General features: G+C 70.9%; 53 protein-coding genes and 1 riboswitch (2 of these 54 cut by a window edge). Of the genes, 33 read left to right on the plus strand and 20 right to left on the minus strand.

Annotated elements, in window-relative coordinates; translation table 11 throughout:
* The 3 genes in view from BLV39_RS03705 to BLV39_RS03715 are tightly spaced (at most 5 nt apart) and all read right to left on the minus strand, a layout consistent with a single transcriptional unit that may run on beyond the window.
* Nucleotides 1–174, minus strand: partial view of a 1,4-dihydroxy-6-naphtoate synthase gene (locus tag BLV39_RS03705; protein ID WP_090787166.1) — the 5' portion only. The gene continues 660 nt to the left of window position 1, outside the view; the window shows 174 of its 834 coding nt (coding positions 1–174); its start codon is at nt 172–174; its stop codon lies beyond the left edge, outside the window.
* A gap of 5 nt (nt 175–179) precedes the next feature.
* Nucleotides 180–809, minus strand: a complete 630-nt coding sequence (locus BLV39_RS03710) for a futalosine hydrolase (protein WP_090791098.1) — start codon at nt 807–809, stop codon at nt 180–182.
* Complete coding sequence (locus BLV39_RS03715) at nt 806–2,587, minus strand: MFS transporter (protein WP_090787169.1); 1,782 nt, start codon at nt 2,585–2,587, stop codon at nt 806–808. The genes BLV39_RS03710 and BLV39_RS03715 overlap by 4 nt, the downstream gene beginning before the upstream one ends.
* Nucleotides 2,588–2,632: 45 nt before the next feature.
* On the opposite strand from BLV39_RS03715, the gene BLV39_RS03720 reads away from it, so the two are divergent.
* Nucleotides 2,633–3,406, plus strand: a complete 774-nt coding sequence (locus BLV39_RS03720; protein ID WP_373315323.1) for a DUF3027 domain-containing protein — start codon at nt 2,633–2,635, stop codon at nt 3,404–3,406.
* On the opposite strand, the gene BLV39_RS03725 is transcribed toward BLV39_RS03720, so the two are convergent.
* Complete coding sequence (locus BLV39_RS03725; protein WP_090787175.1) at nt 3,370–3,591, minus strand: DUF2530 domain-containing protein; 222 nt, start codon at nt 3,589–3,591, stop codon at nt 3,370–3,372. The genes BLV39_RS03720 and BLV39_RS03725 overlap by 37 nt on opposite strands.
* Nucleotides 3,592–3,732: 141 nt before the next feature.
* Here BLV39_RS03725 and BLV39_RS03730 point away from each other — a divergent pair, with 141 nt between their 5' ends.
* The 7 genes from BLV39_RS03730 to BLV39_RS03760 all read left to right on the plus strand — a co-directional run bounded on the left by BLV39_RS03730 (nt 3,733) and on the right by BLV39_RS03760 (nt 9,819).
* A complete protein-coding gene (locus BLV39_RS03730; RefSeq protein ID WP_090787179.1) occupies nt 3,733–5,208 on the plus strand; it encodes an NCS2 family permease in 1,476 nt (491 codons plus the stop codon).
* Nucleotides 5,209–5,269: 61 nt separating this feature from the next.
* Nucleotides 5,270–5,719 carry a MarR family winged helix-turn-helix transcriptional regulator gene (locus BLV39_RS03735; RefSeq protein WP_176984752.1) on the plus strand — a complete coding sequence of 150 codons (450 nt, stop codon included), beginning with the start codon at nt 5,270–5,272 and terminating at the stop codon, nt 5,717–5,719.
* Between the two features lie 68 nt (nt 5,720–5,787).
* The gene (locus BLV39_RS03740) at nt 5,788–7,080 is read left to right on the plus strand and encodes an MFS transporter (RefSeq protein ID WP_090787182.1); all 1,293 of its coding nucleotides are present in this window, start codon (nt 5,788–5,790) and stop codon (nt 7,078–7,080) included.
* 41 nt (nt 7,081–7,121) lie between these two features.
* On the plus strand, nt 7,122–7,868 hold the full coding sequence (locus BLV39_RS03745; protein WP_090787186.1) for a maleylpyruvate isomerase family mycothiol-dependent enzyme: 747 nt from the start codon (nt 7,122–7,124) through the stop codon (nt 7,866–7,868).
* A gap of 98 nt (nt 7,869–7,966) precedes the next feature.
* Nucleotides 7,967–8,470, plus strand: a complete 504-nt coding sequence (locus tag BLV39_RS03750) for a hypothetical protein (protein WP_090787189.1) — start codon at nt 7,967–7,969, stop codon at nt 8,468–8,470.
* 56 nt (nt 8,471–8,526) lie between these two features.
* Entirely contained in the window at nt 8,527–9,363 is an 837-nt protein-coding gene (locus BLV39_RS03755) for a 2'-5' RNA ligase family protein (RefSeq protein ID WP_176984753.1), read from the plus strand.
* Between the two features lie 39 nt (nt 9,364–9,402).
* Entirely contained in the window at nt 9,403–9,819 is a 417-nt protein-coding gene (locus BLV39_RS03760) for an FxLYD domain-containing protein (RefSeq protein ID WP_143049631.1), read from the plus strand.
* A 157-nt stretch (nt 9,820–9,976) separates the two neighbouring features.
* Here the strand turns inward: BLV39_RS03760 and BLV39_RS03765 are convergent, their stop codons facing one another.
* The 4 genes from BLV39_RS03765 to BLV39_RS03780 form a co-directional block, all read right to left on the minus strand.
* Nucleotides 9,977–10,963 carry an aldo/keto reductase gene (locus BLV39_RS03765; RefSeq protein WP_090787198.1) on the minus strand — a complete coding sequence of 329 codons (987 nt, stop codon included), beginning with the start codon at nt 10,961–10,963 and terminating at the stop codon, nt 9,977–9,979.
* Nucleotides 10,964–10,999: 36 nt separating this feature from the next.
* Nucleotides 11,000–12,034 carry a septation protein SepH gene (gene sepH / locus BLV39_RS03770; RefSeq protein WP_090787200.1) on the minus strand — a complete coding sequence of 345 codons (1,035 nt, stop codon included), beginning with the start codon at nt 12,032–12,034 and terminating at the stop codon, nt 11,000–11,002.
* A gap of 125 nt (nt 12,035–12,159) precedes the next feature.
* Nucleotides 12,160–13,287, minus strand: a complete 1,128-nt coding sequence (serC, locus tag BLV39_RS03775) for a phosphoserine transaminase (protein WP_090787203.1) — start codon at nt 13,285–13,287, stop codon at nt 12,160–12,162.
* A 123-nt stretch (nt 13,288–13,410) separates the two neighbouring features.
* Complete coding sequence (locus BLV39_RS03780) at nt 13,411–14,517, minus strand: citrate synthase 2 (protein WP_090787206.1); 1,107 nt, start codon at nt 14,515–14,517, stop codon at nt 13,411–13,413.
* A 171-nt stretch (nt 14,518–14,688) separates the two neighbouring features.
* On the opposite strand from BLV39_RS03780, the gene pdxH reads away from it, so the two are divergent.
* The 7 genes from pdxH (at nt 14,689) to BLV39_RS03815 (ending at nt 20,581) form a co-directional block, all read left to right on the plus strand.
* Complete coding sequence (gene pdxH / locus BLV39_RS03785; RefSeq protein WP_090791101.1) at nt 14,689–15,348, plus strand: pyridoxamine 5'-phosphate oxidase; 660 nt, start codon at nt 14,689–14,691, stop codon at nt 15,346–15,348.
* On the plus strand, nt 15,345–16,646 hold the full coding sequence (locus BLV39_RS03790; protein ID WP_239083694.1) for an MFS transporter: 1,302 nt from the start codon (nt 15,345–15,347) through the stop codon (nt 16,644–16,646). The genes pdxH and BLV39_RS03790 overlap by 4 nt, the downstream gene beginning before the upstream one ends.
* The gene (locus BLV39_RS03795; RefSeq protein ID WP_090787212.1) at nt 16,643–17,572 is read left to right on the plus strand and encodes an aldose 1-epimerase family protein; all 930 of its coding nucleotides are present in this window, start codon (nt 16,643–16,645) and stop codon (nt 17,570–17,572) included. The genes BLV39_RS03790 and BLV39_RS03795 overlap by 4 nt, the downstream gene beginning before the upstream one ends.
* A 47-nt stretch (nt 17,573–17,619) precedes the next feature.
* Nucleotides 17,620–18,228, plus strand: a complete 609-nt coding sequence (locus BLV39_RS03800; protein WP_090787215.1) for a nitroreductase family protein — start codon at nt 17,620–17,622, stop codon at nt 18,226–18,228.
* Between the two features lie 84 nt (nt 18,229–18,312).
* The gene (locus BLV39_RS03805) at nt 18,313–18,612 is read left to right on the plus strand and encodes a type II toxin-antitoxin system VapB family antitoxin (protein ID WP_090787218.1); all 300 of its coding nucleotides are present in this window, start codon (nt 18,313–18,315) and stop codon (nt 18,610–18,612) included.
* A 10-nt stretch (nt 18,613–18,622) separates the two neighbouring features.
* Nucleotides 18,623–19,792, plus strand: coding sequence for an acyl-CoA dehydrogenase family protein (locus tag BLV39_RS03810; RefSeq protein ID WP_090787221.1), 1,170 nt, complete (start codon nt 18,623–18,625; stop codon nt 19,790–19,792).
* A 51-nt stretch (nt 19,793–19,843) separates the two neighbouring features.
* The gene (locus tag BLV39_RS03815; protein ID WP_090787224.1) at nt 19,844–20,581 is read left to right on the plus strand and encodes a DUF4230 domain-containing protein; all 738 of its coding nucleotides are present in this window, start codon (nt 19,844–19,846) and stop codon (nt 20,579–20,581) included.
* A gap of 44 nt (nt 20,582–20,625) precedes the next feature.
* Here BLV39_RS03815 and BLV39_RS03820 read toward each other — a convergent pair whose 3' ends face one another.
* Complete coding sequence (locus tag BLV39_RS03820) at nt 20,626–20,829, minus strand: PspC domain-containing protein (protein WP_090787227.1); 204 nt, start codon at nt 20,827–20,829, stop codon at nt 20,626–20,628.
* 165 nt (nt 20,830–20,994) lie between these two features.
* Between BLV39_RS03820 and BLV39_RS03825 the strand changes: the two genes are divergently transcribed.
* The 6 genes from BLV39_RS03825 to BLV39_RS03850 all read left to right on the plus strand — a co-directional run bounded on the left by BLV39_RS03825 (nt 20,995) and on the right by BLV39_RS03850 (nt 29,780).
* On the plus strand, nt 20,995–22,362 hold the full coding sequence (locus BLV39_RS03825; protein WP_090787230.1) for an L-serine ammonia-lyase: 1,368 nt from the start codon (nt 20,995–20,997) through the stop codon (nt 22,360–22,362).
* A gap of 189 nt (nt 22,363–22,551) precedes the next feature.
* Entirely contained in the window at nt 22,552–23,370 is an 819-nt protein-coding gene (locus BLV39_RS03830) for an ABC transporter permease (protein WP_090787233.1), read from the plus strand.
* Nucleotides 23,371–23,450: 80 nt separating this feature from the next.
* A complete protein-coding gene (locus tag BLV39_RS03835; protein WP_373315333.1) occupies nt 23,451–24,116 on the plus strand; it encodes an ABC transporter ATP-binding protein in 666 nt (221 codons plus the stop codon).
* Nucleotides 24,113–25,900 carry a DUF5941 domain-containing protein gene (locus BLV39_RS03840; protein ID WP_090787239.1) on the plus strand — a complete coding sequence of 596 codons (1,788 nt, stop codon included), beginning with the start codon at nt 24,113–24,115 and terminating at the stop codon, nt 25,898–25,900. Before BLV39_RS03835 ends, BLV39_RS03840 begins: the two co-directional genes overlap by 4 nt.
* Nucleotides 25,867–28,059, plus strand: coding sequence for a bifunctional glycosyltransferase/CDP-glycerol:glycerophosphate glycerophosphotransferase (locus tag BLV39_RS03845; protein ID WP_239083695.1), 2,193 nt, complete (start codon nt 25,867–25,869; stop codon nt 28,057–28,059). Before BLV39_RS03840 ends, BLV39_RS03845 begins: the two co-directional genes overlap by 34 nt.
* Before the next feature lie 2 nt (nt 28,060–28,061).
* Nucleotides 28,062–29,780 carry a glycosyltransferase gene (locus tag BLV39_RS03850; RefSeq protein WP_090787242.1) on the plus strand — a complete coding sequence of 573 codons (1,719 nt, stop codon included), beginning with the start codon at nt 28,062–28,064 and terminating at the stop codon, nt 29,778–29,780.
* 42 nt (nt 29,781–29,822) lie between these two features.
* On the opposite strand, the gene BLV39_RS03855 is transcribed toward BLV39_RS03850, so the two are convergent.
* Nucleotides 29,823–31,448, minus strand: a complete 1,626-nt coding sequence (locus BLV39_RS03855; protein ID WP_090787246.1) for a glycosyltransferase family 2 protein — start codon at nt 31,446–31,448, stop codon at nt 29,823–29,825.
* A gap of 276 nt (nt 31,449–31,724) precedes the next feature.
* Here BLV39_RS03855 and BLV39_RS03860 point away from each other — a divergent pair, with 276 nt between their 5' ends.
* Together BLV39_RS03860 and BLV39_RS03865 are read left to right on the plus strand one after the other, a co-directional pair.
* Nucleotides 31,725–33,437, plus strand: coding sequence for a glycosyltransferase family 2 protein (locus BLV39_RS03860; protein ID WP_090787249.1), 1,713 nt, complete (start codon nt 31,725–31,727; stop codon nt 33,435–33,437).
* A gap of 10 nt (nt 33,438–33,447) precedes the next feature.
* Entirely contained in the window at nt 33,448–34,350 is a 903-nt protein-coding gene (locus tag BLV39_RS03865; protein WP_090787252.1) for a diacylglycerol/lipid kinase family protein, read from the plus strand.
* Here BLV39_RS03865 and BLV39_RS03870 read toward each other — a convergent pair.
* A complete protein-coding gene (locus tag BLV39_RS03870) occupies nt 34,342–35,583 on the minus strand; it encodes a glutamate-cysteine ligase family protein (RefSeq protein WP_204082783.1) in 1,242 nt (413 codons plus the stop codon). The genes BLV39_RS03865 and BLV39_RS03870 overlap by 9 nt on opposite strands.
* A 379-nt stretch (nt 35,584–35,962) precedes the next feature.
* A riboswitch (cyclic di-AMP (ydaO/yuaA leader) is annotated at nt 35,963–36,094 on the plus strand.
* Between the two features lie 61 nt (nt 36,095–36,155).
* On the opposite strand from BLV39_RS03870, the gene BLV39_RS03875 reads away from it, so the two are divergent.
* A complete protein-coding gene (locus BLV39_RS03875) occupies nt 36,156–37,151 on the plus strand; it encodes a coiled-coil domain-containing protein (RefSeq protein ID WP_176984754.1) in 996 nt (331 codons plus the stop codon).
* Between the two features lie 12 nt (nt 37,152–37,163).
* Here BLV39_RS03875 and BLV39_RS03880 read toward each other — a convergent pair whose 3' ends face one another.
* Together BLV39_RS03880 and BLV39_RS03885 are read right to left on the minus strand one after the other, a co-directional pair.
* Entirely contained in the window at nt 37,164–39,542 is a 2,379-nt protein-coding gene (locus BLV39_RS03880; protein WP_090787261.1) for a glycoside hydrolase family 65 protein, read from the minus strand.
* A complete protein-coding gene (locus BLV39_RS03885; RefSeq protein WP_090787263.1) occupies nt 39,539–40,291 on the minus strand; it encodes an HAD family hydrolase in 753 nt (250 codons plus the stop codon). Before BLV39_RS03885 ends, BLV39_RS03880 begins: the two co-directional genes overlap by 4 nt.
* Nucleotides 40,292–40,416: 125 nt before the next feature.
* On the opposite strand from BLV39_RS03885, the gene BLV39_RS03890 reads away from it, so the two are divergent.
* Together BLV39_RS03890 and BLV39_RS03895 are read left to right on the plus strand one after the other, a co-directional pair.
* Entirely contained in the window at nt 40,417–40,821 is a 405-nt protein-coding gene (locus tag BLV39_RS03890; RefSeq protein ID WP_090787265.1) for a DUF3224 domain-containing protein, read from the plus strand.
* Complete coding sequence (locus BLV39_RS03895) at nt 40,818–41,375, plus strand: MarR family winged helix-turn-helix transcriptional regulator (protein WP_090787268.1); 558 nt, start codon at nt 40,818–40,820, stop codon at nt 41,373–41,375. The genes BLV39_RS03890 and BLV39_RS03895 overlap by 4 nt, the downstream gene beginning before the upstream one ends.
* Nucleotides 41,376–41,438: 63 nt before the next feature.
* Here BLV39_RS03895 and BLV39_RS03900 read toward each other — a convergent pair whose 3' ends face one another.
* Both BLV39_RS03900 and BLV39_RS03905 read right to left on the minus strand, forming a co-directional pair.
* Nucleotides 41,439–42,362 carry a hypothetical protein gene (locus BLV39_RS03900; protein ID WP_090787271.1) on the minus strand — a complete coding sequence of 308 codons (924 nt, stop codon included), beginning with the start codon at nt 42,360–42,362 and terminating at the stop codon, nt 41,439–41,441.
* Nucleotides 42,363–42,414: 52 nt separating this feature from the next.
* The gene (locus BLV39_RS03905; RefSeq protein WP_090787274.1) at nt 42,415–43,722 is read right to left on the minus strand and encodes an ABC transporter ATP-binding protein; all 1,308 of its coding nucleotides are present in this window, start codon (nt 43,720–43,722) and stop codon (nt 42,415–42,417) included.
* A gap of 337 nt (nt 43,723–44,059) precedes the next feature.
* On the opposite strand from BLV39_RS03905, the gene BLV39_RS03910 reads away from it, so the two are divergent.
* Genes BLV39_RS03910 through BLV39_RS03930 form a run of 5 tightly spaced genes read left to right on the plus strand, consistent with a single transcriptional unit; the run spans nt 44,060 to nt 49,898 of the window.
* Entirely contained in the window at nt 44,060–44,977 is a 918-nt protein-coding gene (locus tag BLV39_RS03910; protein WP_090787277.1) for a glycosyltransferase, read from the plus strand.
* A gap of 54 nt (nt 44,978–45,031) precedes the next feature.
* On the plus strand, nt 45,032–46,849 hold the full coding sequence (treS, locus tag BLV39_RS03915; RefSeq protein WP_090787280.1) for a maltose alpha-D-glucosyltransferase: 1,818 nt from the start codon (nt 45,032–45,034) through the stop codon (nt 46,847–46,849).
* Nucleotides 46,846–48,165 (plus strand): maltokinase N-terminal cap-like domain-containing protein, encoded by a 1,320-nt coding sequence (locus BLV39_RS03920; RefSeq protein WP_090787283.1) that lies wholly within the window; start codon nt 46,846–46,848, stop codon nt 48,163–48,165. Before treS ends, BLV39_RS03920 begins: the two co-directional genes overlap by 4 nt.
* A 15-nt stretch (nt 48,166–48,180) precedes the next feature.
* Nucleotides 48,181–49,359, plus strand: coding sequence for an AAA family ATPase (locus BLV39_RS03925; protein WP_090787286.1), 1,179 nt, complete (start codon nt 48,181–48,183; stop codon nt 49,357–49,359).
* Between the two features lie 14 nt (nt 49,360–49,373).
* Nucleotides 49,374–49,898 carry a YbhB/YbcL family Raf kinase inhibitor-like protein gene (locus BLV39_RS03930; protein ID WP_090787289.1) on the plus strand — a complete coding sequence of 175 codons (525 nt, stop codon included), beginning with the start codon at nt 49,374–49,376 and terminating at the stop codon, nt 49,896–49,898.
* Nucleotides 49,899–49,902: 4 nt separating this feature from the next.
* Here the strand turns inward: BLV39_RS03930 and BLV39_RS03935 are convergent, their stop codons facing one another.
* Genes BLV39_RS03935 through BLV39_RS03950 form a run of 5 tightly spaced genes read right to left on the minus strand, consistent with a single transcriptional unit; the run spans nt 49,903 to nt 54,986 of the window.
* The gene (locus BLV39_RS03935; RefSeq protein ID WP_090787292.1) at nt 49,903–50,931 is read right to left on the minus strand and encodes a DNA polymerase IV; all 1,029 of its coding nucleotides are present in this window, start codon (nt 50,929–50,931) and stop codon (nt 49,903–49,905) included.
* A 49-nt stretch (nt 50,932–50,980) separates the two neighbouring features.
* The gene (locus tag BLV39_RS03940; RefSeq protein WP_090787296.1) at nt 50,981–52,225 is read right to left on the minus strand and encodes an RNA polymerase sigma factor; all 1,245 of its coding nucleotides are present in this window, start codon (nt 52,223–52,225) and stop codon (nt 50,981–50,983) included.
* A gap of 19 nt (nt 52,226–52,244) precedes the next feature.
* On the minus strand, nt 52,245–53,672 hold the full coding sequence (locus tag BLV39_RS03945; protein WP_176984755.1) for a PrsW family intramembrane metalloprotease: 1,428 nt from the start codon (nt 53,670–53,672) through the stop codon (nt 52,245–52,247).
* Complete coding sequence (locus tag BLV39_RS42800; RefSeq protein WP_176984756.1) at nt 53,669–54,223, minus strand: hypothetical protein; 555 nt, start codon at nt 54,221–54,223, stop codon at nt 53,669–53,671. The genes BLV39_RS03945 and BLV39_RS42800 overlap by 4 nt, the downstream gene beginning before the upstream one ends.
* Nucleotides 54,224–54,272: 49 nt before the next feature.
* Complete coding sequence (locus tag BLV39_RS03950) at nt 54,273–54,986, minus strand: DUF2470 domain-containing protein (protein ID WP_090787301.1); 714 nt, start codon at nt 54,984–54,986, stop codon at nt 54,273–54,275.
* 163 nt (nt 54,987–55,149) lie between these two features.
* On the opposite strand from BLV39_RS03950, the gene BLV39_RS03955 reads away from it, so the two are divergent.
* Together BLV39_RS03955 and BLV39_RS03960 are read left to right on the plus strand one after the other, a co-directional pair.
* Complete coding sequence (locus BLV39_RS03955) at nt 55,150–56,025, plus strand: S1C family serine protease (RefSeq protein ID WP_090787305.1); 876 nt, start codon at nt 55,150–55,152, stop codon at nt 56,023–56,025.
* 110 nt (nt 56,026–56,135) lie between these two features.
* On the plus strand, nt 56,136–57,280 hold the 5' portion of the coding sequence (locus BLV39_RS03960; protein ID WP_090787307.1) for a sensor histidine kinase. Its footprint extends 58 nt past the window's final position; the window shows 1,145 of its 1,203 coding nt (coding positions 1–1,145); it begins with the start codon at nt 56,136–56,138; its stop codon lies beyond the right edge, outside the window.

A 57,280-nucleotide genomic window follows, 5' to 3' on the forward strand; every position in this document is an offset into this window, starting at 1 on the left:
CGCGTAGCTGACCTTGACCAGGTCGAACTCGCCCTGCTCGGCCGCCGTGTTGGTCACGTCGACGTCCGCGTACGTCACCTCGACCGGCGGCGCACCTTTGACCAGGCCGTGCGCGAGGGCGTGGAACACGAACGTGTCGTTGGGGCACGGCGAGAAAGCCAGCTTGAGCGCCATGCCAGTCACGCTAGCCCCAGTGCCTTGCCCGCCTTGGTGAGGGCGGCCAGCGCCGCCGGGAACCGCCAGCTTGACCGGTCGCGTGGTCCGATCACGTTGGAGATCGTTCTGACCTCGGCGAACGGGAGGCCGGCCGCCGCGCAGGCGACGCCGTAGCCCTCCATTCCCTCGGCCACCGCGTCGGGGAAACGGGTGGCGAGCGTCTCGGTCGACGCGGCCGTGCCCGTGACGGTGCTCACGGTCAGCACGGTGCCGACGGCCGCGCCGGGCAGCGCGGCGCGCAGCCCGGCGACCAGGTCGGGGTCGGCCTCGAACCGGGCCGAGCCGAAGCCGAGGTCGTCGATCGGCAGGAAACCGTCGGGGCTCTCCGCACCCAGGTCTGCGGCGATGGCGTGCGTGGCGATCGCGATGTCGCCGATGTTGATTCGCCCGGCGAAGCCGCCGCCAATGCCCAGGCAGACCACGCCCTGGTACGGGCGGCCGGCGGCTTCGGCCAGGGCGAGCAGCCGTGCGGTGCCCGCGGCGGCCGCGGCCGGACCGACACCGACGGCGGACACGGTGAGCCGGCCGTCGAGCCCGGCCCGGACCGCCTCGGCTTCCACCTCGACGGCCGTCACGATGAGCAGCCCGGTCACGCCGGCGGCCCCGCGGTGTCGCGCCACGGGTCCTCGGGCGGCGCGTCGACCGGGTTGCTCGGCCGGTAGACGTGATAGCCGGGCGGCGCCACGGCGGTGTCCTGCTTGGTGGTGCCGCCCAGGTCTGGCTCGACCGCGGGCATCGGCAGGGTTTTCTGCTCCGGGCGTTGCCGGCGCCACCAGCGGCGGCCGGCCTTGGGCAGCTCAGTGGTCCGCGACTCCGCGCGGGGCCGGGGCGGCGTGCCTGGGCGCTGTGCGCCGGTGGCGCCCGGCCGCGCCGAGTCGGCGGAGGCCCCCGGCCTCCGTGAGTCGGTGGCGGCATCCGGCCGTGTTGAGTCGGCGGCGGTACCTGGCCGCCCTGAGCCGTTGGCGGCATCCGGGCGCGGCTCGGAGGCCGGCTCCTCGCGCGGCGGGTCGCCCACGTCGAACCGGCCGTGCAGCCGCTCCTTGCGTAGCTGGCCGGCGACGATCACCGCGCGCACCGCGGCCAGCGCCGCCACGGCACCGAGCAGGCCGACGCCGACCCGGCCGGTGACCGGGATCAGGCCGAGCCCGCCACCGGCCACGAAGGCCAGCACCAGGACGGTCTCGGAGTGGGCGAACGCGCTGGCTCGCATTCGCTCCGGCACCCGCTCCTGGATCGTGGCGTCGACCGAGAGCTTGGCGATGCCGCTCATCACGGCGGTGACCAGACAGAGCAGCGCCACCATGGCCAGCGAGTAGCCGATCGTGGTCAACACCGCCAGGCCGGCCGTGATGATCAGGCCGCTGGACTGCAGGGCCACGGGGCGGTGTATTCGCAGTCGGGTGCCGATGGCGGTCGCGAGGAAGGTGCCGACGCCCAGCGCGGCGCCGAGGACGCTGAGCGCGAGCCCGTCGCTCAACTCGCGGCCGAACAAGGTGGTGCCCAGGTGGCCGCCCTTGATCGCGAACGCCAGGAAGAGCAGCAGGAAGCCGTAGAAGGCGCGGAGCGTGGCGCTGCCGATCAGAGCCGAGATCACCAGCCGCCCGGACAGCGGCCGGTCGCCGTTGCGGCCGAACGCTCCGAAGATGGCCGCTATGGGTCGAGGCACGGTCTCCGGCGGGTCGGAGTCGGCCCGGCCGGGCAGTCGGAGCGAGACCACCATGCCGACCAGGAAGACCACGGCGGCGATCCGCAGCGGCCATTGCGGGCCGATGGCGAAGGCCGCGACCCCGATCGGCGCGGCTATCGCGCCGGCGACGGTGCCGTAGATGCTCGCTCTGGCGCCGGCCTGGGACAGCCCGAGCCCCTCGGGCAACAGCCGGGGCACGGCCGCCGATCTGGCCACGCCGTACGCCCGGGAAAGGGCGAGTACTCCGAACGCGGCCGGGTATAGCCAGATCGAGTCGGTGTTGTCGGCGACGGCCCAGACCAGGAATGCCCGACCGAGGAAGGTCGCCGCGAGAGCCCACCGCCGGCCGTGCCGGAAGTGGTCGAGCAACGGGCCGACCACCGGCGCCAGCAGGGCGAACGGGACCATCGTGATCAACAGGTAGAGCGCGACCTTGCTGCGCGCCTCGCCGAGGGGCACGTCGAAGAAGATCGTGCCGGCCAACCCGATGGTGATCAAGGTGTCGCCGGCACACGAGGCGGCATGCAGGTCGAACAGGCGCATCATGCCCGTTTCGCCCCGCGCGCCCTTGGATCGGGCGGTGCCGACACCACGGCGGACTCCCCGGCTGACCAAGCGGCCACCCTTGACGGTCGAGCCGACGAACCGGCCGATCGTCGAGCCCGTGCGGCGTATCAACGGCATGCGCCCCATCCTCTCCCATCCCGGTGTCGGCGGCCCACACGCGTAGTGAAGAATGTCAGGGTGACCAGGAGTGCCGCCGTGCGATCCGCGAAGCTCGACCAGGTCTGTGCCGCAGCCGTCGACTTGGCGCGGGAGGCGATCACCGAGGTCGACTCAGCGGAGGTCGGCGCCCACCTCGACGTGGTTGCCGAGGGCGAGCGACTGGTCACTCACTACTTTGCCTGCGAAATGCCCGGATATCGGGGCTGGCGCTGGGCGGTCACAGTGACGCGGGTCTCGCGGAGCAAGCACGTCACGGTGTGCGAGACCGTGCTCCTGCCCGGCCCGGACGCGCTCCTCGCACCCGGCTGGGTCCCCTGGCAGGATCGCCTCCAGCCGGGTGACCTGGGCGTCGGCGATCTGCTGCTGACCCCGGCCGACGACGACCGGCTGGTGCCCGGCTACACGCTGTCGGACGACCCGGCGGTCGACGAGGTCACCTGGGAGCTCGGCCTGGGCCGTCCCCGGGTGATGTCGAAAGAGGGCCGCGAAGAGACCGCGCAGCGCTGGTACGACGGCGACCACGGTCCGGATGCCGCGATCTCGTCCGCCGCACCGCCCACCGCCCGCTGCGTGACCTGCGGGTTCTACCTCCCGCTGGCCGGTGCGATGCGCCAGGCGTTCGGGGTGTGCGGCAACATGTTCGCGCCCGACGACGGCCGGGCGGTCAGCTCTGACCACGGCTGCGGGGCGCACTCCGAGGCGCTGGCCGAGACCGCGTCGGCCGAGGAACTGCCGACCGTCTACGACGACGGCGAAGTCGAGTCCGTCGACGACTGAGCCGCGGCCTGCCGGCGGCGCCGGTTCGCATCGTGCCTGATCATGACCGCTAGGCCGGGGAATCCGAGCACGAATCCGGCCAGGCAGGTCCACAGCCAGTTTTCGCGCCCGTCGCGGAAAAAGGCGAGCACTACGAGCCCGACGGCGGCCCAGATAACAATGCCACCCACGGCGAACGGCACCATAGGCGGGTCCAGCGGTGCCACCCGAGGTTGTTGCTGCTGCTCAGCCACTCGAAAAGGGTAACCAGGAAGATCTTTCGGTGTAACACCGGCTGTGGCAATATGCGCAGGTCAATCGATGATCTCCGTTTGGGAGCCGGCACCATGACCGAGGCACCGACCACACCGCGGCCCACGGCCGAGGACCGCCCGGTGAGTGGCTTCGACCGCTACTTTTCGATCAGCGCCCGCGGTTCCAGCATCGGCCAGGAGGTTCGCGGCGGCTTCGCGACCTTCTTCACGATGGCCTACATCGTGGTGCTCAACCCGCTGATCCTGGGCAGCGCGACCGATGCCAGCGGAGTCCACCTCGCGATCGCCGCGATCGCGGCCGCCACCGCACTGGTCGCCGGCGTGATGACGATCCTGATGGGCGTGGTGGCCCGGTTCCCGCTGGCCCTCGCCGCCGGGCTCGGCGTCAACGCGATGGTGGCCTACGAGATCGCACCCCAGATGACCTGGGCCGACGCGATGGGCCTGGTCGTCATCGAGGGCGTGCTGATCGCCATCCTGGTGCTCACCGGCCTGCGGGAGAGCATCTTCCGCTCGGTGCCGACCCAGCTCAAGGCCGCCATCGGGGTGGGCATCGGCCTGTTCCTGACGATCATCGGTCTCGTCGACGCCGGCTTCGTGCGCCGCATCCCGGACATCGCCGGCACCACCGTCCCGGTCGGGATGGGCATCAACGGCCGGCTGATCACCTGGCCCGCGCTGGTCTTCGTGTTCGCGCTGCTGCTGACGATCATCCTGTTCGTGCGGAAGGTGCGCGGCGCCATCCTGATCGGCATCCTGTCGGCGACCGTGCTGGCGCTGATCGTCGAGGCGATCGGCAAGATCGGCCCGTCCTTCGTCGACGGCAAGCCGAACCCGAGCGGCTGGTCGCTCAACGTGCCGAAGCTCCCGGACACCATCGTCGACCTGCCCGACCTGTCGTTGCTGGGCAAGTTCAACGTGTTCCACTCCTGGCAGACGGCCGGCTGGCTGGTCGTCCTGATGTTCGTCTTCACCCTGCTGATCACGGACTTCTTCGACACGATGGGCACGATGGTCGCGGTCGGCCAGGAGGGCGGCCTGCTCGACGAGAACGGCATGCCGCCGCGTACGCGCGAGATCCTGCTCGTCGACTCGATCGCCGCGGCGGCCGGCGGCGCGGCCAGCGTCTCCAGCAACACCTCGTACATCGAAAGCGCCTCCGGTGTCGCCGAGGGAGCCCGGACGGGCGTCGCCAACCTGGTCACCGGTGGCCTGTTCCTGCTCGCGATGTTCTTCGCCCCGCTGGTCACGGTGGTGCCGTTCGAGGCCGCCTCGGCCGCGCTGGTGATCGTCGGCTTCCTGATGATGACCGCGGTGCGGAGCATCGACTGGACCGACTACGAGATCGGCGTGCCGGCGTTCCTGACCATCGTGCTGATGCCGTTCACCTACTCGATCTCCAACGGCATCGGGGCCGGCATCATCTCGTACGCGGTGATCAAGCTGGCCTGTGGCAAGGCGCGCCAGGTTCACCCGTTGTTGTACGCCGTTGCCGGCCTCTTCGTGGTCTACTTCCTGCGTGGGCCGATCGAGACGCTGATCTCGTGAGGCCGTGACAGGGGCCATACTCACTGGTCGTTAGCCGGGCTTATTAGTTAAGCTAATTACTGTGACGGAGCGGACGGTGACGGCAAAGCGCGTCTCGGTGGCGCAACTGGCCTCGTCGCTGCGCGATGCGATCACCCGGTTCAACCGGCGGGTCAGGCAGACCCGCCCGGTCGGCGATCTCACGGTTACCCAGCTATCCGCCCTGACCAGCCTTCAGTTGGGCGGGGCGCTGTCCCCCCGGGAACTCGCCGATGTCGAACGTGTCCAGCCGCCGACGATGACCAAGATCGTCGCCAAGCTGGAAGAGCGCGGGCTGGTGCAACGAACCCCGCACCCGACCGACGGGCGCCAGGTGATCCTGGCTGCCACGGAGGCGGGTCGAGCGATCCTTGCCCAGCACGAGCGGGCCCGTGACGAGTGGCTGGCCCCTCGACTCGCCGCGCTGACCCCGGAGGAGCGAGACACGCTCCGCCGGGCGGCGGAGATCCTCCAGAAGGTCGCGCGCGCCTGAGCTCGCGCCGCTTCGTCCTTTGTGGATGACGCGTACCTTCGGCGATCTCTTTGGGAGGCGCAACAGCCTTGCGTGCCCGGCTCAACAACACGTTCCAGTCCCTCCAGGTGAGGAACTACCGGCTCTTCGCGCTCGGTCAGCTGGTGAAGCTGATCGGCGTGTGGATGATGTTCACGACCCAGGACTGGCTCGTCTTCCTGTTGGGCGGCACCGCCGCGCAGCTCGGCATCGTCACCGCCCTGCAGTTCACCCCCGTGCTGGCGCTGACGCTGCTATCCGGCCGGCTCGCCGACCGCTACGACAAGCGCAAGATCCTCTTCGTGGCCAACACGGCCTGGACCATCCTGTCCGTGCTGTTCAGCATCCTCGTGGTCAGCGGCTCCGCCGAGCTCTGGCACGTCTACGTGTTCGCACTGCTGCTCGGCGTGGCCAGCGCCGTCGAGACGCCGGTGCGCCAGTCCTTCGTCTCGGAGCTCGTCGAGATCCGGCTGCTGCCCAACGCACTCGGCCTGTCCGCGGCCACCTTCAACAGCGCCCGGGTGATCGGCCCGTCACTCGCCGGCATCGCGATCGCCCTGTTCGACGTCGGCCCGGTGTTCGTGTTCAGCGCCGTCCTCGCGGTCGCCCCGCTCATCTGCCTTCTCCGGATGCGGCCGGCCGAGCTGTACAGGACGGAACTCGCCCCGGCCGCCGCGCGTGAGCCGGCCCGGGTGGTCGACGGCCTGCGCTACGTCCGGCGCCGGCCCGACCTGATGCTGCCGATGGTGCTGATGAGCGTGCTCGCGTTCTTCCTCTTCAACTTCCCGGTCACCCTCCAGGCGCTGGCCAAGACCGGCTTCAACACCGGCGCGGCGTCGTTCGGCCTGTTCACCACCGCCGTCGGCCTAGGCGCGCTGGTCGGCGCGCTGGTCGGTGGCACCCGGCGGGCCCGCCCGTCGGTCTACACGGTGATCATCTCGGCCATGGTGTTCAGCGCGTTCGGCATCCTGGTCGGCATCCTGCCGGTGTACTGGTTGGTCGTCGCCGCCCTCGTACCCACCGGCTTCTTCATGGTCTTCTTCGCGCAGGCCGCCAACCAGCGGGTCCAGCTCGGCACCGACGCCGCGTACCGCGGTCGCGTGATGGCCCTCTGGGTGTTCGTCTTCATGGGGCTCAACCCGATCTCCGGCCCGCTGGTCGGCTGGCTGGCCGACCACGCCGGCGCCGGCACCGCGATCTGGCTCGGCGGCTCGATCGCGCTGGCCGCGACCACCCTGTCCCTCGTCGTGCAGCTACGGCACAGCGGCAGCCGGCTGCGCATGCGCCTGCGTCCGGTGCCGCGGGTCCAGATCGTGCCCGCCGTCGCCGCCGAACGCGCCTGACGGGCACGTTTCTGTCGTACGGATCTGGTTTGCTTTCCCACATGACACGTGAGGTGTTCCTCCGGAGCCTGGAGGCCGATTTCGCCGACCTGCGGGCGGCCGCCGTCGACCTGTCGGCACCGGTGCCGTCCTGTCCGGGTTGGACGATCGACGACCTGGTCAGCCACGTGGCACACGTCTACCTGCACAAGGTCGAGACCATGCGGCGCGGTGAGCTGCCCAAGCCGTGGCCGCCGGAGCCGACGGGGGAGAAGTCGACCGCCCTGCTCGACCGGGCCCACGCCGCGCTGGTCGCCGAGTTCGCTGCGCGGCCTGACGAGCAGGCCTGCCCGACGTGGTACGAGCCTGATCAGACCGTCGGCTTCTGGGTCCGCCGGATGGCGCAGGAGACGGTGATCCACCGCGTCGACGCCGAGCTCGCCGCGGGCTTCCCGATTTCCCCGATTCCCGCCGAGCTGGCCGGTGACGGCATCGCCGAGGTCCTCGAGGTGTTCCTGTCCTATGCCACCCGAGCGTGGCCCGAAGACTTCGGCGACCTGCTGCGCGCCAACGGCAATCGGGCGGTGCTGGTCAGCGCCGGCGGTGCCCGTTGGCTGGTGCGCCTCGACCACGGCGGTGTCGAGATCGCACCTGACACCGCCGGCCAGGCGGTGGCCCAGGTCTCGGGCGCGCCGCATGACGTGCTGCTGTGGCTCTGGCGGCGAGTGGGCGACAGCGCGGTCCGGGTGGAGGGAGATGCCAGTGCGGTCTCCCGGCTACGTGCCCTGTTGGAGGCGGCGACTCAGTGATCATCACAAATGCGCCATCCGAGGATTTTGACCGGTCGGTGCACCAAATGACACCCAAATCGGTGGCGGTCGCTGCCAGAGCCGCATAGCGTCGAAGAGTGGCGATCCCGCACACACTCGTGCTGGCGGTGGCGATTCTGACGCTTTTGTGTCTGCCTGCCATCGTCGCCGCGATCGTATGCGCGGACGAGCTCATCGAACGCGGCACCCACGCCCTGCGACAGGCGCGCCTGGTGCGCCGCGAGCGGCGCGCGATCAGCCGACTCGACCGCTCGATCGGCGAGGTGGAAATCGAGATCGAGCTGGCCCACGTCGACACGGAGCAGGAACGACCCACGATCGAGCAGATCGCCGCCGACCTCCAGCGCCTCGGCCGTCAGCGGCTGGGCATCGCCCAGCGTTCGCAGATCTGGCAGACCGCGGTGCTCCGTGCCTACGACGAGCAACTCCGCCTGGCCTGCGCGTGCCTCGGCGTCGACCAGCATCTGAGCGAACTGGTCGGCGTCGACCTGGAGATCGAGCGCGTCCGGGTCGAGGGCGAGCTACAGGCGGCCGGCATGACGCTCCCGACGGCCGAAGCCGAACGCCGCGAGCAGCGTTGAGGCTGTTCGTCGCCGTCTACCCGCCAGCACCCGCGGTCGCGGACCTGGCCACGTTCGTGTCATCGCTGCACGTCGGCCGCGCTCCGGCCGCGGGCGTGAACACCCGACTCGCCCGACCCGAGACCTATCACCTGACGCTGGCTTTCCTGGGCGAGGTCCCGGACGAACGCCTCGCCGACGTCGAGGAAGCGGTCGGCCAGGCGGTCGACCGCTATCACGCACGTGCGGAGACCATGGCCCGCCGCGCGGCCCGGACCCGCGAGCGCGCCGAAGCCGACCGCGGACCTGGGCCTGCGGTCGGGGCCGAGGATGGTGCGCCAGGCGATCGCGGACCTAGACCTGCGGTCGAGGCCGAGGATGGTGCGCCAGGCGATCGCGGACCTAGACCTGCGGTCTGGGCCGAGGATGGTGCGCCAGGCGATCGCGGACCTGGGCGTGCGGTTCGGCCCGAGGATCGTGTGTTCGGCGACGCGGAGGCGGCCGCTCGAATTTCGGCCTCGGCCGAGGTGGGTGTGGCTCGGAGGCGGGCGGGCGGTGGTCCGTGGCCCGAGGTGCCGGAGCTGTCCCTTTCGGGTGGGGGGCGGTTCGGGCGTGGGGCTTTCGCGTTGATGTGGGTTGGGGTCGCAGGCGACCTGGAACCGATGCGTGCGCTCCACAAAGCTCTGCGTCGCGAGTTGAAGCACGCGCGATTTCCCTACGACGAGCGGCCGTGGAAGCCGCACCTGACCCTCGCGCGGCCTGGAGACCGCATTCCCAGGGCGGATCTGGACGCCGATCGGGCGGCGTTGGACGCCTACGTCGGTCCGGTGTGGCCGGCCCGCGAGCTGTCGCTGATGCGAAGCAATCTCGGCCCCGACCCGAGCTACGACCGTTTGGCGAACTGGCTTCTCTGATCCGCCAAAGTGGAGCGAAACTCCGGGTAGTTTGCGGGAGTGACGAGTGTTTTGCCCCCTTCGCCCCCGACTCCCGCTCGGCCGGCCAAGCAGAACTTCTGGATCACGTTGCCCGGGTTGGTGACCATCGTCGTCGTGCTCGCGATGGCCGCGGTCAGCGTTTGGGCCGGTGCCAAGGCGAGTCGGGCCCGCGCCGCCGAGATGCTCGTCGACGTCGCCTCGTGCGACTACGCGGGTGACCGGGTCACGGTCGGGCTGAGAGTCAAGAACACCGGCGCCACCAAGCGGTCGGCGCACATCGAGGTCGAGTACCTCGACGAGGACGGCGGCCGGATCGACCGGGCCTCGATCACGGCGAGGGACGTCGCCCCGGGTGGCACCGCTCGCCTCGAGGAAAGCACGCAGCTCGACGCACCGGCCGCGACCGGCACCTGCCGAGTCGCGGCAGTCCGATAGCGCCTGTCCGGGAAAGCACACAGCTCGCCGCGCCGGCGCTGCCGCGTCGCGGCGGTCCGGTGGTGCCTGTCTGGACCCGTACATGCTTGGGAAGGTAGGTACACGCTCGAACATGTACGTCCGGAGAGACACCGTCCGGCCGGGATCGGCCCGTCGACTACCAGGCCCACGCCTCGGGGGCCGGGCCTCCCTTGCCTACCGGCGGGAACAGCTCGTCGAGCCGACCGAGGGTCGCCTTCGAGAGCTCGATGTCCACGGCCGCCACGGCGCCGTCGAGTTGGGCCATGGTGCGAGGGCCGATGATCGGCGCGGTCACGCCCGGGCGGGAGAGCAGCCAAGCCAGGGCGACGTTGCTCGGGTCCTGGCCGAGGTCCGCGCAAAGCTTCTCGTACGCCTCGATCGACTCGCGGTAGGTGGCCAGGTCGTCCGCCGCCCGACCCGTCCTGCCGCGGCCCGCCTCGCCCGCGGCCAGCTTGCGGAGCACGCCGGAGAGCAGACCGCCGTGCAGCGGGGACCACGGGATGATGCCGATGCCGAAGTCCTGCGCGGCCGGGATCAGCTCGAGCTCCGGCCCGCGCGCGACCAGGTTGTAGAGGCACTGCTCGGAGACCAGGCCGAGGAAGTTGCGGCGGGCCGCCGACTCCTGCGCCCGGGCCAGGTGCCAACCGGCGAAGTTGGACGATCCCACGTAGCTGACCTTGCCCTGGGCCACCAGCAGCTCCATCGCCTGCCAGATCTCCTCCCACGGGGTCGTGCGGGAGATGTGGTGCATCTGGTACAGGTCGATCGTGTCCGTCTGGAGCCGCCGCAGTGAGTCCTCGCACGCCCGGACGATGTGCCGGGCCGACAGGCCGCGCTCGTTGGGCCAGTCGCCCATCCGGCCGTACACCTTGGTGGCCAGCACGACCTTGTCCCGACGGCCGTCACCCTGGGCCATCCACCGGCCGATGATCTGCTCGGTGACGCCTTCGCCGACCTTGCGGCCGTACACGTTGGCGGTGTCGAAGAAGTTGAGGCCGTGCTCGAGCGCCCGGTCCATGATGGCGAAACTGTCGGCCTCGCTGGTCTCCGGCCCGAAGTTCATCGTGCCCAGACACAGCCGACTGACGGTCAGGCCGGTGCGGCCCAGGTTGGTGAATTCCATGCCCTCACATTGCCACCGGAGGGCGGCGGGCGAAACTCAGGAGCTCTCGCGCTGCGGTGCGCTGCCGAAGAGCACGTCGTCCCAGCTAGGCAGGCGCTTGCGCGGCTTGCCGGCCGGGTCGTTCTGCTCGGTGTTGCTTTCGCCGGCGGTGCGCCGCGGCCGGAGCACCGCGAGCGACGGGACAGCCGGGACCTCTTTGGGGAGGTCGGCGTCGTCGTCGAAGGCCGAACCAGGCGACCCGAGCAGCGCGGCGGCGCCACCCCGGCGCGGCTCGGACGGGCCCGCGTCGAGGCCACGGCCGGGCGGCGTGAGCGGACGGTCGAGTGAGGCGAGCAGGGCGTCACGGCCGGCGCGGATCGTGTCGCGGGGTGCGCGCTGGTCGGTGGAGGCGGCGGGCAGGCCGTGGCCACCGCGGGAGGGCTCGCCCCGGGACCGGCCGGGCAGCGCGTGGCCGCCGCGTTCCGGAGTGACCGGCTCCTGGCCGAGCAACGGCTGCGGGCGCTCGGTGCACAGGTATTGCGCCATGTCGTCGTGCGGGGTGACGACCTGGCGGGCCCGGTCGAGGTCCCACATCGCCTGGGCGGTGGCCTTGCCGGACGGCCACGTGGCGACGATCCGCCAGGTGCCGTCGTCGCGGCGGTAGGCGTCCCAGGAGATCTTCTCGCCGTCGATGCCGTGCTGGGCCAGCCGGGCGTCGACCACCTCGGCCAGCGGCGCGCCCTTCTCGGACGTCTTCAGCCGGGTGCGCCGGGCGTGTTGAGCGAGCATCGCCCGCTCCTGGAGCACCGGGCCCGCGTAGCGGAGCACCCGGTCGACCGGCACGCCGGCGATGCGGGCGACCTCGTCGGCGGAGTCGCCGCTGCGGATGCGGGCCTGGATGTCTCGCGGGGAAAGAGATGGCGGTTGGTCGCCGAAGTGGCCGGCGCCGCTGACCGCTGCGGAGGCCGGGTCGCCATGCAGGACGCCGTTGATCCGCTCATCGAGCGGCAGCGCCAAGAGACGGCCCACCTCGTCGGCGAGCACCATTGCCTGGCCGTCCTCGGAGAGGGCGACGAAGCGTACTGGTCGCATCGCGTTGCCTCCGTCCCGCTGAGCTGGCCGACGATCCCGACCAGAGTCGGAACGCTTCCGCACACGGTAGCCCATTAGCACCCCGGCGCACTGGGAGGCACGCCGGGGTGTCGGGCGTGGAAACGTTAAAGCCGCTCGAGAACGTAGTCGATCGAAGCGGTCAGCGCCTCGACGTCGGACGGCTCGATGGCCGGGAACAGCGCCACCCGGAGCTGGTTGCGACCGAGCTTGCGGTACGGCTCGGTGTCGACGATGCCGTTGGCGCGCAGCGCCTTGGCGATGGCGGCCGCGTCGACCTCGTCGACGAAGTCGATGGTGGCGACCACGTTGGACCGCAGCCCCGGGTCGGACACGAACGGGGTGGCCACCGACGAGCGCTCGGCCCAGCCGTAGATCGCGCCGGCGCTCTCCTGCGTGCGCTTGGCCGCCCAGGACAGGCCGCCGTGCGCGTTCATCCAGTCGGTCTGCTCGGCGGCCAGGAAGATGGTCGACAGCGCCGGCGTGTTGTAGGTCTGCTCAAGGCGCGAGTTTTCGACCGCGGTCATCAGGTCGAGGAACGCCGGGATGTAGCGGCCGGTCGCCTTGATCTCGGCCGCGCGGGCCAGCGCCGCCGGCGACATCAGCGCGATCCACAGCCCGCCGTCGGAGGCGAACGCCTTCTGCGGCGCGAAGTAGTAGACGTCGGTCTCGCGCAGGTCGACCTCGAGCCCGCCGGCACCTGAGGTGGCGTCGACCAGCAGCAACGCGTCCGGGTCGGCACCCGCCACCCGCTTGATCGGCACCGCGACACCGGTGGAGGTCTCGTTCTGCGGCGTGCCGTAGACGTCGACACCGGCCTCGGCGACCAGGCCCGGCGCGCTGCCCGGCTCGGCCTTGCGCACGGTCGGGTCGGCGAGGAACGGTGCTGCCTTGACCGAGGAGGCGAACTTGGCGCCGAACTCGCCGAAGCTGGCGAACTGGGCCTTGTCCTTGACGAGCCCGAACGTGGCCACCTCCCAGAACGCGGTCGTGCCGCCGTTGGAGATGATCACCTCGTAGCCCTCAGGCAGGGTGAAGAACTCGGCCAGGCCCTCGCGGAGCCGCTTGACCTCGTCGCGGACCGTCTTCTGCCGGTGGGAGGTGCCCAGGTAGCTCGTCGCCACCCGGCTGAGCGCGGAAACCGCCTCCGGGCGAACCTTGGACGGCCCGCAGCCGAATCGTCCGTCAGCGGGCTTGATCTCGTCAGGAATCCGGATGCTGGTCACGTCAGCCACGAATGAATCCTTAGGTCGCGCTCGGGAAAGGAAGCCGGCAGCGCTGCCGAACTTTCATACTTCCATCCCAACGAGTGCGGGGGCCGGACGGTCCCACGACAAACGGCGTGAGCCCACCCACACCTACTCGGCGTGCGGAATCTGGTCCCAACCCTCGACGTCGGCGGGCTTGCGCGGCACCGGGCCGATGTATTTGGCCGACGGGCGGACCAGCCGCTGGAGCGCCTTCTGCTCCATGATGTGCGCGCTCCAGCCCGCGGTGCGGGCGCAGGTGAACATCGACGTGAACATGTGCGGCGGCACCTCGGCGAAGTCGAGCACCACGGCGGACCAGAACTCGACGTTGGTGGCCAGCACCCGGTCGGGGCGGCGGGCCTGCAACTCGCCGAGAGCGGCCTTCTCCAGCGCCTCGGCCACCTCGAAGCGGGGTGCGCCGAGCTCCTTGGCCGTGCGCCGCAACACCCGGGCGCGCGGGTCCTCGGCCCGGTAGACCCGGTGGCCGAAGCCCATCAGCCGCTCGCCCCGGTCGAGTACGCCCTTGACGTAGCCCTCGGCGTCGCCGCTGCGCTCGACCGCTTCGATCATGCCCAGCACGCGCGAGGGAGCGCCGCCGTGCAGCGGGCCGGAGAGCGCGCCGATGCCGGAGGAGATGCAGGCCGCCGCGTCGGCGCCGGTGGAGGCGACCACCCGGCAGGTGAACGTGGAGGCGTTCATGCCGTGCTCGGCGGCCGAGATGAAGTAGGCGTCGACGGCCTTGACGTGGCGCGGGTCCGGGTCGCCCCGCCAGCGCTTCATGAACCGCTCGACGATCGTCGCGGCCTTGTCGATCTCTTTCTGCGGCACGGCCGGCAGGCCCAGCCCGCGGGCCGACTGCGCGACGAAGGACAGCGCGGTCACGGAGACCCGGGCCAGATCCTCACGGGCCTGCGCGCCGTTGATGTCGAGAAGCTGGGAAAGACCCCAGTACGGCGCGAGCATCGCCACGGCCGACTGCACGTCGACCCGGATGTCGCCGGAGTGCACCGGCACCGGGAACGGCTCGGCGGGCGGCAGCCCGGGCCCGAACCGGCCGTCGACGAGCAGGGCCCACACGTTGCCAAAGCTGACCTGACCGATCAGGTCTTCGATGTCAACCCCTCGGTAGCGCAGCGCGCCACCTTCTTTGTCGGGCTCGGCGATGGTGGTCTCGAAGGCGACAACGCCCTCAAGTCCGGGCTTGAAGTCGGACATTTCGCCCTCCCGCCTATGCGCCTCGCAACATTCGGCGCCTTAGCCACGACTCAGGTTTCGTATTCGTGTCATCTTGCCTGCTGGGTCTCCGAATACGCGAGCACAGCGAGCGAGTCGGAGTGCTACCAAACATCGCATATCACCGCTTAACGCGTGCACGAGGATGAGGACGTGACCGGAGACACACCCGACTTGGCCAACCTGCGCCGGGACTACGCGACAGACCACGGGCTGGACGTCGCCGATCTGGCGCCAAGCTGGCCGGAACAGTTCGACCGGTGGTTCGCCGACGCCCTGTCCGCCAGGCTGCCCGAGCCCAATGCCATGGTGCTCTCGACCGCTGACACGGCCGGCTGGCCGAGCGCGCGGACCGTGCTGCTCAAGGGGATCGACGAGCGCGGCTTCGTGTTCTACACCAACTACGAGTCCCGCAAGGGCGGTGAGCTGCGGGCCAACCCGCATGCCGCGCTGCTCTTCCCGTGGCACCCGATGATGCGGCAGGTCGCGGTCCGCGGCGCGGTCGTCGAGGTGGACCGGGTCGAGACGGAGACCTACTTCGCCGGGCGGCCCCGACCGTCGCAGATCGCGGCCTGGGCCAGCCCGCAGTCCCGGGTGCTGCCCGACCGGGCCGCGTTGGACGAGCGCTACGCCGCCACCGCGCGGCGGTTCCCCGCTGAGTCGGCGATCCCGGCCCCGCCGCACTGGGGCGGGCTGCGCGTGGTGCCCGAGACGGTCGAGTTCTGGCAAGGCCGCGCCGGGCGGTTGCACGACCGGCTGCGTTACCGTCGGACCGAACAAGGAGAGTGGATCATCGAACGCCTGGCACCGTGAGCGGGACCCGTCGCCGCTGGGCCATCGACCTCCGGCCCCTTGCCACCCCCAGCTATCGGCGGATGTGGATCGGGACCGCGTTCTCCAACTACGGCTACCAGTTCACCGCGGTGGCCGTGCCGGTCGAGATGTTCGCGCTGACGGGCAAATCGCTCTGGGTCGGCCTGCTGGGCATCGCTGCCCTCGTACCCCTGCTGGTCTTCGGGCTCTGGGGTGGCGCCCTGGCCGACGCGATGGACCGGCGCAGGCTGCTGGTCATCGGCTCCGTGGTGATGTGGCTGGGCACCCTGGGCTTCTTCGTCCAGTCGTTGGCCGGCTGGGCCAGCCCGTGGCTGCTGTTGGTGTTCACGGCCGTGCAGTCGTGCGCGTTCGCGGTGACCAACCCGACCCGTAGCGCGATCATCCCGCGCCTGGTGCCGGCCAACCTGGTGCCGGCGGCGAACACGCTCTCCTTCACCACTGGCGAGGCCGCGGTCGTGCTCGGCCCGCTGACCGTGGGTGTGATCCTCGCGACCTTTAACCAGAGCATCGCACTGCCCATCGCGTACGGGGCGGACGCGTTGCTGTTCACCGTCGGCCTCTGGTCGACGCTGCGCCTGCCGCCGATCCCGCCGGCCGCGCAGGCCGCCAGGGCCGGGCTCCGCAGCGTCGTGGAGGGGTTCCGCTACCTGGCCGGCGCGCCGGTGCTGCTGCTCTCGTTCGCCATCGACATCATCGCGATGACCATCGCCATGCCCCGGGCGCTGTTCCCGGAGATGGCGGACGAGCGGTTCGGCGGCGGCGCCGCGGTCGGGTTCCTGTTCAGCGCGATCGCCATCGGGTCCGTCCTCGGCGGGCTGACCTCGGGCTGGATCGGCCGGGTCCGCCGGCAGGGACTGGCGCTGGTGGGCGCCGTGGTCGCCTGGGGCGTGCTGGTCGGTCTCGCCGGCTTCGCGCACAGCCTGTGGCTGATGGTCGTGGTGCTCGCCCTGGCCGGAGCCGCCGACCTGGTCAGCGCCGTGTTCCGGCACTCGATCCTGCTGGTCTACGCGCCGGACCAGATGCGCGGGCGGCTCCAGGGCGTGATGACCGTCGTGGTCGCCGGCGGGCCGCGGCTGGGCGACCTGCGCGCCGGCGGCACCGCCGCGCTCTGGGGCGCCGGTGCCGCGTTCAGCGTCGGCGGGTTCGCGGCCGCGGGCCTGGCGATCGCCCTCGCTCTGGTCTTCCCCGCGCTGACCCGCTACCGCAGCGCGGACCCGCAGGTCGAACCGGACCCGCGGCCCGCCGCCGCGCCGGAACCGATATCGTCCGGCCCATGAGCAACCGCACCGTCCCGCCCCTTTCCGGAACACAGTGGACGATCGCCGCCCACGGCCAGGAGGCCGTCGTGGTGGAGGTCGGCGGTGGGCTGCGCGCCTACCGGGCCGACGGCGTCGACTACCTCGACGGTTACGCGCCGGACGAGCTCCCGCCGGGCAGCTCCGGCCAGGTGCTGGCGCCGTGGCCGAGCCGGATCCGGGACGGCCGCTACACGTTCGGTGGTGCGACACATCAGCTCCCGCTCACCGAGCCGGCCAAGCACAACGCGATCCACGGCCTGGTGGCGTGGCAGCGCTGGCGGCTGGTGGAGCAAACGGCGGACTCAGTCTCCATCGAGCTCGACCTGCCGGCCCAGGTCGGCTACCCCTGGCAGCTCACCCTGCGCACCCGTTACACGCTGACCGCCGACGGGCTGCGGGTCGACCACGAGGTGACCAACATCGGCGCCGAGGCGGCACCGTTCGGGCTGGCCGCGCACCCGTACTTCCGGCTGCCCGGCACCCCCCTCGACGACCTGACGCTGACCGTGCCCGGCCGCAGCCGGGTGCTCTTCGACGCCCGCCTGCTGCCGATCGGCGCGGCCAAGGTCAACGGCGGCGACCACGACTTCACCGCGCCCCGGCGGATCGGCGCGCAGGTGCTCGACAACGCGTTCGGCGACATCGACCGGGACGCCGACGGCACCTCGTCCGTCCGCATCTCCGACGGGACCCGCACGCTGCGGGTCTGGGCCGACGAGACGTTCAAGTGGTGGGTCGTCTTCACCTCCGACACGCTGCACGGCGACCGGCAGCGCCGGGCGGTGGCGATCGAGCCGCAGACCTGCCCGCCGGACGCGTTCCGCTCGGGTCACGACGTGATCGTGATCGAGCCGGGTGCGTCTTGGTCGGCCACCTGGGGCGTGCGGGTCTCGCTGGACGGATAGCCCGGGCGCCCGATAGGTTGCGAGACCGGCCAGCGGGGAGGCTAGTGATGGAGTTCGGCGAGGTCGTCCGCAAACGGCGGATGGTCCGCGACTACGACCCTGACCGCCCGGTGCCGGCAGCGGTGGTGGAGCGCCTGTTGCGCCACGCGACGCACGCGCCGTCGGCCGGTTTCTCGCAGGGCTGGGGCTTCTTGGTCCTCGACGAGCCCGCCGACCGCGACGCGTTCTGGTCCGCGACGACGCCACCGGGCCGGGCGCCCAGCGGCTGGCTCGAGGGCATGCGCCGGGCGCCGCTGGTCGTGGTGCCGCACTCCAACCGGTCCGCCTACCTCGACCGCTACGCGGAGCCCGACAAGGGCTGGACCGACCGCGACCCGGGCCGCTGGCCGGTGCCCTACTGGGACATCGACACCGGCATGGCGTCGCTGTTGATGCTGCTCACGGCCGTCGACGAGGGGCTGGGGGCGTGCTTCTTCGGCATTCCGGGGCAGCGCGTCGACCGCTACCGTGAGGCGTTCGGCGTGCCCGCGGAGTTCACCCCTATCGGTGCGGTGACGATCGGCTACCGGGCACCCGATCGGCTGTCGCCGTCACTGAAAAGAGGCCGGCGTTCCGTGGATCAGGTGGTGCATCGCGGGCGCTGGTCCCAAGACTGACATTTGCCATGACCCTTATCGTTGCCCAGGTCGATAGGCTGAGCCAGCTGGCGGTGAGCCACCTAGCCAAGAGAGGAGCGGCGCGTGATCTTCAAGTCGGTGCGTGACGGCCGCCCCTACCCGGACCACAACTTGACGCTCAAGCAGTGGTCCGAGATCCCGCCGCGGCCGCTGCGGCTCGACCAGCTCATCACGACCAAGCGGGAGCTGGCCCTCGACAAGCTGCTGGCCGAGGACTCGACCTTCTACGGCGACCTCTTCCCGCACGTCGTGCAGTGGCATGGCGGCCTCTACCTCGAAGACGGCCTGCACCGTGCGCTGCGGGCCGCGCTCCAGCAGCGCAACCAGATCCACGCCCGGGTGCTGGTGCTGCCCACCGAATAAGGTGAGCGGCATGGACCGCGTCGCCCCGCTGGAACTGCTCGACCTCGACGGAAACCTCTCGCCCGAAGACCGTGACATGCGCGCCGTGGTGCGCCGGGTCATCGACGACCGGGTCCGGCCCCACGTCGCCACCTGGTACGAGGACGGCCGCGTGCCGGTCCGCGAGCTCGCCGCGGAGTTCGGCAAGCTCGGCCTGCTCGGCATGCACCTGACCGGCTACGGCTGCGCCGGGGCCACTGCGACCGCGTACGGCCTGGCCTGCCTGGAGCTGGAGGCCGGCGACTCGGGCGTGCGCTCACTGGTGTCCGTCCAGGGCTCGCTGGCGATGTTCGCGATCCACCGGTACGGGTCGGAGGAGCAGAAGCAGCGCTGGCTGCCACCGATGGCGGCCGGCGAGGCCATCGGCTGTTTCGGGCTGACCGAGCCCGACCACGGCTCCGACCCGGCCGGGATGGCCACCCGGGCCCGCCGTGACGGCGGCGACTGGGTGCTCACCGGCGGCAAGATGTGGATCACCAACGCGCCGGTGGCCGACGTCGCGGTGATCTGGGCGCGCACCGACGACGGCGTCCGCGGGTTCGCCGTGCCGATGGACACGCCGGGCGTGACGGCCCGCGAGATCAAGCACAAGATGTCGCTGCGGGCCTCCTCGACCGGCGAGATCGTGCTCGACGACGTCCGGCTGCCCGACGCGGCCCGGCTGCCCGGCGCCGAAGGGCTCAAGGCGCCGCTGTCCTGCCTGACCGAGGCGCGGTTCGGCATCGTCTGGGGTGCGCTCGGCGCGGCCCGGGACTGCCTGGAGACGGCGATCGACTACGCCTGTTCCAGGGAGCAGTTCGGTCGCCCGATCGCCGGCTTCCAGCTCACCCAGGCCAAGCTCGCCGACATGGCGCTCGAGCTCCAGAAGGGCTACCTGCTGGCGCTGCACCTGGGCGCGCTGGCCGACGCCGGCCGGCTGCGGCCCGAGCAGGTCAGCGTCGGCAAGCTCAACAACGTGCGCGAGGCGATCGCGATCGCCCGGCAGTGCCGCACCATCCTCGGCGCCAACGGGATCAGCGCGGAGTACCCGGTCATGCGGCACGCCAACAACCTGGAAAGCGTGCTGACCTACGAAGGCACGAGCGAGGTGCACCAGTTGGTCGTCGGCCAGAAGCTCACCGGGGTGTCGGCCTTCGTTTAGGGGTGGCGCGCATCGGGGAAACTGTTCGCAGAAGGACGGTGAGGTGGACAAATGGCCAATATCGAGCCCACCCGCGAATATCCCGACGTCAACACGCGGACCGACGAACGGCAGTCGGACGATCCGGCGTGGACTGACCAGGAGCGACGGCCGCGCTGGCGCGGTCTGATCTGGTTGGCCGCGATCGTCGTCGTCCTAGTGGCCGGCGGCTTCGCACTCAAGGCGGCGGACCTGTTGCCGAACTGGCGCAACCCGTTCGCCCAGGAGACCACCGACCGCAGCCAGCCGCCGCTGCTCAAGTCGATCCAGGACCTGAGCCGCTACGTCGCGGCCGAGGGCAACTTCCAGGTCATCGTCGACAAGCAGACCAGCCGCGACAACATCCCGGAGTTCCTGCTCAACGAGCGCACCCTGTTCGTCGGAGTGGGCTCGGTCGAGGCCTACGTCGACTTCGGCAAGCTCGCCGAGGGTGCGATCGTGGAGTCGCTCGACGGCAAATCGGTCGAGGTCAAACTGCCCGCGCCGCAGCTCGGCGAGGTCAACCTCGACACCGAGGGCAGCTACATCTTCGCTGAGGAGCGCGGCCTGGCCAACCGGCTCGGTGACCTGTTCAAACGGGACCCGAACCAGCAGGCGGAGGTCTACCAGCTCGCCGAAGAGAAGATCAAGGCGGCCGCGGTCGACAGCGGGCTGCAGGACCGGGCCCGCACCAACACCAAGTCGATGCTGGAGGGCATGCTCCGGTCCCTCGGCTACGAGACGATCACCATCACCTACACCGCGCCGTAGTAAAAGAGGAGGGGCCCCTGTCGACGACAGGGGCCCCTCCTCTTTCAGGCGCGTGCGGTGTAACGGCTCTCGTCGGGCATCAGGACCCACAGCACCATGTACACCAGCACCTGCGGGCCCGGAAGCAGGCAAGAGAGCACGAAGAGCAGGCGCATCGTGTTGGGCCGCATTCCGAAGCGGCGCGCGAGGCCGCTGCAGACACCGGCGATCCATCGGTCATCACGGGGGCGGACGAGTCTGGTGCTCATCGGTAAGTCCCTTTCCCTTCACTCGGTCCTGATATCAACGGTAGAAACGGACAGCCAGGCCGCCCTCCGTCCATGGGTGGATTCGGGCCACGCGCTTCCCGTAGGGAGTACCCCGATTGCGCGCGTATGCTCGCGCGCGGCGGCCGGCAGAATGGAGCACCCCCGGTGATCAGCGCTTTCGACCTCTTCACGGTCGGTATCGGACCGTCGAGCTCGCATACGGTCGGCCCGATGCGGGCCGCGCGCACGTTCGCCGCCGGGCTCGCCGCCGACGGCGTCCTCTCCTCCACCGCCCGGGTCCGGGCCGAGCTGTTCGGTTCGCTCGGCGCGACCGGGCACGGGCACGGCAGCGACCGGGCGGTGGTGCTCGGGCTGGCCGGCGAGACGCCCGAGGGTGTCGACACCGACGAGGTGCCCAAGCTGGTCGCCCGCACCGCGGAGAGCCGGCGGCTGACCCTGCTCGGCCAGCACGAGATCGACTTCGACCCGGCCGACGACGTGGTCCTGCACCGCCGCCGGTCGCTGCCCTACCACCCGAACGGCATGACCTTCGCGGCCTTCGACGCCGCCGGCGGCACGCTGCGGGAGCGCACCTACTACTCGGTCGGCGGCGGGTTCGTGGTCGACGAGGAAGCGGCGGGGGCCGACCGGATCAAGCCCGACACCACCGCGGTCCGCTATCCGTTCACGACCGGCGCTGAGCTGCTCACCCGGGCCGCGGAGGCCGGGGGTTCGATCTCCGACGTGATGCTCGCCAACGAGCTGTCGTGGCGCTCCGAGGCCGAGGTCCGCGCCGGTCTGCTGGACATCTGGCGGGTCATGCGGGAGTGCGTCGAGCGCGGCTGCGAGCGGGACGGGACGCTTCCCGGCGGGCTCAAGGTCCGCCGCCGGGCGGCCGAGCTCAAGCGCAAGCTGCGTTCGGAGATCGCCGGCGACCCGCTGCGCGTGATGGACTGGGTGACCCTGTTCGCCCTCGCCGTCAACGAGGAGAACGCGGCCGGCGGCCGGGTGGTGACCGCGCCCACCAACGGCGCCGCCGGCATCATTCCGGCCGTCCTGCACTATTACACCCGGTTCGTGCCCGAGGCGACCGCCGACGGTGTGGTCCGCTTCCTGCTCACCGCCGCGGCGATCGGTGTGCTCTTCAAGGAGAACGCGTCGATCTCCGGTGCCGAGGTCGGCTGCCAGGGCGAGGTCGGCTCGGCCTGCTCGATGGCGGCCGCCGGCCTGGCCGAAGCGCTGGGCGGCACGCCGGAGCAGGTGGAGAACGCCGCGGAGATCGGCATGGAGCACAACCTGGGTCTGACCTGCGACCCGGTCGGTGGCCTGGTGCAGATTCCGTGCATCGAGCGCAACGCCGTGGCGAGCATCAAGGCGATCACCGCGGCCCGGCTCGCACTGCGTGGCGACGGGGTGCACCACGTCTCGCTGGACAAGGTCATCAAGACCATGCGGGAGACCGGCGCCGACATGAAGGTGAAGTACAAGGAGACCGCGCGGGGCGGGTTGGCCGTCAATGTCATCGAATGTTGACCTTGGTTGCCACGGTGCCGCTGGGCTTATCGCGATGTTTAACCGACTGCTAACCTATGGCGCGTCAGCGGGCCGCGTCGGCGCACCCCAGCCGCCGCGACGCGAGCGCCGCCAGGGCAGCCCTCGCAAAGACCATGAGCTGACGCCGATGGGTTGCCCGTCGCAAGAGAAACGCAGGTGGAGGCGGCTGTGACATCGAGCGTTACCACGTTGTGGGAAAACCGCAACGCCCTTGGGCTGCTGGTCCGCCGAGACCTCTCGGTGAAATACCAACAGTCTATTCTCGGTTACTTATGGTCACTGATCGAGCCGCTCGGCGTCGCCGCGATCTACTGGTTCGTCTTCGGTGTCCTCTACGGCACCGGTGCCGACCGGCACCTCGGCGACGCGAACAACTCGTACCCGCTGTTCCTGATCACCGGCATCTTCGCGTGGTCGTGGGCCAACGCGGCGATGGGCGAGGCGACCAGCGCGCTGACCGGCCAGGCCCGGCTGATCACGACCATGAAGGTCGCACGCCAGGTCTTCCCGATCGGCCGGGTGCTCGGCCGGTTCGCCGAGTTCGTCGCAGGCATCCCGATCCTGATCATCCTGGCGATCGTCTTCGGTGAGCTGCACTTCGACTGGCAGTTGCTCGCGCTGCCGCTCGCGATCTTGCTGCAGACCGTCTTCCTGACCGGGCTCGCGCTGCTGCTCTCCTCGCTCAACGTGCTGCTCCGCGACGTCGAGAAGCTGATGCGGCTCGGCCTGCGGTTCCTCTTCTATGCGACGCCGATCATCTACCCGCTCGCGCTGGTGCAGAACGCGGACATGCCGGGCTGGGTCAAGACGGTGTACGAGCTGAACCCGCTGGTCGGCATCATGCAGCTCTACCACGCCATCTGGTACCCCGAGATGTTCCCGAGTGCCCAGTTGCTCGGCGTCACCGTTGGCATCAGCCTCGTCCTGCTGGTCGGCGGCTGGTGGGTGTTCCGCCGCCTCGAACCCGCCGTCCTCAAGGAGCTGTAGTGGCCACCCCGATCATTGAGGCCGAAGGGCTCGGCGTCCGGTTCGTTCGCAACCGTCGCAGGCAGATGCGCATCCGCGAGATGTTCATCCACCGCAGCAACCGGTCGCCGAACCCGGGCGAGTTCTGGCCGCTGCGCGACGTCAACTTCAGCGTCAACGCGGGCGACGCGCTCGGCGTCATCGGCCGCAACGGCACGGGCAAGAGCACGCTGCTGCGGTTGATCGCCGGTGTGCTGATCCCCGACGAGGGCAAGATCACCGTGCGCGGCCGGGTCGCCCCGCTGCTCGAGCTCTCCGCCGGCTTCTCCAACGACCTCACCGGCCGGGAGAACGTGCACCTGGTCGGCTCGCTGCACGGGCTCTCCAGCAACTTCCTCAAGAAGAACTTCGACGAGATCGTCGACTTCGCCGGCGACCAGGTGAGCTCGGCGATCGACACCCCGGTCCGGCACTACTCGTCCGGCATGAAGGTGCGGCTCGGCTTCTCCGTGATCGCCCGGTTGTCGCACCCGATCCTGCTGGTCGACGAGGTCATGGCGGTCGGCGACGCGGAGTTCCGCAAGAAGTGCTACACCACCATCGAGCGGCTGCTCGCCGAGGGCCGGTCGCTGGTGCTGGTGTCGCACAACGAGGCCGACCTGACCCGGTTCTGCAACCGCGGGCTCTACTTCGAGCAGGGCAAGCTGGTCACCGACGGCACGGTCCAGGACGCTCTCGACGCCTACAACTCCGTGGTTCGTTCGTGACGGTAGCCGTCCTGTTGCCGGGCTCCGACCCGGCGCTGATGGATCGGCTCGCCGCCCAACTCCACGCCGCCGGCGCCCGCGAGGTCCGGGACACTCTCCCGGCCGACCTCGCGGAGCCGGTGTTGATCTGCTCGGGTGACCTGGTCGCCCACGACGCCGTGATCCGGCACCTGGCCACCGCGCCGGGTGCCGGCAGCGTCGCTCTCGTGCTGCCCGACGGCCCGGGCGACCCGGTCCGCGAGGAGCGCGGCCAACTCGTGCCGGGCGAGCCGACCGGGGTCTCCGGCGGGCTGGTCCGGGTCGGCGTGGCCGACCTGCCGGCGCTGTCCGGTGGCGTCGTCGTCGCGGACCTGCTGGCGGCGGGCGCCACCGTCACCGCGCAGCGCGTCCGGCTGCTGGTGGCCCGCCGGGTCAGCGACCCCGCGGAGATCCCCGCCGCGCTGGCCGCCGTGGCCGAGGTCGACTCCGACCGGGCCGAGCTGCGGCTCGCGGTCAAGGAGCAGGACGACTTCTTCACCACCTACTTCGTGAGCCCCTGGTCGCCGCACGTGACCAGGCTGGCGGCCCGGCTGCGGCTGAGCCCGAGCCAGGTCACCGCGGTGTCGATCGTGGTCGTCGCGGCCGCCGCGGCGCTGTTCGCCTATGGCGGCGGCCACCTTGCCTGGGTGCTCGGCGGCATCCTGCTCTACCTGGGCTTCGTCCTGGACTGCGTCGACGGCCAGCTCGCCCGCTACACCCGCAACTTCAGCGTGTTCGGCGGGTGGCTGGACACGATCGCCGACCGGGGCAAGGAATACCTGGTCTACGCCGGTCTCGCGGTGGGAGCCGAGGCGGCCGGCCTGGCCGGTGCCTGGCCGTTGGCGATCGCCGCGATCGGCCTGCAGACCGTCCGGCACATGACCGACACCTGGTACGGCACCCTGCACGACGTCGCGGCCCGCTCGGCGAGCGCGACCCCGGCCGCCGGTGGCGGAGTCGCCGGGCGGCTCGGTGCCGTCTCGGCCCGGGTGCGCGCCGACAGCGGCTCGGTCGCCTACTGGCTCAAGCGCACCGCGGCGTTCCCGATCGGTGAGCGGTGGGCGGCGATGGCGCTGCTGGCGGCGCTCTTCGGGCCGCGGATCGCGCTGATCGGCGTGCTGGCCGGCATCGTGGTCGCGTTCGCCTACACGCTCGGGCTGCGTACGCTGCGGGCCCGTGGCATGCGGGTCTCGGCTTTCACCGGCGTCCCGGCCGCCGAACAACGCGACGACGGCCCGCTCGCCCGCCTGCTCGGCCGCTCCGGCCTCGGCGGCCCGCTTGCCGGTGCCGTCGCCGCCATGTTCGGCGCGCTGTTTCTGGCCGTCGCGTACAACAGCACCGGTTCGCGCACCCTGACCCTCAGCGCCGGGATCGCCGTCGTCCTGGTCGCGGGGCTGACGTCCGGCGCGGCCCACGTCCGCCCGCTGGACTTCCTCGTGCCGGCCGCCCTCCGGGCCGCCGAGTACCTCTTCGTGATCGCGATCGGCGTGTCCTACGACGTGCCCGCCTGGGGCACTTTCCTGCTGTTGTTCGCACTCGCGCTCTGGCACTACGACCTGACCGCCCGGCTGGAGAAGCGGGAGGCCGGTGGCTGGCTGCAGAGGTGGGGTCTGGGCTGGGACGGCAGGATCCTCGTGCTGGCCCTCGGCTGTGGTTTCGGGCAGGCGACCGCGACGACGGTTACGATCGCTTCTTACCTCCTGTTTACCTTCTTGTTGGGCAGTGTGATCTGGTGGCGGAATCGGGCGGCGGCCGCAGCCCTTTGATCAGCTTCATCGTTCCGGTCTTCAACGTCCGGCCCTACCTGCGGCAATGCCTCGACTCGATACTCGCGGACGAGTCTGTCCCGATCGAGCTCATCGCGATCGACGACCGGTCGACGGACGGCAGCGCCGACATCCTGGCCGAGTACGCGGCCCGCGACCCGCGGGTCGTCCTGTTGACCATGGAGCGCAACAGCGGCCAGGGTCCGGCCCGCAACCACGGTCTGGCGGCGGCGACCGGTGACTACGTCTGGTTCGTCGACAGCGACGACTGGCTGGCCGACGGCATCGTGGCCGCGGTGGCCGCCCGGATCGCGCACCTCGACCCCGACGTCGTGGTGATCGACCACATCCGGGCGCACTGGGACGGCGCGGTCGACCGCTCGGTCAACCGGTTCGCCGAGGCGCCGGAGGTCTTCGCGTTGCGCGAGTGGCCGCAGGCGATCGAGATCCTGCACACCCCATGGAACAAGATCATCAGGCGCTCGGTGCTGCTGGCCACCGGATTCGAGTTCAAGACTGGTTGGTACGAGGACGTCCCGTTCACCTATCGGGTCCTGCTCGCCGCCGACAAGATCACGTTGCTCGACCGGATCGGGGTCAACTACCGGCAGCGGCGGATCGGCGCGGCCACCCGGACGGTCGGTGAAGGGCACTTCGCGATCTTCCCCAACTGGTCCGAGGTCTTCGACACCTTCGACGACAGCCGCCCCGGTGCGGAAAAGCTGCGCGCGCTGCTGTTCCGCCGGATGATCTGGCACTTCCTGGTGGTCCGGGGCAACGACGACCGGCTGCCCGACGAGCTGCGCGGCCGGTTCTTCGACGAGATGACCGCGTACTACCACCGCTACCTTCCCGCCGGCGGCTACCCGGTGCCGGGCGGCATGGACGGCGTCAAGCACCGGCTGGTGGCCGGCGGCCGGCAGCGCACGTTCCAGGCCCTGCGGTTCGGCTTCCGCCGGGCGCAGGAGGCCAAGGCGACCGGCGAGGTCGCGGCGCGGGCGGGCCGGCGCGGCAAGCGCGCGGCCCGGCTCGGTCGTGCGGCCGCTCTGCGGGCCTACTACCACGCCGAACTGCGTCGCCCGATGGATCCGCACCTGGCCCTGTTCGCGGCCTACTGGTACCGCGGCCACGCCTGCAACCCGGCCGCGATCTACGAGAAGGCCAAGGAGCTCGCACCAGGCGTACGCGGTGTCTGGGTGGTTCGGCGCGACAAGGTCGGCACCCTGCCGCCGGGCGTGCCGTACGTGATCGCCGGCACCAGGGCGTACTTCCAGGCGCTGGCCCGGGCGACGTACCTGGTCAACAACGTCAACTGGCCGAACTACGTGGTCAAGCGCGAGGGCAGCACGCACGTGATGACCCACCACGGCACCCCGCTCAAGGTGATGGGGCTCGACCAGCGCGACTATCCGGGAGGCGTGCAGGACGCCGACTTCGCCGGCCAGATGCGCCGGGCCGACCGGTGGGACTACAGCATCACCGCCAACGCGTTCACCACGCAGATGTGGGAGCGCGCGTACCCGTGCCGCTACCGCACGCTGGAGACCGGCTACCCGCGCAACGACCGCCTCGCGCTGGCCACGCCCGAAGAGGTCGCCCAGGTCCGGGCGTCGCTGGGCATCGAGCCGGGCCAGCGTGTCGTGCTCTACGCCGCCACGCACCGCGAGCACCTGCCCGGCTACCACCCGCCGTTCGACCCCGAGCGGGTCCGCGCGGCGGCCGGCCCGGACGCGGTGCTGCTGATGCGCAGCCACTACTTCCACGACCGGCGAGGCGCCGCGCCGGATCCGGTCGACCTGCCCGGGGTGCGCGACGTCTCGGGCCACCCGTCGGTGGAGGACCTCTACCTGGCCGCCGACGTGCTGGTCACCGACTATTCGTCGGTGATGTTCGACTACGCCGTGCTGGACCGGCCGATCGTCATCTACGCGCCGGACTGGGAGGCGTACCGGATGATCCGGGGCGTCTACTTCGACGTCGTGGCCGAGCCGCCGGGTGCCGTCGCTCAGACCCTCGACGACCTCTGCGACGTGCTGAGCACGGGCGCGTTCGAGAACGACGCGGCGACGAAGGCCCGGGCGGAGTTCCGCCGCAGGTTTGCCACGCTCGACGACGGCCACGCCGCGCAGCGGGTGGTCGAGACCGTATTTCGAGGCTGATCATGCTGAGTGTCGTCGTCCCAGTGCACAACGTGGCTCGCTACCTGGACATTTGTCTTGAATCGCTCGCCGCGCAGACTCATCGCGACATCGAGGTCGTGCTGGTCGACGACGGCTCCACCGACGGCAGCGGCGACATCGCGGCCGGCTGGGCGGCGAAGGACTCCCGCTTTCGGGTGGTGCACCAGGCCAACGCCGGGCTCGGCGCCGCCCGCAACGCCGGTGCGGCGCTGGCCACGGGTGCCTATCTCGCCTTCGTCGACGCTGACGACGTGCTGCCGCCGTACGCCTTCGAGGTGCTGGTCAACGCGCTTGAGCAGACCGGCTCCGACTTCGCCAGCGGCAACGTCGCACTGCTGACGGACGGCAAGCTGACGCCCTCCCCGCTGCACCGCGGCACCCACCGGGAGACCCGGCTGGCCGTCGACCCGCGCGAGCACCGCTACCTCGTCTACGACCGGCTCGCCTGCAACAAGGTGTGGCGCCGCTCGTTCTGGGGCGAGACCCGGTTCCCGGAGGGCGTGCACTACGAGGACATCCCGGTGACCGTGCCGCTGTACGGCCGCGCCCGCAGCGTGGACGTGATCGACCTGCCGGTCTACTACTGGCGGCAGCGGCCGGCCGGCGACCCGTCGATCAGCCAGCGGCTGGCCGAGCAACGCAACCTCGACGACCGGTTCGCGGCGGTCACCTTCGCGCTGTCCGCGTTGGACGGTCCATTCGCGACCTGGTACGCGGAGACCGCGCTGCAGAGCGATCTGCGCCTGGTGCTGGAAGTCCTGCCGGACGTCGACGACGCGTACCGGGCGAGGTTCGGCAAACTGGCCAACGCGTTCCTGACCGATGTGGACCCGGCCGTGCTGACCCGACTGCCGGGCCGCCTCGCCACGGCCTGGAAGCTGACCCAGGACGGCGACCTGGACGGGCTCGTCAGCCTGGTCTCGTCGGTGCGCGCTTCCGCCGCGCCTGGTGCGGGGATGGCCGCCTGGCGCGACCCGGCGACCCCGGCCGTGCGGGCGACGGCCGCGGACTGGGTCGACGGCCGGCTCCGGATCGAGTTGGCCGACGAACGCCTTCCCCTTGCGTTGCTCTGGCTGCGCGAGGGCGCGCCCGGCAACCGCGTGGTGGCGCTGCCGGCCGCCGGTGGGTCCGGCACGCTGCGCCCGTCCCGGCTGCGTGGCCGGCCGGGCTGGCAGCCAGGGGAGTGGACGGTCAACGTCGCACCCGCCCGGGACGCGGCGCGGGCACACGTGCGGGTCACCGAGCCGCTCCCGTTCGAGGCGCGCTGGGTGGACCAGGAAACGCTGGTGACGCCGTTGGTCCGCGGCGGCGTGCTGCGGGTCGTGGTCGAGCGTCCCGCAGTGGTCGCCGCCGAGGTGGGTTCAGACGACGAGGTGCTCCACATCGACGGCCGCGGTGAGCTCGCCCCGGGGACGCTTTTGCACCTCGAACGGGCTTTTGGGGTGCCGTCGTTGGCGTACCCGGCGGTGGTGTCCGGTCCGAAGTGGATGGCCCGGGTTCCGTTGACCGACCTGGTCGCGGCGATCGCCACCCCGGGTGTGCCGGACGAGCCGCCGGCGGTGTGGCGGGTCGCCCTCGGCGAACCGGGTGGCCCGACCGTGCCGTTGCCGGCCGGTCCCCGAGTGACGCCGGCCAAGGCCGGCCCCGTCGTGGTCGACATCGACCCGCGCGGCATCCTCCGGGTCACCGAAGGGCGCTGAGGGCGGGCTCCGGAGCGCCCCGCGGCGGGGCACTCGGCCCAGTTATGAGTCTCGGCTGAGCTTCGCGCGTACGCGGCGGGTGGCCTCGGCGGTGTAGCGGCGGAACACGAACCTCGTCGCGGTCGCCAGCGAGCGCGCTCCGCCGACCGGGATCGTGTCGACGCCGAAGAAGCTGACCCTGCGGCCGAGGGTCGGGCGGGCCACCAGCCGAGGCCCGGGCGACACCAGCTCTGCCTGCTGCCACTCGGCGAGGTTGGCGACGGCGAAGTCGCGCCCGCTGACCCAGCGCTCGCCGAACACCGACAGCACCGCCTTCTCCCAGGACTCGTCGGCCCGCTTGACCCGGGCGGCGCGGCGCAGTGCCGCCGTGCGCCAGAGGGCCACGGTGTCCGTGGGCGAGCCGGACTTGGGCGGCAGCACCCGGACCAGGCCAACCCGCCACTGGTTGCAGACGTTGACCAGGCGGCGCACGGTGTTGGCGTCGACGCCGGTGGTGACCGGCACCCGGAGCAGGTAGGGCGACGGGTAGACGTCTTCGGGCGCCTCCGAGACCAGCGCGACCCGCGGCTCGTGCCGGTAGGTCGCCTCCACCAGGCGCAGGTCGAGCTGCGGGTCGGCGAGCACCGACATGCGCTGTTCGCCGATCGCGGCCCAGTCGGCGACCAGCATCACCCGCAGGTCGGTGAGGTCGCTCATCAGCAGCAGGTCGACACAGGTGCGGATCTGCTCGAAGCTGCCCTCGGCCCGCACGATCGCGGTGACCAGCGGCACCTTCCAGGTGCGGTTGCCGACCGAGCGCAGCCAGCGCGGCTGCGGCATCAGGTCGGCCAGGAACGGCCAGTTGTAGCGGCGCAGCGCGTCGCCCCGCTGCATCATGTTGGTCGGGCCCATGTGCCAGCTACCCGCCTTCGGCTCCGGCACGAAGGCGGCGCCGGCCTGGGTCAGCCGGAAGCCGAACTCGGTGTCCTCGCCGAGCCGCAGGTTGGTGTCCAGCCCGCCGGTCTCCTCGTAGAGCCGGCGGGTCAGCGCCGCGGTCGCGCCGACGTGCGCGCGGAAGTTGAGGTGGTCGCCCTTCCGCAACTGGTCGGTCTTTTCGATGATCTCTTCGACGTAGTCGTGCGGCTCGGTGTCGTCCAGGGCGAAGAGCGTGTCGATGGTGCCGGCGGCGGAGCGCTCCGCGACCTCTTCCGGCGTCGACCAGGCGGTGACGAACCGCTTGTAGCCGAGCGTCACCACGTCGTCGCTGACGTGGTGCCAGCGGACCTGGGCCTCGACGTGCTCCGGAAAGACGACCATGTCGGCGTCGAGCCAGTGGATGATCTCGCCGGTGCTGTTGGTGGCACCGACGTGCAGCGCGTTGGCCCGGCCCCAGCCCGCGGAATGGTCCTTGACCCGGACGATGCGGCAGTTGGCCGGGCGGATCTTCGGCAGCTCGATCGGCGGCTCGCTGGTGTCGTCGGCGATCACGACTTCCAGCAGGTCGGCCGGATAGGTCTGGTGCGCCAGCGCCGCCAGCGTCAGGTTGAGCGATTCCTGGCAGTTGTAGGCCGGGATGACCACCGAGACGGTGCGGGTGGGCGTCCACGCGCCGATCTCCGGCGGCTGCAGAACGCTCCAGTCGTTGCGGAAGATCCGGACCGGCTCGTTTGCGTCGTTCGGGGTCGGCACGGTCGTGAGTGTATCTAGCCAAAATCAGCGCCGCCTGGACGCTACGTTAATTGTGCCGGTTGACGGGGGGTTGCCGGCTCAACACGACGGGAGCGTCGCGTGGCGGCGGACCAGCACCCGAATCGTCTCCGCCGGTGGCGGATCTACGCGGGACCACGGGCGACGCGTACCCGCAGGTGGCCGCCTCTGATGTGGCGCGCGGGGCTCAGCGTGATCGAGTCGCCGGACAGCCTGGCCCCTTTTCTTGGCGCGGGCACGCGCGTCGCTTCGATGTGTGTGTCCGCCGCGTCGCTCGCCGACCTGCGCGGGCTGCTCGACCATCCGGCCGGCGGCACCATGGTGCGCGAGCTGACCGTCTTCGTGGAGCGCTGGCAGAACCCCGAGGGCACCTGGTCGGGTCGGCTGGGAGCGCTGCCGCACCTGCTCTCGCACCGCACCAGGCTGCCCGCCGTCGGACCGGGCCGGGCCACCGTCGCCCTGGAGGTGCGCCGGCCGGCACCGCTGCGCCAACTGATCATGGCCGTGCTGCCCGTGTTCAGCTCGGTCCGCCCGCTGCCCCGGGCGGTCAGCGCCGACATCACCGTGCAGGACGTCGCGCCGCCCTGGGTGGGTTCGACGGCCAACGTGGCCGTGGTCAGCGGTGCGCTGCCGACCGACGCCGACATCCGCCCGCATGACCTGGTGCTCAGCCAGGACGGCACGCCGCTGCCGCCGGAGAGCGAGGCGACCGCCCCGGAGCTCTACGGCGGGGTCATCCAGGCCGGCACGGCCGGCGTCGGCGGCACGGTGCTGGTCGACGTCGAGCATTCGGCCTGCATCGGTCGCTACGGCCCGTTCGGGCGGGCCGAGCCCATCGCCGACCTCGTCTTCACCGAGGACGACTGGCGGATCGACGGGCCGCAGGGACCGTTGGTGTACGGCCGGACGGATGGCCAGCGCCTCGCGCCCGAGGAGGTCGCCGCACTCGCCAAGATCGGCCTGGTGCGCTGCGCGGCGGCGCCCTGCATCTACCCGGCGGGGGAGGCGGGGGTGCTGGTCAGGCTGGCCGCGGCCGGCGTCCTGGTGCACGCGCCGGACCTGCGCCCGCCCGTCGCCGCGCTCCTCGCCGACGAGCTGCGCCCGCTGGTCGTCGGCGAACTGCCCGCGGACGACCTCGAGTGGGAGGTCCGGGCGGTCCGCCAACGCCGCGCCGCGCTGCGCCAACATGCCACCGCGTTCGCGCTGCCCCGCTTGGCCGGCGACACCTTCCCGGCGCTGGTGGCTCCGCCGTCGGTCAGCGTCCTGCTGGTCACCCGCCGCCTGGAGCACATCGCCGCGACGGTCGCGGCGATCGAGCGGCAGACGTACCCCGACCTGGAGATCGTGCTGTGCCTGCACGGCGCGCACCCGTCCGCGGAGCTGCTCGGCCAGGTCGCCCGCTGCAGCCGGCCGGTCGAGCTGGTGGCCATCGGGCCCGAGCAGCGGTTCGGGTTCGGCGAGGCGATCGGCCGGGCCACCGCCCGCGCGCGCGGCAGCCTGATCACCAAGTTCGACGACGACGACAACTACGGCCCGGAGCATGTCTGGGACCTGGTGCTGGCCAGGCTGGTCTCCGGCGCCACGCTGGTCGGCAAGGCCGCGGAGTTCGTGCACCTGCATGCCCTGGACACCACGGTCCGCCGCCAGAACGGGCGGGCCGAGCACTACGCCGGCGTGGTGGCCGGCGGGACGATGCTGATCAGCCGCGGCGACCTGGAGGAGGTCGGTGGCTGGCGGCCCGTGCCCCGGTCGATCGACCGGGGACTGATCGAGCGGGTGACCCGCTCGGGCGGCCTGGTCTACCGGACCCATCCCCTGGGCTACATCTACCACCGCCGGGCCGAAGGGCACACCTGGGACCCTGGGCTCGAGTACTTCTTGCGCGACAACGGCCCACAATGGCCGGGGGTTCCCCAGCACAGCGAGTTCGGCACGCTGCCCTCGGGCGTAGCCGGACGACCGCTGGGGTAACAGCTCTGCCATGGCTTTGAAGGTCGCGGTGGTCGCGCACAAGCGGAAGAGTCTCGACGGCGGGCTGCCGGAGCTGCGCCGCCGGCTCGCGGACGCGGGCGTGGTCGAGCCGCTCTGGTACGAGGTGCCCAAGAGCCGCAAGGCGCCCAAGCGGGTACGCAAGGCGCTCGACGCCGGCGCCGAGCTGATCTTCGTCTGGGGTGGCGACGGCATGGTGCAGCGCACCGTCGACGCGCTGGCCCGGGCGGGCGCCGGTGACGTGCCGCTGGCCATCGTGCCGGCCGGCACGGCCAACCTGCTGGCGACCAACCTGGGCATTCCCGAGGACCTGGCGGCGGCCGTCGAGATCGGACTGAACGGCCGACGCCGGACGATCGACCTCGGCCGGGTCAACGGCGAGCATTTCGCGGTGATGGCCGGCGCGGGGTTCGACGGCGAGCTGATCCGGGACGCCGACGGAGGCCTCAAGGACCGGCTGGGCCGGGTCGCGTACGCCTGGACGGGCGTAAAGCACGTCCGCGACGGTGCCGTGCCGATGACGGTGACGGTCGACGGCGAGCCCTGGTACGCCGGCACGGCGAGCTGCGTGCTGTTCGGCAACGTCGGCACGATCACCGGCGGCATCCGCGCGTTCGACGACGCCAGCCCGCACGACGGCAAGCTGGAGGTCGGCGTGGCCACCGCCGAGGGTGCGCTCCAGTGGGCGCGCACCCTCGGCCGGATGGCCACCGGACGGTCCGAAGGCTCGCCGTTCATCAAGATGACGGCGGGCCAGAAGATCCGGGTGAAGCTGGCCGAGCCACTTACCTACGAGATCGACGGCGGCGCCCGAGGCTCGGCCGGCAAGCTCAAGGTCCGAGCCGTGCCGGCCGCCGTCACCCTCTGCCTTCCGGCCGGCGGGGCGTCAGCCTAGGGCGGGCTCCGTGAAAGTGGCCGGTGGCACCGGGTCGTCTGCCGGGCAGGCGCCGCGAGCCACGTACCGCTCGATGAAGGTCTCGACCGCTCGCCGGATCCGCTTGCCCGCGCCGCCCCGGTCGAGTGCCGCCGCGGCGGCTTCGAAGCAGGACAGGGCGGCCGTGGCCAGTTGCGGGTCGGACAGCCCCGCGCGGGCGGCGGCCAGCCAGTCGCGGTGCCGGCGCAGCGGCGAGCGCAGGTGCTCGGTGGCCGCTGCTGCCGCCTCGGCCGCGATCGGGTCGTCCAGCAGCGCGGTCACCACCGCGAGCGGCACGACCCAGCCGTCGCCCGGCTGCTGGTCGATCATGCGGAACTCTAGGTAGCCGCGGGGCCGGATCGGCGGCACCAGGGTGCCGAGATGCCGTTCCAGGTCGTCGAGGGTGACCGGACGCGGGCCGTGGCCGCGCAGCCAGGAGCGCATCGTCAGCCCGGTGGGCACCGACCACGGCACGGGTGCCGGCTCGGCGATCATGGCCACCTTGGCGCGCAGCGCGTAGTGCGCCCAGTCGGCGCGCGGCTCGCCGCCGCGGCGCGGTGCGCGGGTCCGGGTGGCGTCGGTGCCGAACCGCAGCGCCTGCCGGTAGGAGACCCAGCGGGTGCCGCGGACGACCCGGGGTGAGTTGGCGAACGCCGCGAGCAGCACGGGGCCGATCGCGTCGGCCAGCCACCACCGCATCCGGTAGCCGGCCCAGCCGTCTGACTCGTCGCCGGAGTCCAGGCAGACCTGCACCGAGGCGGAGTTGCACATCACCGCGAGGCCTTTGCCGCCGGAGCGGGCGTGGTACTCGGCGAGGGCCACGTACCGCGGGTGCGTCGTGATCAGCTCAGGAGTTCGGTACGCGTCCAGGCCGGTGCCGTCCAACTGGAGGCCGTCGGCGGACAGCGCGGCCCGCGTCACGGCCAGGTCGGCCCGGGTGCGCTCGACGCAGTCCCGCAGGGACGCCCCGACCGCGGACGAGATCTCGAGCTGCCCCCCGGGCTCGATGGTGATCTGTCCGCCACCAGGCAACGGCGCCAGGCCGGCGGTCGCCGCGGTGACCCGGGCGATCGACGGGCGCCTCAACGGCGCGCGAGGATCTCGCACGGGGTATTCGAGCTCGACGCCGACCCGCCCGATCGGGCCGACCCGGAATCCCGCGGCCGCGACGTAGGTCTCCGCCGCGCGCTCCGTGAGGACGGCGATATCGTCCACGGCGCCTCCGTTGAAGTGCGGTTGTCCGCCGCCGCCGGTAGTAGCTCCCGGCGGCGCCGTTTTTGGGTGGGGTGGTCTGCCGCCCGGGAAGCCGGTCGGGGTGACTCCATTAGCGGTCTCGTAGGCCGGCTTGTCCAGCGAAACCGGCCAACTCGAAATGAACACCCGATTGACCACACGTTCGGCTGACATGGGCCAAACAGAGGCGGTCTTTCATGTTTTTCCGTGCGCTTTCTTAAGCGCTCCTTACGTCACCGAAAGTCGTTGGTACGTAACGCATTCCCGGCCCAAGTAAGAGGCATCCGATCCTTGCGAAGAATAGGTAGGGATCGGTTAAGCTGGCTGCGGCTTCCGCCGGATCATCCCCCCGGTGACACCGGCGCCGCTGCTGCCTAATCGCCGAGAGGCGAGCCGGGGACCCGTGTTCCATGGGGTGAGTCCGCGAAAGCGGTAGGGGTTGTTCCGTCCCGAACCCGTCAGCTAACCCGGTAGGCGGCCCTACCGAAGGAACGTGAATGACGCGCAAAGGACGTCCGCGCGCTGTTGTTCGGCGCGCCGCCCTGGTCGGGACCGTGACACTGCTGGTGGGGCTTGCCCTTGCTCCAGCCGCTGTCGCGGCACCCAACCCCACCCCGACGCCCGCCGCACCCGCCGAGGGCGGCAAGAACGTGCTGCTTGACGACGTGATCGAGCGGACGAGCCGGGCCTTCGTCGAGGCCAAGAACGCCGTCGCCGACTCGCGCAAGAAGCAGGACGAGCTCAGCAGGGAGATCGCCCGGCTAGATGTGCGACGGGCGGCATTGGCGCCACAGGCGGTCGAGATCGCCCGGCACAACTACATGAACGGCCGGATCGGTCCCGCCCTGATGCTGCTCAACGCCCGCACCCAGAACGACTTCCTGGATCGGGCCGAGCAGCTCGAGAGGCTGGCGGAGTACGACAACGAGCGACTCGCCGAGCTTGCCACCACCCAGCAGCAGGCGTTGGCCGCCAAGAGTCAGCTCGACATCGAGGTCAAGCGCGAGTCCGCGCAGTTGGCCGTGATGAGCAAGCAGAAGAGCGAGGTCGACAAGGCGTTCAAGCTGGCCGGCGGCAAGACGGTCAACGGCAACGTCTACGCGAACCTGCCGACGGCCAAGCAGTCGCCGCGCGGCTCGGACGGCTCGTTCCCCGCGCAGTCGTGCAGCGTGCAGGACCCGACCACCAACGGGTGCATCACCCCGCGGATGCTCTTCGCGCTCAAGGAGACCCAGCGGCTGGGCTACAAGCGGTTCGTCTCGTGCCACCGGGACGGCGGCCCCTTCGAGCATCCGAAGGGGCGCGCCTGCGACTTCTCGGTGTTCAAGACCAACGACTTCGGCAGCGGAGACGCCCAGGGCGACGCCCGGTTCTACGGGAACAACCTGGCCGCGTTCCTGGTCAAGAATGCCGACAAGCTCGGCATTCTCTACGTCATCTGGTACAGGCAGGTGTGGCTACCGTCCACAGGGAACTGGAAACCCTATAGCGGCGTGGGCGGAGACCCGTCCAGCGACCACACCAACCACGTGCACCTTTCCATCCTCTAGGCCAGCGCGGCCTTAGCGGTGTCGGGTGTCGGGTGCCGGCCTTCGGGCCGGTGCCCGACCCGCCGGTTGGCGGGGCTGGCGCCGGTGCGGTTCGAGCCGCGGAATCGGCATCCGCACCTCCTTCTCACAGGTCACCGTGACGCGCTCGCCGTGGTGGTCCAGGTCCATGCTGGCATCGACCTCGCCGTCCCGCAGCGAGTAGATCGCCTCGTGCTGGCGGACGTCGACCCGCAGCCGCTTGCCGTGCCACATCAGCGCGAACTCCAGCCGGCTGATCCGCGCGGGCAGGCGAGGCGCGAACGTGAGGTGGTCCTCGTGGTCGCGCATGCCGCCGAAGCCGGCCACCAGGCCCAGCCACGCACCTGCCAGGGCGGCGATGTGCAGCCCTTCGCGGGTGTTGTTGTGGATGTCGTGCAGGTCCATGAGCGCGGCTTCGCCGAGGTAGTCGTGTGCCAGCTCCAGGTAGCCGACCTCGGCCGCGACCACTGACTGCGTGCAGGCCGACAACGACGAGTCGCGGACCGTACGCCGCTCGTAGTAGTCGAAGTTGCGCAGCTTCTGCTCGTCGGTGAACGCGTCGCCGCACCAGTGCATGGCCAGCACGAGGTCGGACTGCTTGACCACCTGGCGGCGGTAGAGGTCGAAGTACGGGTAGTTGAGCAGGAGCGGGTAGTCCTCCGGCGGCGTGTTGTCGAAGTCCCACTCCTGGTAGCGGGTGAAGCCCTCGACCTGCGGATGGACACCAAGCTCTTCGTCGTACGGGATATGCATGTTGGCGGCCGCGTCCCGCCAGGCGGCGGTCTCCTCGTCGTCGACACCGAGCCGCCAGGCCCGCTCGCTGTGCCGGGTGACGCAGTCGGCCGCGACCAGCATGTTCCGCTGGGCCATCAGGTTGGTGTACACGTTGTCGTTCTTGACCGCCGTGTATTCGTCCGGCCCGGTGACCCCGTCGATGTGGAACTTGCCGTGCCGGTCGTGGTGGCCCAGCGAATGCCACAGCCGGGCCGTCTCGACCAGCAGCTCGAGCCCTATCTCGCGCTCGAAGTCGACGTCACCGGTGGCCTGCACGTAGCGCCGGACCGCGTCGGCGATGCCCGCGTTGACGTGGAAACCAGCCGTGCCGGCCGGCCAGTAGCCGGAGCACTCCTGGCCGCGGATGGTCCGCCACGGGAACGCGGCACCGCGCAGGCCGAGCTGTTTAGCACGGTCGCGGGCCATCTCCAGGGTGGCGTGCCGCCAGCGCAGCGCGTGCGCCACCGCGACCGGCTGGGTGTACGTCAACACCGGCAGCGCGAACATCTCGGTGTCCCAGAAGACGTGGCCGTCGTACCCGGGGCCGGTCAGCCCCTTGGCCGCGATCGGCCGCAACTCGGCCCGGGCACCCGCCTGGAGCACGTGGAACAGCCCGAACCGGACCGCCTGCTGCACCTCCGAGTCGCCCTCGACGCGCACGTCGGCGGCGTCCCAGAAGGTGTCGAGGTATTCGCGCTGCTCCCGGACCAGGCCGTCCCAGCCGGAGAACTCGGCGGCGGCGAGCGCGGCGCTGACCTGGTCGCGGATCGCCGGCAGCGAACGCCGGCTGGACCAGCCGTAGGCGAGCAGCTTGACCACGACCAGCTTCTCGCCCGGCTTGAGCACGCAGGCGATCGTGGTGCGGGCCCAGTCGTCGTGCGCCTCGGTGTTGATGTTGGTCCGCGGCGGCCCGTTGATCTCGTGCGCCATCGCGGCGCCGACCCGCAGGCCGCTCCGCTTGGTGCGGTGGATGAGCTGGGCCCGGTCCTTGTCGGTGAGCCGCTCCTCGATCTGCAGTGGACGCTCCAGCACGGCCGCGACCCGGGGGTCACGGCTCTGCCCGGGCAGCTCCTCGTTGGCGACGAGCTCGGACTGCACGATCAGCCGCAGGGGCTCGTCGACGGCCTCGACCTCGTAGCGGATCGCCGCGATCGAACGCTGGGTGAACGACACCAGCCGCGTGCTGCGCACCTTGACCGCGCGACCCGCCGGCGAGCGCCACTGCACCACCCGGTCGAGGGTGCCGGCGCGCAGGTCGAGGATCCGGGTGTGCGCCTCGAGCTCGCCGTACCGCACGTCGAAGGGCTCGTCGTCGACCAGCAGCCGGATCGGCTTCCCGTTGGTCACGTTGACGACGGTCTGGCCCGACTCGGGGAACCCGTAGCCGGCCTCGGCGTAGGGCAGCGGACGCAGCTCGTAGAACGAGTTGAGGTACGTGCCGGGAAGCCCGTGCGGCTCACCTTCGTCGAGGTTGCCGCGCATCCCGATGTGCCCGTTGCCGAGCGCGAAGACCGACTCGGCCTGCGCCAGCACGTCGACGTCGAGCCTCGTCTCGCGGACGTGCCAGGCCTCGACCGGATAGGCCCGCTCGCGGATCATGCCGTGCCCTCCAGCAGCTCAGAAAGGTCGCGCACGACAACGTCGGCGCCGTGTGTCTTGAGGTCGGCGCCATGGGTGCCACCCACCCGGTCAACGCCGATCACGATGCCGAAGTTGCCGGCTCGACCGGCCGCCACCCCGGCGAGTGCGTCTTCGAAGACGGCCGCGTCCTTCGGCGCCACGCCGAGCAGCTCGGCGCCACGCAGGAAGGTGTCGGGTTGTGGTTTCCCCGGGAGCTTCTCGGCCCGGGCGACGTTGCCGTCGACGCGAGCGTCGAGCAGGTCGCCGAGCCCCGTGATGCGCAGGATGTCGGGGGTGTTGGCGCTCGCCGAGACGACCGCGGTCTTGAGCCCGGCCTTTCGGGCCGCGCGCAGGTAGTCGACGGAGCCGTCGTAGACCGCGACCCCGTCTTCCTTGATCCGGCGGACCAGGATGACGTTCTTGCGGTTGCCGACGCCGTTGACGGTGTCGGCCTCCGGCGGGTCGTCCGGATCACCGTCGGGGAGGGTGATCCCGCGGGACGCGAGAAAGGTGCGTACTCCGTCGGCCCGGGTGCGGCCGTCGACGTATTTGGGATAGTCGGAATGGGGGTCGAAGGCCGTGAACGGCTCGCCGGTTCGCTCACTGCGCCGGCGAAGGAAATCGTCGAATGTCTCGGTCCACGCCGCGTTGTGAACGGTCGCAGTCTGCGTGAGTACGCCGTCCATATCGAACAGACAGGCGGTCACGTGATCGGGTAGCCCCAGCACGGGTCAAATCTAGTCGAACCCACCTACCGATGCTCATGCGCGCCCACTCCCCGGACAGCACGAAATTGATCATTGAATTCGCATTGTCATTTGACATGTGACTGAGTCACACATATGTTGGAGACATGACCAAGATCGTGGAAACCAAGTTCGAGATCACCTCGTGGGACGAGAAGCCCTACCGCGAGTTCGACGACGGCCGGAAGTTCGCCCGCGCCGAGGTCACGCTGGCCGGCACTGGCGACGGATTGACCGGCGGCTCGTTCGAGTCGCTGCTCTACTACCGGGCCGACGGCACCAGCGAGTACGTGTCGATCATGGAGATCACTGGGACGCTGGACGGCCGGTCCGGCAGCTTTGTGCTGCAGGGTGCGGGCACCTACGACGGGAAGGCCGCCCGGGTCGACGTGGCGGTGGTGCCCGGGTCTGGCACTGGTGAGTTGGCGGGCATCAGTGGGACGGCGGAGAGCGTGTCTACGCACGCTGACTACCCGCACATGCCGTTGACCATTCGCTACGAGTTGGCGTGAGCGAGCTCGACCACCAGGCCAATCTGCTCGGCGCGTTCGCGCTGGCGGTCGCCGATCGCACCGGGGCCGCGATGGCGGCCGCCGGCACGGCCGGGAACCCGACCACTGCGGCGGCGCTGTCCGCCCTGCTGCACTTCCTTGATCGGCCGTCGATCGATCAGCTTCGCCGGGTGTTGGGGTTGACCCCGTCGGGCGCGGTGCGGTTGGTTGATCGGCTGGCCGACGCGGGCCTGGTGACCCGGGGTCCCGGTGATGACGGGCGGTCGCGGTCGGTGGCGCTTACTGTCGAAGGCCGTGCGGCCGCCGAACGCCTGTCGGCCGCCCGTGCGGAGTCCTTGCGGTCCACCTTGGCTGTCCTGTCGCCTGCCGAACGCTCCACACTGGACGCTCTGATTGGCCGGGTCATCGGCGGCATCGTTCAGGAGAAAGAGGGCGGCGCTTGGCTCTGCCGGCTCTGCGATCTCGCCGCTTGCGGTCGCGACACGGGTGCTTGTCCGACTGCCAACGCGGCGGCGGCCAAGTATGGGGCTGAGGCGGTTCGTCGGGACGCGTAGCCGGGGCTCTGCCCCGGACCCCGGCCGAGCTGCGGAGGCCCGCGGGGGCGGGGCCCGCCCCTTTTACAGGTTTGCGATTGTTCTGATGATCTCTGCGTAGAAGTTGCCTTCGATCTCGCGGAACAGGGCGAAGGGGGAGTCTGGGTTGCCGAAGAACGGGCGTAGCGTCCAGGCGAGTTGGGTGCCTACGAAGCCGAACAGCAGGATCCAGATGTAGAGCAGGGTCATGCTTGCTGGGCGTTCTGTCGCTACGCCTGCTGGGCGGGCGAGTTGGTAGCGCTGTAGCGCTGGGTTCCAGACGTGGTGTTGGCCTGCCGGCGGGGCGACTAGCACCGGCAGCGCCGGGGCCGGGGCGGCTGCGGCGGCAGTGCCGTCGCCGTTGGCGATTGGCGCGCCCACTGTGACGGGCGTCTTCTCCTCGGCCGGCAGCGCGGCGGGGGCCGGCTTCTCGGCGACCGGCGCCGGCTCGGCGGGCTTCGCGGGGCTGAGCAGGCCGTGTGCGTGCAGGATCTGCATGCCGCCGGTCAGGAAGCGTAGGCCGACGATCGCCGACAGGGCCAGAATCGCCACGTTGAGGAGCTTGAAGAAGCTGTAGTCGGCCGCCGTGATGCGGAAGAACAGGCTGATCGGCGCGAACGCCAACGCCAGCATCGCGGTCACCGTTACGGCCACCATCACCAGTGACACCGACTGCCTGACCGAGAGCCGGGCGCCGAAGACCAGGTTGAACAGGTAGAGCGTCGGCAGGCAGATGGCCAGCGTGACCAGGAACAGCAACGGCAGCTTGACCGCGGAGGTCAGCGCCATGAGCGGGCTGTGGAAGGCGCCGAGCACCGCCCCGTAGATGGCCAGCGCGACGGCCGAGCTCGCGAGCATCTGCACCGAGAGCCGGTTGAGGTCACGCTCGTCGACGATCTGCTGCCAGATGCTTCCGCGGTCGCGGAGGATCCGTTCGATGATCAGCAGACCAGGGCTGTTTGCCGGCACGATGCCATCCTCTCTGGACTTACGTGGCGAGGACGCTAGACCACGGGTCGGGTCAGCGCCACCCCACGTCGATGCGGTCGCCGCGATCGTCGAAGAAGTGCAGTGCGTCCATGCGTACGGAGACCGACAGCGCGGTGCCGGCCTGCACGTTCGGGTACGGCGCGAGGCGGACCGCGAGCTCTGCCGCCCGCCGGTGGTGCCGGCCCGGATCGCTGAGCACGCTGGTGCGGCTGCGCGAGCCGCTGGCCTCCACCGCCGCCGGAGGGGTGGCGGCCCGGCTCTTCAACCGCTGCACCGCGTGCCCGAACCGGCGCAGGGCGCCGCCCTCGCCGGCCTGCTCGGTCGGCGCCTTGCCCATCTCGTCGACGACGACCGCGGTGGCGCCGATGTCGAGGAACGCCAGCGACTCGTGGCCGTGGTGCTCCAGGTAGCGGATCCGGCCCTGGAGCACGTCGCCCGGTGTGTTGGGCGCGACCGGGGTCAGCGCCTCCGCGCGCAGCCCGACCACGATGCGCTCCCCGTGGTAGTGCGCGACCGCCCGGGCCCGGATGTCGTCCCAGGGCAGGTAGAGCGCCTGGTCGCCGAGGTTGAGCGTGACGTATCGATCCAGGTGCACGTAGACCGACGCTTCCAGCAGGTTCATCCGCGGGCTGCCCAGGAACGCGGCGACATAGAGGGTCGCCGGGCGCCCGTACACCTGGGTCGGTGTGCCCACGTCCTGCAGCACGCCCTTGCGCATGATGGCGACGCGGTCGGCCATGGTGAGCGCCTCGGCCTGGTCGTGGGTCACGTAGATCGTGCTGACGCCGAGCTCGCGGACCAGGCCGGAGATCTCCGCGCGCAGCTCGGCCCGCAGGCCACTGTCCAGGTTGGACAGCGGCTCGTCCATCAGGAACAGGCCGGGCCGGCGGACGATCGCGCGGCCCATCGCTACCCGCTGGCGCTGGCCGCCCGAGAGCTGGTTGGGCTTGCGGGCCAGGACGTCGCCGATGCCCAGCGCGCTGGCCACGTCGGCGACCCGCTCGCCGCGTGCCAAGGCCTCGACCTTCGACAGCCGCAGCGGGAAACCGATGTTGTCGCCGACCGACATGTGCGGGTAGAGCGCGAAGTCCTGGAACACCATCGCGATCCGGCGCTCGCGCGGTGGCAGGTCGTTGGCGAGGTCGCCGTCGAGCAGGATGGCGCCGGTGGTCGGGTCTTCGAGACCCGCGACCATGCGCAGCACGGTGGACTTGCCGCAGCCCGACGGGCCGAGCAGCACCATGAACTCGCCATCGTTGACGTCCATACTGACGTTGTCGACCGCGATCGTTCCGTCAGGAAAGATCTTGGTGACGTCTTTGAGCGCGACGGTGGTCACCGTCTCCTCCCCAACAGTCGGTTCCCCGGTCAATGCGCCGACAAGTCCTCAGACGTCATGTCGCCCGCCGCGACATGACGTCTTCCGGTCACGACTGTGACGAGAGTTACTAGATAATCCCATCGGGTAAACGTGCCATGTTCAGCCTGTGACAATCCGACTACGCGCATCGACGGCGGTAGTTCCACGGCCGACGCGGAGTCTCCGGTCGGCCGCGTTCTGTTGATCATGCCCGGGCGCATCGCTAAAAGATCTTCGTTTGTCAAGGGCCGGGACAACCGTTGACCCGCTCCGCTAGCCTCATCAGGCTGCGTGCACATCGAGCGAGGGAGCGGCGATGCGACTGACGGTGGGCGTGCTCACCTACCGCAGCGCGGCCAACCTGCCGCCGCTGCTCGCGGCGCTGCCAGCCGGGCTGGCCGGCGTCGACGACTGGCGGCTGGTGGTGGTCGACAGCGGTTCCTTCGACGACACACTGACCGTCGCCAAGGACCTGGCCCCTGACGCGACCCTGGTGCAGCTCGACAGCAACCGGGGCTTCGCGGCCGCCGCCAACGCCGTCGCCGCGGTCGATCCTGACGCCGACGCGGTGCTGCTGCTCAGCCCCACCACCCGGCTGCGTCCGGGCTGCGCCGCGCGCCTGCTCACCGCGCTGGCCGAGCCCGGAGTCGGCATCGCGGTGCCTCGGCTGATCGGCCGCGACGGCGCCTACAAGACCTCGTTGCGCCGGCGTCCGACGCTCGGCCGGGCGGTCGCCGAGGCGGTGCTCGGTGGCAACCGGGCCAGCCGGCTCGGGCGCGGCGAGTTGATCGCCGACCCGGCGGGCTACGACCGGCAGACCCGGGCCGACTGGGCCACCGGCGCCGTGACGATGTTCAGCCGGGCCGCCCTGGCCGCGGCAGGGCCGTGGGACGAGTCCTTCTTCCTCTACAGCGAGGAGACCGAGTTCGCCCTCCGCGCCGCGGACCACGGCTTCCGGCTGGCCTTCGTGCCGGAGGCGGAGGCGGTGCACAACGGCGGCGACGCCCGCAACGTGCCGGCCCTGTGGGGCATCATGGTCGCCAACCGGGTCCGGCTGCACGCCATGCGGCACGGCCGTGCGGCCGGCACCGCGTACTGGGCCGCGATCACGCTCGGCGAGGCGATCCGTTCGATCCGTGACGGCAACCACCGTTACGCCACCCGCAAGCTGTTGCGGGAGCGCACGAGTCTGGTCAGTGGGCGTCCGGCGGGGGTTCCTGACCAGCTTCGCTGACCGACCGGCGCTGTCACCCTGTGGCGAACCGGATTCGGCATTAGCGTGGGAAGCATGACTGACGTGACGGCTGGGACTCTTTCGGTGCAGCCACCGGATCCGGCCGAGGGCAGTCACGTCGAGCGCGGCATCGTCGAGCATCCGACTTCCGACGACTTCCACCACGCAAGAAACGTGCCGGTCGACTCGACCTGGTTCCAGCGGGCGGTGTTCTACGAGGTTCTGGTGCGGGCGTTCGCCGACTCCGACAGTGACGGCTCCGGCGACCTGCGCGGGCTGATCGACAAACTCGACTACCTGGCCTGGCTGGGTGTCGACTGCCTCTGGCTGCCGCCGTTCTACGACTCGCCCCTGCGCGACGGCGGCTACGACATCCGCGACTTCTACAAGGTGCTGCCCGAGTTCGGCACCGTCGACGACTTCGTCGCCCTGCTCGACGCCGCGCACCGGCGGGGTATCCGGGTGATCACCGACCTCGTCATGAACCACACCTCCGACCAGCACCCCTGGTTCCAGGAGTCGCGCCGGGACCCGGAAGGTCCGTACGGCGACTTCTACGTGTGGAGCGACAGCGACGACCGGTACCAGGACGCCCGGATCATCTTCGTCGACACCGAGGAGTCCAACTGGACGTTCGACCCGGTGCGCCGGCAGTTCTACTGGCACCGGTTCTTCTCGCACCAGCCGGACCTCAACTACGCCAACCCGGCCGTCCAGAACGCCATGCTCGACGTGCTGCGGTTCTGGCTCGACCTGGGCATCGACGGGTTCCGGCTGGACGCGGTGCCCTACCTGTTCGAGGCCGAGGGCACCAACTGCGAGAACCTGCCCGAGACGCACGCCTTCCTGCGCCACTGCCGCAAGGTGATCGACGACGAGTTCCCGGGCCGGGTGCTGCTGGCCGAGGCCAACCAGTGGCCCGCCGACGTGGTCGCCTACTTCGGCGACACGGAGAGCGGCGGCGACGAGTGCCACATGGCCTTCCACTTCCCGCTGATGCCGCGCCTGTTCATGGCCGTCCGGCGCGAGTCCCGCTTCCCGATCTCGGAGATCCTCACCAACACCCCGGCCATTCCGGCCAACTGCCAGTGGGGCATCTTCCTGCGCAACCACGACGAGCTCACGCTCGAGATGGTCACCGACGAAGAGCGCGACTACATGTACACGGAGTACGCCAAGGACCCGCGGATGAAGGCCAACATCGGCATCCGCCGCCGGCTGGCGCCGTTGCTGGAGAACGACCGCAACCAGCAGGAGTTGTTCACCGCGATGCTGTTGTCGCTGCCGGGCTCGCCGGTGCTCTACTACGGCGACGAGATCGGCATGGGCGACAACATCTGGCTGGGTGACCGCGACGGCGTACGCACGCCGATGCAGTGGACGCCTGACCGCAATGCCGGCTTCTCGACCTCCACACCGGGCCGGATCTACTTGCCGGTCAACCAGGATCCGATCTACGGTTACCAATCGGTGAACGTCGAGGCGCAGCGCGACAGCTCGACCTCGTTGCTCAACTGGACGCGGTTGATGTTGTCGGTGCGGCGCCGGCACGACTCGTTCGCCGTCGGCACGTTCCAGGAGCTCGGCGGCTCCAACCCGGCCGTGTTGGCATACCTGCGCCACCATGAGGACGACGTGGTGCTCTGCGTCAACAACCTGTCCCGTTTTCCCCAACCCATCGAGCTGAACCTGCAGGCGTGGTCGGGCTATTCGCCGATCGAGCTGACCGGACGCGTCCTGTTCCCCCGGATCGGGCAGCTACCCTACCTGCTGACCCTGCCCGGATACGGGTTCTACTGGTTCCAGCTCACCCCACCGTCCGATGAGGATGACCCGGCCCGCTCGGCCGAACAGCACATGGAGGAGTCATGACATTGCCGTACGCCGACTGGCTGCCGCATCAGCGGTGGTATGCCGGACGCGGCCGGACTCTCCACAGTGTCACGCCCGTCGCGGTCACGGCGCTCCGCGAAGCGCTCGACCACGTGCTGCTCGACGTGGTCTACGAAGACGGCGGCAGTGAGCGCTACCAGGTCTATGTGGCCTGGGACGACGAGCCGCGCCCGGAGTTCGCCGGCACGGCCACGATCGGCATCGACCACGAGGCCGACCGCGCCGGCTTCGACGCCCTCTACGCCGAGACGGCCGCCCGCACGCTGCTGGAGCTCATCGACCAGGACGCCGTCGTCGGCCGGCTGCTGTTCCGGCGCGAGCCCGAGGCCAAGCTCCCGCTGGAGGCGCCGGCCCGGGTGGCCGACACCGAGCAGAGCAACACCAGTGTCGTGTACGACCGGGCGGCGATCCTCAAGGTGTTCCGCCGCGTGGTCCCCGGCATCAACCCCGACGTCGAGCTCAACGGCGTGCTGGCCCGGGCCGGCTGTCCCAACGTGGCCCAGTTGCTGGGCTCGGTGGAGAGCACGGACGAACGCGGTGAGCCGGTCTCGCTGGGCATGCTGACCGCGTACGCGGAGAACTCGGCCGAAGGCTGGGCGATGGCCACCACCAGCGTGCGCGACCTCTTCGGCGAGGCCGACCTGGCCGCCAACGAGGTGGGCGGCGACTTCTCCAGCGAGTCCTACCGGCTGGGCGAGGCGGTCGCCGTCGTGCACCGGACGCTCGCACACGAGCTGGGCAGCGAGACGGTCGACTTCCCGGTCGACCGGATGCTCACCCGACTCGCCCGCGCCGCGGACTTCGTGCCCGCGCTGGCGCCGCACGTCGACGCGGCGACCGCCGCCTTCCGGGCGGTCGGTGGCGAGCGGATGACCGTCCACCGGGTGCACGGTGACCTGCACCTCGGCCAGGTGCTGCGTACGCCGAAGACCTGGCTGTTGATCGACTTCGAGGGCGAGCCCGGCCAGCCGGTCGAGGAGCGCCGCCGGCCCGACTCGCCACTGCGCGACGTCGCCGGCATGCTCCGGTCCTTCGAGTACGCGCCGCACCACCTGATCGTCGACCAGCCCGACGACGCCCAGGTCGTCTACCGGGCGCGCGAGTGGGCCGACCTCAACCGCAACGCGTTCTGCGACGGCTACGCGAGCACCTCGGGCGAGGACCCGCGGAGCCGGGCGGCCCTGCTGGGTGCGTTCGAGCTGGACAAGGCGATCTACGAGGCGGCCTACGAGGCCCGATTCCGCCCGAGCTGGCTGCCCATCTCCCTACGCTCGGTGGCCCGCCTGCTGAGTTGAGCTAGCGTGGTCCGGGTGCTCGTCACGCTCGCCGTGGAGAACTACCGGTCACTGCGCCGGTTGGTCATGCCGTTGCGCCGGCTCAACGTGGTGACCGGCGCCAACGGGAGTGGCAAGTCGAGCCTCTACCGCACGCTGCGGCTGCTCTCGCACTCGGCTCGCAACGGCGCCGTGGCCGCGCTCGCCCGTGAGGGTGGGCTGCCGTCGACGCTCTGGGCCGGTCCCGAGGTGATCGGGCGCTCGGTGCGGGCGGGGGAGCACCCGCTGCAGGGCACCGTGCGCACCAAGCCCGTGGCGCTGCGACTGGGGTTCGCCACCGACTCGTTCGGCTACGCCATCGACCTCGGCATGCCGCAGTTGCCGGGTCACCGCGGCTTGTTCGCGCTCGACCCGGAGATCAAGTCCGAGTGCACCTGGTCCGGCCCGGTGCTGCGGCCGGGCACGCGGTTGACCGAGCGGACCAACGCGGCCGTCGGCGTGCGCGGACCCGACGGGAAATGGCAGGCCACCGAGCTCAAGCTGCGTCCGTACGACAGCATGCTCGCCGAGTTCGTCGATCCGGAACTCGCGCCGGACCTGATGCTGCTGCGCGAGCGGATCCGGTCCTGGCGCTTCTACGACCACGTGCGCACCGACGCTGACGCCCCGATGCGGACCGCGGTGATCGGCACCCGCACGCCGGTGCTCGGACCCGACGGCGCCGACCTCGCGCCGGCCCTGGAGACGATCCGCGAGATCGGCGACGGCGACGCCCTCGACGCCGCGGTCGAGCTCGCCTTTCCGGGCAGCCGGGTGGGCGTCACCGCGACCGCAGGCCGGTTCGAGCTCATGTTCAACCAGCCCGGCATGCTGCGCCCGCTGACCGCGGCTGAACTCTCCGACGGGACGCTGCGTTATCTGGCCTGGGTGGCCGCGTTGCTCACACCGCGGCCGCCGGAGTTGCTGGTGCTCAACGAACCGGAGAACAGCCTGCATCCCGAACTGATCCGTCCGCTGGCCGCACTGGTCGCGGGCGCGTCCAGCCGGATGCAGATCGTGGTGGTGACCCACTCGCGGGCCCTGGCGTCCGCGTTGGACACCCATGCCGACGAGGCCGACCTCCAGTCGGTCGAACTGGCCAAGGACCACGGCGAGACGTACGTCGTCGGGCAGGGAAAGCTCGACGAGCCGCCGTGGCACTGGCCGAAACGCTGAGGAAGGATGATCACATGAGTCTCGAACGACCCGTACCGCCCGATCCCTACGACCTCCTGCCGCCGAAGCCGGCGTTCACGCTGACCAGCGACGACGTGACGGACGGCGAGCAGATGGCCGACACGTTCGCCGACCCGAGCGTCGGTGGCGCCGGCCGGTCGCCGCAGCTCTCCTGGTCGGGTTTCCCGGAGCACACCAAGAGCTTCGTGATCACCTGTTACGACCCGGACGCGCCGACGCACAGCGGCTTCTGGCACTGGGCGCTGGTCAACGTGCCCGTGTCGGTGACCTCGCTGGAGCAGGGCGCGGAGCCGCCGGCCGGCGCGTACGCCGTGCGCAACGACTACGGCACCAAGGAATACGGGGGCGCCGCGCCGCCGAAGGGCGACTACCCGCACCGCTACGTGTTCACGGTGCACGCGGTCGACGTCGAGCAGCTCGACGTCACGCCGGACGTGTCGCCCGCGGTGGTCAGCTTCAACCTCACGTTCCACGACCTGGCACGCGCGGTCATCCGGCCGACGTACCGGATCGTCTAGGGCCTTAGGGCATCGCCAGGTTCACCCGGACGCCGAGCAGCCGCACGGGTCGCTTCCACTCGAACTTCGCCAGCAGGCTCAACGCGGCCTGCTCGACGACGTCCGGGTCGGTGGTCGGCCCGGCGCGCAGCTTGGTCTCCCGGGTCGGCGTGAAGAAGCTGACGTAGCGCACCTTCACCGCCACGTGGGTGATCTCGCGACCGTCGGCGACCACGTCGGCCGCCAGGGCCCGGGCCATCGCGCCGACCTCCCGGGAGATCTCCGCCAGGTCGGAGAGATCCTCCGCGTACGTGTTCTCCCGGCTGCGCGACCGGGCCACCCACGGCTCGGTGCTGATCTGGGTGTCACCGCCGCCCGCAGCCGCCACCGGCAGCCACTGCGCCTGCCGGGCGCCGAACCGTTCCACCAGTGCCTCCGGCGGCGTGGCGGCGAGCTGGGCGATCGTGTGCAGGCCGAGCTCGTCGAGCTTGCGGGTGGTCTTCGGACCGACACCCCAGAGCTCGGCGGCCGGCCGCTCGCCCATGACGGCCATCCAGGTCGCGGTGGTGAGCGTGTGGATGCCGCCGGGCTTGGCGAACCGCGCCGCGATCTTCGCCTGTTGCTTGTTCTCGCCGATGCCGATCGCGCAGCTCAGCCCGGTCTCCGCGAGCACCGCGGCCTTCAGCTCGGCCGCCAGCGCCTGTGGATCGGCGATGTCGCCGCCGACGAACGCCTCGTCCCAGCCCCAGACCTCGACGTCGACCGGGAACCCGCGCAGCGCGGCCATCACCTGCTCGGACGCGGCGCTGTAGGCGGCCGGGTCGGTGGGCAGGAAGGTCCCCTCGGGGCAGAGCTGCGCGGCCCGGCGCAGCGGCATTCCGGAGTGGACACCGTGGGCGCGGGCCTCGTACGACGCGGTGGAGACCACCTGCCGCCGCGCCGTCGGATCACCCGCACCGCCGACGACCACCGGGAGGCCGCGCAGCTCCGGCCGGCGCAGGATCTCCACGGCGGCCACGAACTGATCCATGTCGACGTGCAGCAACCAGGTCATGCCGCCGCCCGCCTCCGGCCGGCGGACCCGCTCCCGTGTCCGCGCGCGCTCATGGCGTCGTGGCCACCAACCGTCGTGCCCGCGACCTCAGGTAGCGCTGCTCCGGCTCGCTGCCGGTGCGGTCGGCGGCCGCTTGGTAGGCCGCGGCGGCGCCGGGTGCGTCGCCGGCCAGCTCCAGCAGGTGCGCGCGTACCGCGGCCAGCCGGTGGTGTCGGGCCATCCGCTCGTCGCCGTCGAGCTCCGCGATCAGGTCGAGCCCCGCTCGTGGCCCGGACAGCATGGCCACTGCCACGGCCTTGTTGAGCCGGACCATCGGGCTGTCGGAGACCCGCTCGAGCAGGTCGTACAGCGCCAGCACCTGACGCCAGTCGGTGTCGGCGGCGGTGGGCGCCTCGTCGTGCACCGCCGCGATCGCCGCCTGGAGCTGGTAGGCGCCGGGTCGGGTGCTGGCCAGCGCTTCGGATAGCAGCTCGACTCCCTCGGTGATCGCCGCCTGGTCCCACCGCGACCGGTCCTGCTCGTCCAGCGGCACGAGCTCGCCGCCGGGACCGGTGCGGGCCGGGCGACGGGCGTCGGTGAGCAGCATCAGCGCGAGCAGGCCGGCCGCCTCGCCGTCGTCGGGCAGCAGCCGGTGCAGCATGCGGGCCAGCCGGATGGCCTCCGCGGACAGCTCGACGCGGGCCAGCTCGGGTCCCGACGAGCTGGTGTAGCCCTCGTTGAAGATCAGATAAAGCACCTGGAGCACGGCGTCCACGCGGGCCACCCGGGACTCCGGCGGGGGCAGCTCGAAGCCGATCCCCGAGGATTTGATCTTCTGCTTGGCTCGGCTGATCCGTTGCCCCATGGTCGGCTCGGGCACCAGGAACGCGCTCGCGATCTCGCCGGTGGTCAGCCCGCCGACGGCGCGCAGCGTCAGCGCCACCTGCGCCGGCACCGCGATCGCCGGGTGGCAGCAGAGGAACAGCAGCACCAGCGAGTCATCGTCGTCCGGGCGCTCGGCGTCGGCCGCGGGCGCCACCCGGGTCGCCGCCGGGTCGCGGAGGTAGTCGTTCTCCTCGCGCAGCCGCCGGGACTCCTCGCTGCGTAGCTGGTCGATCAGCCGGCGCGAGGCCACCCGGATCAGCCAGGCCCGCGGGTCGTCGGGCACCCCGTCGGTCGGCCACTGGGTGGCAGCCGCCAACAACCCCTCCTGCACCGCGTCCTCGGCGGCGTCGAAGTGGCCGTAGCGGCGCACCAACGCGCCCAGCACCTGCGGTGCCAGCTCCCTGAGCAGCTCTTCCGTGCCCGTTCCCACGCCAGAAGCCTACGACTGGCTAGACGAGCGTGGCCGCCCGCGCGATCACGCTCACCAGGTAGGCAAGGGCGAAGACAACGGCGAGCACGGCGGCGGTACGCAGCCGTGGATCCGCCCGCTGCCGGCGCGATCTGGCCCGGGCCACCCCGAACACCAGGAAGCCGAGCGGGAGGATCAGGAAGATCGGGTTGATCAGCACGGCGAACGCCAGGACGAACGAGATCAGGCCGCTGGTCGTGGTCGGGTGGAGCGCGTCCGCGTCGGTGATGCCGAGCTCGTGCACGCCGTACCGTGCGCGTTGTAGCTCCGGCAGTCTGGTGTTGAACCCGGCCGGGCCGTTGTCGCGCATCTCGACCGCGAGATCGGCCTGCGCGCGTTGGAGCCGGCGGACCCGCCCGTAGGCGCGCGTCCCGCCGTAGACGTAGGCGTTCCAGCGCGCCCGGCCCCGGCTGCGCCAGCCGCGCAGCGCGAGGATCTCGTTGTGGGTGGCGATCCACGGGTTGCTAAGGCTCTCCAGGGGGCCGGCCACGCCCTCGTACTCGTCCTTGCGGAAGAAGTGCAGCAGGACCAGGAAGGTGCCGAGGATCAGCAGTCCCTTGATCAGCAGCACCAGCAGCGTGCCGTAGGTGCCCGCGTAGTCGGTCAGCGAGGCGGCCGCCGGCGAGTTCCACAGGAAGTGCATGAGCCAGGCCAGGGCCAGGGCGCCGAGCGCGACGCCGATCCGGTTGAACCAGGAGCGTTCCCGGTGCAGCACGGCGTACGCCACGCCGGCTCCGGCGATCGCGCTGTAGACGGTGTGGCTCCACAGCCCGGCCAGCAAACCGCGTACCAGGAAAACCTGCAGCACCGCCGCGAGGCTGTCGTCGCCGGCCGCGGCGACCGCGTTGAGGCTGTAGGTGATGTTCTCGATCTCCTGGAAGCCCAGGCCGACGAAGGCGCCGTAGACCACGCCGTCGAGCACGCTGTTGATCTGGCGGCGGGCCAGCAGCACGATCATGACGATGCCGAGCGTCTTGAGGATCTCCTCGTCGGTCGGCCCCTCGATCGCCGCCGCCCAGTCGCGGACGAACCCCAGCGACGTCATCTTGACGAGGATCGACTCGAGCGCGGTGTTGGCCCGCAGCGCGTTGGCGCTGGCCACGAACCCGCCCCAGATCAGCGCGGCCGCGAACAGCCAGCGTGGCTCGGGCTCCAGCCAGTCGACGGCCCGGATGATCGTCACGAACACCGCGCCGTGAATCGCGAACAGCACTGCGGCGAGCACGAACGCGCCGGGCGCCTCGGCGATCGCCGGACCGAAGGCGATCCCGAGGATCACGATGCCGCCGATGGTCAGCGCGACGAAGAACCAGACCGCCGGCCAGCGCGCCGCGGCACCCCAGGAGGTGAAGACCCGCCGGCTGCCCGGCGTCGGTGGCGGCGGGGTGGCCGCCTGGTCGACGCTCACGTGGTCCGGTCGATCGCTACGGTGCGGACGCTGGCCTCGAGCTCGTCGCGGTGTTCCGTGACGCCGGCGTCGTTGCCGTCGACCACCGCGGTGACTCCGGTGCCGTCCAGCAGGTAGACGGTGTACCAGCCGGTGCGGTTCTCGCCGACGTAGGTGGCCTGGAGCCCGGGTATGCCGCCGTTCGAGGTGACCGGCTGGTCGGGCGAGATGCCCTGGATGCCGGCCACGTTCTGGACGACCTCGCGGATCCGGTCGGCGAGCTGTTGCAGCGTGCCCGGGAAGCTCTCGGCGCTCAGCCGGTACCGCACGCCGTCGACGGCCATCGTGATCACGCCCTGGTCGGGCGAGGTCTGCTCGGAGACGACGGTGGCGTCCGGCGGCGGCACGACACTAGCGTTGTCGGCGAATTCCAGCGGCTTGGTGCTGGAGACGGTGGCGTCGGGCACCGCGCGGTCGATCGCCGGCACCCCGAACGACAGCGCGAGCACACCGGCGGCCACCGCGACGCAGCCGACGAGGTTGCGTCGCCACGCTGATCCCCCGCCGCCCATCCGGACATTGTCCGCGATCTTCCGGGCGGGTGCACCATCCGGCGCGGTGTCAGCGCGTAGACACTCCGCCGCCGGCCAGCAGCGCGTGCATCAGGTGGGTCAGCTCGCACACCGACGCGACCGGGCGCTCGAACCCGAGCCGCAGCCGCGGACCCCGCCCGTTGCCGCCGACTGTAAGCCCGTACCGGTCGAGCCGCAGCGCGCGGCACTCCTGCGGCGCCGCCCGCCCGCTGACCCGCTCGACCAGCTCGGTGAGCTGGGGCAGGTGGTGGTCGTTGAGGTCCGTGAGCAGCCGGCCCTCGTCTGCGGCCAGTGGGTCCGGGTCGGCCGCGCGGAAGTCGGCCGGGTCGACCTCGATGAGCTGCCGGCCGTTGGCCATCCGCACCTCGGTCGGGACGATCCGGAACAGCACCTGGCCGCGGCCGACGTCGAGCAGGTCGCCAAGGGGCCTGACCTGGGCGTACGCGTCGGCGGCGGCGCGTGCCGCGGTGTCGTCGAGCAGGTGCGCGGTGCCGGTCAGCCAAAGCCGCCCGCGGGTCGGTGAGCACGGCACGGGCGGCAGGTCATCGACGCTGAGCACCATCGATCCGGTCTCCAACCGGGCGGTGAGCTCGGTGCCGAGCGCGGCCAGCACCAGCGGATGGCCGTCGGCCGGTGTCGCGTGCCGGACCTTCACCCGGGCGGGGTAGCCCCGGACGTGGGCCGTGCCCTCGAGCCGGCCACTCGCCAGCGTGCGCGCCACCTCTGCCGCCGTCGGCCGCATGATGCCTCCTCGGTAATGCGTTCCGATCAACTTAAGTTAGGCTCACCTAATTCTCAAGCTCCCCCGATCGGTGGACCCGTGGCACGCCGTACGGCCGGCGACGTTCAGGAAAGTCACATAGGGGCCCCAGGTTCAGGGCAGATATGTGGAGCACGGTGGACGCATGACCGATTTGCTGAGCCGCACCGATCCCCAGAACCCCTGGCCGCCGCACCAGCCGGCCGCGGCCGGTCCGGCCGGCCCCGGCGGGCCGGTCCCGCCCTGGACCCCCGGCCCTCCGAACCCCGGTGCCCCGTCCGGGCCCCGCCGTGGTGGGCGTCGAGTCGCGGTCGCCGCCGGCGCGCTCGTGCTCGTCCTCGGCGGCGGAGTCGCCGGAGGCGTGATCGGCGCACACACCGACCAGTCCGCGGCACCCGCGGCCAGCACCGCCGCCAACGCCACGAACGTGTCCAGCGAGTCGGCGACCCTCGCTTCGGTCGCCGCGCGCACCTCGCCGAGCGTCGTCACGATCATGGTTCAGGTGCCGGGCGGCACCGTCGAAGGCTCCGGCGTGATCGTCGACAACCAGGGCCGGATCATCACCAACAACCACGTGGTCGAGCAGGCCACCAACGGCGCGACCGTGCAGTTGTCCGACGGCCGCACGCTGCCCGCCCAGATCCTGCGCACCGACCCGAGCCACGACCTCGCGCTGCTGCGGGTCGACTCGTCCGGCCTGACGCCGGCCACCCTCGGCGACAGCTCCAGCGTCCAGGTCGGCGACACCGTGCTGGCGTTCGGCAGCCCGCTCGGCCTGAGCGGCACTGTCACCTCCGGCATCGTCTCAGCCCTGGACCGCGACGCGCAGGATCTGAACCTGTCCGGCTTGATCCAGACCGACGCGCCGATCAACTCCGGCAACTCGGGCGGCCCGCTGGTCGACGCGGCCGGCCAGGTCATCGCGATCAACGTCGCCAACGCCTCCACCAGCCAGGGCGGCGGCTCCATCGGCATCGGCTTCGCGATCCCGATCGACACGGCCGAGTCCATCTTGAGCTGACGCTTTGCTCTGCAGCCAAATACGCAACACCCGTCGGTGGGGGTGTTGCGTATCTGGGTGCAGAGCAAACGCGCGTAGCGCGATCGGCCCGGTGCCTAGACAATCGGGCGATGATCCGCGTTCTGGTTGTGGGCTCGACCTACCGGCGCGGCGTTTACCTGTTGCTCGGTGGCGTGATCGCGCTGCCTTACGCGTTGCTGACCGTCGTCTTCGTCAGCATGCTCACCAGCGAGGACGTGCCGAAGCCGGCCACCTGGCTGCTGATCCTGGTCAGCGCCCTGATCGCCGTGACTCCGGCCTTTCTGCCGGGCACGCGGGCCGTCGAGATCGTCGCCGCGCGCGGGCTGCTCGGGGTCGACCTGCCCGACCCGACCGGCCGGGCCGACCGGGAGACCACCCTGCGCGGCGCCCTCTGGTTCGGGCTGCACCTGGCGTTCGGCGCTCTGGTCGGCCTCGCCCTGTTCAGCGCCCTGCCGATGGCGCTGGTCTTCGTCTTCCAGTGGTTCGCCGGTGGCAGCATCAGCCGCACGGGCCTGCCGTTCCCGGGCTGGCATCCGGCGGGCCTCACCGCCATCGGGATCGTGCTGCTGGTGTTGCTCGGCTATGCGGTCGCCGGGCTCGGCGCGCTCGCCGCACAACTCGCGCCCACCCTGCTCGGGCCCTCGCCGGCGGAGCGGATCGCGGCGCTGGAGGACCGGGCCGGCCGGCTCGTCGAGCGCACCCGGTTGGCCCGCGAGCTGCACGACTCGGTCGGACACGCGCTCACCGTCACCACCTTGCAGGCCGCGGCCGCGCAGCGGGCACTGCACGACCCGGAGTTCGTCCGCCAGGCGCTGGTCGCGATCGAGGAGACCGGCCGGGCCGCGATGGACGACCTGGACCACGTGCTCGGCCTGCTCCGGGCGGCCGAGCGGGCCGACCGGCCGGCGCCACAGCGGACGCTGGCCGACGTCGACCGGGTCGTCGCGGACGTCAGCGGTGCCGGGCTGCGGGTGGCGCTGACCCGCGAGGGTCCTCTTGCGACGGTGCCGGCGGCCCTGTCGCGCGAGGGCTACCGGATCGTGCAGGAGGCGCTGACCAACGCGGTACGCCACGCCGGCGCCGTGCCGGTTACCGTGCACATCGCGGTCGCGGAACGCTCGCTGCGGATCGAGGTGGCCAACCCGGTCACCCGCGACGGGCCCGACGACCCGTCCGGGCGCGGGCTCGCGGGCATGCGCGAGCGGGTCGACGTGCTGGGCGGGCGGATGACGGC

Origin of the sequence: Asanoa ishikariensis (assembly GCF_900107455.1) — a bacterium.
Taxonomy (GTDB): Bacteria; Actinomycetota; Actinomycetes; order Mycobacteriales; family Micromonosporaceae; genus Asanoa; species Asanoa ishikariensis.

What these genes read in the sequence shown, in the direction of transcription:
- BLV39_RS03715 (WP_090787169.1), bottom strand. Translation starts at nt 2,587, where the DNA reads ATGCCGTTGATACGCCGCACGGGCTCGACGATCGGCCGGTTCGTCGGC.
- BLV39_RS03725 (WP_090787175.1), bottom strand. Translation starts at nt 3,591, where the DNA reads ATGGTGCCGTTCGCCGTGGGTGGCATTGTTATCTGGGCCGCCGTCGGG.
- BLV39_RS03730 (WP_090787179.1), top strand. Translation starts at nt 3,733, where the DNA reads ATGACCGAGGCACCGACCACACCGCGGCCCACGGCCGAGGACCGCCCG.
- BLV39_RS03745 (WP_090787186.1), top strand. Translation starts at nt 7,122, where the DNA reads ATGACACGTGAGGTGTTCCTCCGGAGCCTGGAGGCCGATTTCGCCGAC.
- BLV39_RS03765 (WP_090787198.1), bottom strand. Translation starts at nt 10,963, where the DNA reads ATGGAATTCACCAACCTGGGCCGCACCGGCCTGACCGTCAGTCGGCTG.
- sepH (WP_090787200.1), bottom strand. Translation starts at nt 12,034, where the DNA reads ATGCGACCAGTACGCTTCGTCGCCCTCTCCGAGGACGGCCAGGCAATG.
- BLV39_RS03780 (WP_090787206.1), bottom strand. Translation starts at nt 14,517, where the DNA reads ATGTCCGACTTCAAGCCCGGACTTGAGGGCGTTGTCGCCTTCGAGACC.
- BLV39_RS03795 (WP_090787212.1), top strand. Translation starts at nt 16,643, where the DNA reads ATGAGCAACCGCACCGTCCCGCCCCTTTCCGGAACACAGTGGACGATC.
- BLV39_RS03800 (WP_090787215.1), top strand. Translation starts at nt 17,620, where the DNA reads ATGGAGTTCGGCGAGGTCGTCCGCAAACGGCGGATGGTCCGCGACTAC.
- BLV39_RS03810 (WP_090787221.1), top strand. Translation starts at nt 18,623, where the DNA reads ATGGACCGCGTCGCCCCGCTGGAACTGCTCGACCTCGACGGAAACCTC.
- BLV39_RS03815 (WP_090787224.1), top strand. Translation starts at nt 19,844, where the DNA reads ATGGCCAATATCGAGCCCACCCGCGAATATCCCGACGTCAACACGCGG.
- BLV39_RS03820 (WP_090787227.1), bottom strand. Translation starts at nt 20,829, where the DNA reads ATGAGCACCAGACTCGTCCGCCCCCGTGATGACCGATGGATCGCCGGT.
- BLV39_RS03835 (WP_373315333.1), top strand. Translation starts at nt 23,451, where the DNA reads ATGTTCATCCACCGCAGCAACCGGTCGCCGAACCCGGGCGAGTTCTGG.
- BLV39_RS03850 (WP_090787242.1), top strand. Translation starts at nt 28,062, where the DNA reads ATGCTGAGTGTCGTCGTCCCAGTGCACAACGTGGCTCGCTACCTGGAC.
- BLV39_RS03865 (WP_090787252.1), top strand. Translation starts at nt 33,448, where the DNA reads ATGGCTTTGAAGGTCGCGGTGGTCGCGCACAAGCGGAAGAGTCTCGAC.
- BLV39_RS03880 (WP_090787261.1), bottom strand. Translation starts at nt 39,542, where the DNA reads ATGATCCGCGAGCGGGCCTATCCGGTCGAGGCCTGGCACGTCCGCGAG.
- BLV39_RS03890 (WP_090787265.1), top strand. Translation starts at nt 40,417, where the DNA reads ATGACCAAGATCGTGGAAACCAAGTTCGAGATCACCTCGTGGGACGAG.
- BLV39_RS03910 (WP_090787277.1), top strand. Translation starts at nt 44,060, where the DNA reads ATGCGACTGACGGTGGGCGTGCTCACCTACCGCAGCGCGGCCAACCTG.
- treS (WP_090787280.1), top strand. Translation starts at nt 45,032, where the DNA reads ATGACTGACGTGACGGCTGGGACTCTTTCGGTGCAGCCACCGGATCCG.
- BLV39_RS03920 (WP_090787283.1), top strand. Translation starts at nt 46,846, where the DNA reads ATGACATTGCCGTACGCCGACTGGCTGCCGCATCAGCGGTGGTATGCC.
- BLV39_RS03930 (WP_090787289.1), top strand. Translation starts at nt 49,374, where the DNA reads ATGAGTCTCGAACGACCCGTACCGCCCGATCCCTACGACCTCCTGCCG.
- BLV39_RS03935 (WP_090787292.1), bottom strand. Translation starts at nt 50,931, where the DNA reads ATGACCTGGTTGCTGCACGTCGACATGGATCAGTTCGTGGCCGCCGTG.
- BLV39_RS42800 (WP_176984756.1), bottom strand. Translation starts at nt 54,223, where the DNA reads ATGGGCGGCGGGGGATCAGCGTGGCGACGCAACCTCGTCGGCTGCGTC.
- BLV39_RS03950 (WP_090787301.1), bottom strand. Translation starts at nt 54,986, where the DNA reads ATGCGGCCGACGGCGGCAGAGGTGGCGCGCACGCTGGCGAGTGGCCGG.
- BLV39_RS03955 (WP_090787305.1), top strand. Translation starts at nt 55,150, where the DNA reads ATGACCGATTTGCTGAGCCGCACCGATCCCCAGAACCCCTGGCCGCCG.